Raw genomic sequence first — 57,671 nt, 5'->3', positions numbered from 1 at the left:
GTATGATGGGCGGAATTGGTTGTCTACCAATCCTCATTCAGATGCCTGTATTTACAGCTATGTTCCAAGCAATTCGTTTGTCTCCACAAATTGCAGAAAGTAACTTTTTAGGAATTAATTTAGGTGACCGTAACGCTTATCTAGCAATTGCTGCTGGTTTAGTTTATGTTATCCAAGCCTTTATTTCTATGATTGGTCTTTCACCAGAACAAAAGAAACAAATGCGGACTATGTTATTTATGAATCCAGTGATGATCTTAGTTTTCACTTGGTCTTCTCCTGCTGGATTAGGATTATATTGGTTAGTGGGTGGAGTTTTCGCTTGTTTCCAAACATTAATTACAAACTTATACCACAAACCTAAAATTAAAGCAGCTATTGCTGAAGAATTAAAAGACAGACCTGTTGTACAACCTGCAGCACCGATTAAACAGGCCGAAGTCGTTAGTCCTTCTTCTAAAAAAAGTACCCCTAACAATAAGAAAAAACGAAATGACGGCAAGCAACAACGTCGTAATTAAGTTAAAAGAGCTCTGAAATCAGAGCTCTTTTTTTGTTCAAAAAAATAAACCACAGTTTCTGTGGTTTATTTTTCCTCTCGATAGATAGGTAAACGAATTCGAAAAATCGTTCCAAAATCAAGAACACTCTCAACTGTGATATTGCCTTGATAGCCATCCAATAATTCCTTAGCAATAGCTAATCCTAAGCCATTTCCACCTTTTTCACGACTTCTAGCCTTGTCAATACGATAGAAACGATTAAATATTTTTTGAAGATCCTCTGGCGCAATACCTTCACCAAAATCTTGGATTGCAATTTGAATATCATAAAGGTCTTCTGCAACTGAGATATGAATTTCTTTACGATTTGTTGAATACTTAACGGCATTATCTAATAGTATAATCAAAATTTGTTCAAAATGATTCCGGTAAATTTGAACCATCACATTACCAGCTAAATCATCATCTAAATTAAAAACAAAATCAGGATGAATCATTGAGAAATTATTAAAGACTTGATTAATAATATTTTTAACATCCGTCAATTCATGCTTATAATGAATATCAACTTGCTCAGCTCTTGATAAATCAAGCATTTCTTGAACTAAGCTTTTCATTCGTTCTATTTCTTGCAAAGAAGCTGTCAAAGATTCTTCTAAAATTTCAGGGTCTTCTTTACCCCATCGATCTAAAAGTTTTAAATGACCTTCCATAATCGCAACGGGAGTTCGTAACTCATGGGAAACATCTTCAACGAATTGCTTTTGCTGTTCAATATATTTCTGCATCTTATCTAACATATCGTTAAATAACTCAGTTAGATGACTGAGTTCATCATTACTATCTGGTACAATCATTCTAGAATCTGACTGCGTATCTTTGCGAACATCATTCATCGTTTGCGTCATTTGTTTAATTGGACGCAAAAAATTAATAGCTAACAGATAACCTAAAACACCACTAACAACTAGAGCTAGAAAACCCATTAATAACATAGCTAACAAAACTGTATTACTCATCTCATGGTAACGTGTTAAATTATTCGTTACCTGTACATAGCCAATAATATTTTGATTTTGCGAGGACATTATTGGTGTAACACCACTTAAGCCCCTAGCGCCATTAATTTTAATCTCTTTAATCTCAGGTTTAGGTTTTTTTTCAAATGTAGCATGACTAGGTCTAGATTCATATAGTTTCGACCCACTTGGATCAAACACAGCAACAACTATCCCAATTTCATTAATTTTTGAAAAAAGTGCATCTGCTGTAGTATCTAATCCTTCTGTCATCAAAAAACGATTATCAACAGTTGAGTCGATTTCGTAGTAGTTAGGAGTCAATGAATTCTTAACTGTTTCTTTTGTCAAGTTACTGCTTCCAACTTTTAATTTTGCTGCTACACCTGACATAATGTCATTCACATTGCTATTTTCTTGACTAATCATCATCTGAGTAAAGCCTAAATAAATTGCGACAGAAAAAAGTGTATAGGTGAAAAAAATCGCCATACTTGCTCCAATTGTCCACTTCCATTTGAGAGAAACACGGCGCCTTACACCAATTTCTTTTTCTCTTTCTTTGGTCGTTTTAATCACGAACGCATCACATAACCTGTTCCTCGAACGGTTTGAATGTAACTTTCCTCTTCTGGAACATCAATTTTATTACGTAGATAACGAATATAAACATCAACAACATTCGTTTCAACTTCTGTTTCGTAACCCCAAACTTTATTTAATAAAACATCACGAGCTAAAACGACATTAATATTTTCCATTAAAGCTAATAATAATTCATATTCTCGTTTAGTTAATTCAATCACTTTATCTCCACGACGAACAACGCGATTTTCCTTTTCAATCGTCAAATCACGATACGTTACTGTTGTTTGTTTTGTCACATTTTGTTCACCTTCGATATCAATACGTCGTAAAAGTGCACGTAAACGAGCTAATAACTCTTCAATAGCAAATGGTTTAACAATGTAATCATCTGCTCCATGATCTAAACCAGAAACGCGATCAATAACTGAATCTCGTGCTGTCATCATGATTATCGGAGTGTTCTTCACTTGACGGATACGACGACAAACTTCTATACCATTCAATTCAGGTAACATTAAATCTAATAAAATCGCATCCCAATCAGAATCAAGGGCTGTTTCCAATCCTTTACGACCATTATTTTGCACTTCAGTTTCGTATCCTTCATGTTTTAATTCTAACTCAACAAAACGAGCTAAATTCTTTTCATCTTCAATAATTAAAATTCTATTCATACCTCATCACCTTTTCCTTTACATTCAGTGGTCTTACTCTAAAATGTACGCCTTTAGTACAATAACATGTTTGACGTATCACTACAATGTTTTTCTAATTGAATTATCAATCTTATTTTACCATAAACCAATAAAAAAGAAACGTTATTTCCTATTAAATCGCTAATTCTTTATTTTTGCAGAAAAAGTTCGTAAATAAATTAAAAAACATTGACATTTATTATATATTAAAATAAAACGCTTACAAAAAAAGTGATTCCATAAGTTTAATTTACTTTTTTACTTCTTTAAACAAATGGTCAATCCATTGTACATTTTTAGTATTTCGTTATTTGTATAATTAGTATTAAATAAAAAAACTAGTGAACGAAACAACACGAAAGGTTATTGCATCCACTAGTTTTTATTCAGTATTTTCTTTTAAAAATTATTTATTTTCTTGTCCGTACCAATCATAATGGAAGACGCCCTCTTTGTCTGTTCTTTCATACGTATGAGCGCCAAAGTAATCGCGTTGTGCTTGAATTAAATTAGCTGGCAATGTAGCTGAACGGTAAGAATCATAGTAAGCAATAGCAGATGAGAATGTTGGAATTGGAACACCAGCTTTAACTGCGATTCCAACAACATCACGAACAGCTTCTTGATAACTTTTAGTGATTCCAATAAAGTATTCATCTAATAACAGATTTTTCAATTCAGGTTCGCGAACATATGCATCTGTAATTTTTTGTAAGAAACGAGCACGAATAATACAACCAGCACGGAATATCTTCGCAATATCGCCGTATTGTAAATCCCAATCGTGTTCTTCACTAGCAATACGCATTTGAGCAAATCCTTGAGCATAACTCATTAATTTACTGAAATACAATGCTTGACGTACTTTTTCAATAAATTCTTTTTTATCTTCTTCTAAAATAAAGCCAGCTGGTTTTGGTAAAATTTTGCTAGCTGTTACACGTTCGTCTTTCATTGCTGAAATGTAGCGAGCAAAAACAGACTCTGTGATAAGTGGTAATGGAACACCTAAGTCTAACGCACTTTGTGAAGTCCATTTACCTGTTCCTTTGTTTCCAGCGCGATCTAAAATAACTTCAACGATTGGTTTACCAGTTTCAGGGTCTTTACGAGTTAAGATATCCGAAGTAATCTCCATCAAGTAACTGTCTAACTCGCCTTTATTCCATTCTGCAAAAACTTCAGCTGTTTCTTCAACTGACAAGCCTGCAACATCACGTAATAATGCGTAAGATTCAGCAATTAATTGCATATCTCCATACTCAATCCCGTTATGCACCATCTTCACATAGTGACCAGCTCCATTAGGGCCAATGTAAGTGACACAAGGTTCTCCGTCTTCTTTAGCAACTGCTGCAATTTTTTCTAAAATTGGAGCAACTAAATCATAGGCTTCTTTTTGGCCTCCAGGCATAATTGCTGGACCTTTTAATGCGCCTTCTTCTCCACCAGAAACACCAGTACCAATAAAGTTAATTCCTGATTGGTCTAGTTCTTGATTACGACGAATTGTATCTTCAAAGAATGTGTTTCCTCCGTCAATTAAAATGTCGCCTTTATCTAGGTGAGGCAATAATGCTTGAATTGTGCTATCTGTTGGTGCTCCAGCTTTAACCATGATCAGAATACGACGTGGTTTTTCTAAAGAAGCAACAAAATCCTCAATTGTATAGGTTGGAACTAATTTTTTGTCTGGGTGTTCAGCGATTACTTCTTCTGTTTTTGAACCAGTACGGTTAAAAATCGAAACAGTATAACCACGACTTTCAATATTTAAGGCCAAATTTTTTCCCATTACGGCCATTCCGATAACGCCAATTTCTTGTTTACTCATTACTAACTCTCTCCCTTCAAATCTTGCACCTTGTTGATGTGCTTTTAATGCTCTTCTAATCCTACCAAATAATTGACCAAATGAAAAGAATAGAATTCTTTTTTACCAAAATTAGTTTAAAGTAATCTCTTCAACAATTTGATAAGCCATTGCCGCAGCCTTTGTAAACTCAGCAATCGGTAAATATTCATGAACTGTATGAATCTTTTCATAACCAATTGCCAAATTAGTCGTTTCTTTCCCTTTACCATTAAATACATTTGCATCGCTTCCACCACCACTTACTTGGTAGTTAGGTTTAATACCTATATTAGTTAAAGCTTTTGCAGCTATTTTAACTACATTGGTTTCTGGCGTAAAGCGATAACCGTTATATTTTTTTTCAGTAATTACAGCCGCTTTTCCACCCATTTCTGTTGCTACCCGTTCAAAGGTTTCAATCATATGTGCCACCTGAGCTTCGCAGGAGTCCGCATTTACAGAACGGGCTTCAGCGATAATTTCTAAACGATCCATCACAATGTTTGTTGCCACCCCACCATTAATAAAACCAATATTGGCAGTTGTTTCAGCATCAATCCTGCCTAATTTCATTTGATGAATCGCACTAGCTGCTATTTGAGCAGCAGAAACACCTTTTTCTGGCGCAACACCTGCATGAGCTGTAACACCAGTTAAAATGGCTTCTATGCGATACTGGGTTGGGCTTCCAACTGTAATGCTTCCAACTGGACCACCAGTATCTAAAACAAACCCAAAACTACTAGATAATTGTTGTACATCAAATGCATTTGCCCCAACCAATCCACTTTCCTCACCAACTGAAATGATAAACTCAATTGTTCCATGAGCAAGTTTTCTTTCCTTCAATAAGTGAATAATTTCAAACATAATTGCAATTCCAGCCTTATCATCTGCTCCTAAAATCGTCGTTCCATCTGAATAGATAGTCTTATCCTTTATAACGGGCTTAATTTCATTACCAGGAGCTACTGTATCCATATGACAAGAAAAGAAAAAAGGCTCAATTTCAGGATTTCCATTGAGGGTACAAATTAAATTATTTGCACCAAATCCCGTTTCTCCACTAGTTTGATCTTCTTCAACCGTCAGCCCTAATAAAGAAAACTCTTTTTTTAAATACTCTTGGATCAAAGCTTCATGACGTGTTTCTGAATTGATTTTAATTAATTCCAAAAACCGGCTCACTAAACGATCTTCATTTACTTCCAACATGTTCTCACACTTCTTTCTTTAAATTAAGTATCTCTATTCTATGCTATTCGTAAAGAATACGCAATTAAGCTTTCAATTAGAAATTTTATATAAGAATTTACTTTTAGAAAATTATACTTAACCTTTTCTCTCTATTCTGTTGTATAATGTTAGAATATACTATATGACCTATTTGTAGAATAAATAAGCTACTTTATATAGATTGGAGTTTTCATAATGAGGCAAGGATATCATACAAACGAATCAGGTGTTCTAGTTCCTAATTCTGAAGATTATGTCGGTGGTTGGATTCATGTGTCTGACCCTAGCGAAGAAGAAGTCAATCAATTAGTCAAAGAATTTAAATTTCCAAAAGACTATATTACCAGCGTTTTAGATGCTCATGAAGTCTCTAGGCAAGAAATGTTAAAGGAAGAGGATACGAATTCAGCAATTTTACTCGTCCTACAGTATCCGTTCCTAATTGAAAGCGAACTAGGCTATAAGGAATATATGACCTATCCAATCTCGATTATTTTAACGGATCATACAATTATAACGGCAAGTAAACATTTGCCGCAATTTATTTCTGAAATTACTCATAACAACCCTAATTTCGCAGTAGATACGACTCATCAAGAACAGTTTGTTTTGCGTTTATTTTGGTATATTTCGGCTTCTTATATGCGTTTTCTACAAGAAATTGATATTGAAACACGACGTTTAGAACTTCAATTAACTCAATCCACAAAAAACGAACAGCTGTATGCATTAATGTCTTTACAAAAAAGTTTGATTTATTTTTCGACTGCAATTAATAGCAATGGTCCGATTTTTGATATTATGAAAGAAACAGATCGCTTTAGCAAAGATGAACGAACTCGCAGTTTTTTACATGATGTTATTGTTGAAAACAACCAAGCTCAAATTATGACTTCCCAGTATCAAAAAATACTTGATCAAGTTAGCACTGTTTTTTCTGCAGTTGTTTCGAACAATTTAAATAATATTATGAAAATTTTAACATCTATCACAATCGTCCTTACTATCCCAACTATTCTAGGCGGGATTTATGGCATGAATGTAGAGATTCCCTTTATTGATACGCCAGGTGCATTTTGGCTAATCATGGTAATTATGATTATTTCAAGTGTTTTAACTGTTTGGCTTTTGAAAAAGAAAGATTTTTTTTAAAGAACTCTTGAATTCTTATCAGGTTTAAGTGTAAAATAGGTCTAATGACTTAGATGAAAGTGAGGAATTTTCATGAAAAATAAAGACTTGAATAAAGTTACTTATAAAAAAGCACCAACAAAAATGGAAAAAATAACTAAAATTGTTGTTTGGATTATGTTATTTGCTATGGTTGGTTCTGGCTTACTAACTGTACTATATACCTTATTTATAAACTAAACACTAAAAAGCCTTTACTTGCGTAAAGGCTTTTTGCTTGTTTATTTATCGATAAATTGCCTTGATTGGATCCATTCTGGCTGCATTGATAGCTGGAATAATCCCAAAAACAACCCCTGTTAAAATAGATACTAACGAAGAAATCAAGAAAATTTGTGGGGTCATTACTGGTTTAATTTGAACAAATCCACCAACAATCGTTGAAAGACCATAGCCTAAACCAATCCCAATCAATCCACCTAATAAAGTAATAAATGCAGCTTCTAACAAAAACTGAATTAAAATTGTGCGAGGTTTTGCACCAATTGCGCGACGAATCCCAATTTCTCGTTTTCGCTCAGTCACCGAAACATACATAATATTCATCACACCAATCCCACCAACTAATAAAGAAATAGCAGTAATTGCCATTAAAAATCCAGTCATTCCGCCAATTGCAGCTTCATTTTGTTTTTGCATTTGTTGATTAGAATCATCTTCTTTAAAAATACCTTTAACATCTGGATGTAGTTCTTGTAATGTAGAAATGACACTTCCAATTACTTGAGTCCTGTCAACATCATCCTTCAGCTTTAGCTTAATACCACTAATTGCTTTTGATTTTGCCAATTCATTATACGAAGCTTTTGATATATAGCTTTTATAAGCGGACATATAATCAAAACCGCCCATCATATCCGTCATTGACATGCTATCGAAATCAACTGGCTCTGTAATTCCAATCACTTTATACATATAGCCACCAATTGAAACAGCTTGATTAATCATGTCTGCTGGATTCTCCATACTAATAGAATCATCAAAAACAGTATGACTTAAAATAATGCGGTCTCGATTGGCATCACTAGGTTGAAAATCACGACCATATTTCACCTTGATACCACCCGTATTTGGCGCCACCATTAAATAGGCTTTTGTTCCAAAGTAGTCTAATTCTTGGTCAATCGAATCGCCCATAAATTGTTGTCCATAATCCGGAAAAATAGATTCCAATCCTTCGGTATCCTTAATTTTTTTTAAATCAACCATTGAAAAGCTAAAATCACTATTGGAATAATCAACATACCCCATACCAGTGTTATCTTCTTGTTCCATACTATACATGATTTTAACATTATTCGCACTTGTTGAGCTTGTAGCAGATAAAACTTGTTGTTTCATCCCTTCACCTAATGTTGAAATAGTTACTACTGATGTAATCCCAATAATAATTCCAACCATCGTTAGGAAAACTCTGAGTTTATGTGCTTTTAAGCTCAGAAAAGTACTGATTAAAATATTGATAATCATTGGTGCACCTCTTCCTCAACAAAGAGTCCATCTTTCATATGCACAACACGAGTCGCATATTTTGTCATATCCGCATCATGGGTAACCATCACAATGGTTTTGCCTTCTTCGTTTAATTTTTTTAGTGTTTCCATAATCTCACGACCTGTTTCACTATCTAATGCTCCCGTTGGTTCATCTGCCATAATTAGCAATGGATCGTTGACTAACGCTCGGGCAATTGCTACCCTTTGTTGTTGACCACCAGATAGTTCAGAAGCTTTTGATTTTGTTTTTGTTCCTAATCCAACAAGTTCCAAATATTTCTTTGCTTTTTCATGTTTTTCACTACTTTTTTTCACGCCTTGATAGACCATTGGCAATTCGACATTTTGCATAACATTTAATGAATCAATTAAGAAAAATTGTTGAAAAACGAACCCAAAAAATTCATTGCGGTACTCAGATTTTTTATTCTCTGATAATGTTGAAACATCTTTGCCTTTAAATAAATATGTTCCTTCTGATATCCGGTCTAGAAATCCAATAATATTCATTAATGTTGTTTTCCCACTACCAGATTTCCCCATAATCATGATAAATTCGCCTTCTTCAATTGTTAAATCCAACGATTTTAGCACACGGAGTTTTTCTTTTCCAACTGGAAAATATTTATTAATATCTTTCAAAACAATCAAAGGCGCTTTTTCATTTGTTTCAGTCATTTAAATGCGCCTCCTTCTAGTTAGCTGTAACAACTGGACCACCACTGTTGCTACTATCTACTGATTCTTCTCCACCTTCTAAAATATCGCCTTCTTTAATTTCTTTTTTAGAAGAAACGATAACTTTATCAGCAGATTCTAAGCCTGATTGAATCGTAGTTTCTTTCCCATCTTCTTCTCCCAAAACTAATTCACGACGAATTACCGATCCGAAATCATTAACTAATACATAATTTACTGCACCATCTTTACGAATCGCAGCTGTTGGTATTTTAATCAATTCATCCCCTAAGTTAATTGTAGCTTGAACATGATAGCCATTTTTAATGCCTTCTAAAGAGTCCAATGATAACTTAACTAAATAAGAAGACATACCTGCTGCCGCTCCTCCTGAAGCATCAGCGGAAGCATCATTGTTTGACGCTACATCTGGTGGATTATCATCAATAAATGAAATTTTTCCCGTAACTGTATTTCCATTTGAGACAACTTTGATATCTGCTTTTTGATCTAATTTAATTTTACTTAAATCTTTTTCATTTACTTTTCCAGCTACATAAAAGCCTTCCGAAGTTAAACGTAAAATTGGCGCACTTGCATCTTTGACTTCTGGAATTGACACTCGACCTCTAAATTTTGCAGTTGTAGTAATATACTGCTTCTCAGCAGCAGCGACAACTTGTTCATTTAAAGCTTGAATTTCCTGGTCAATGCTATCAATAGTATCTTGTGCTTGACTTGAAATATTATTTTTTTCTTTTGTTGTATCGCTAGTTGTTGTTTCTCCTGTTTCCGGATCAGTCATTGTTTCAGCCTTAACATTAGCTAAATCACGATCACGCTTCGCAATGGCATTGGCTCTCTGAGTATAGCCTTTATTAATCCCTCGGTTGCCTTCTTCCATTTCTTTTGTGACTAACTTATCTTCATACGTAAACAATACTGTCCCAGCATCGACAACATCACCATTATTTACTTTGATATCTGGCTCTGAATCATTTGCCTCTTTTTTAGTAAAAGATTCTGTTTGATCTGGTGTAACAGCACCATTAATATAAACTTGATCAACATCTGGAACGACAAAGTAATCAATCCCATCATCTTTACTTTGGCTCTTTACAGGTTGCTTAGGTTTTGACATATTTATTGCTACAACGATTGCAATGACAGCAACAACGACAATTACAATCCCAACTATCCACTTCTTTTTCACTTTTTATCCTCCTCTAGGTACTCTGTATTGATTTAGTCCTTTTATTTTCTCCAAGCTTAAAAGCTTACTATCAGTATACCGATTTAATAAAATAACTTGTACAAAAAAAACCGTACTTTTTAATAATTCATAAATTCATATAATTTCTGTCACATTTTTGACATGATTATGTAATTAATTTAAATTTTTCTCAAATTAGTTATGTAGCAACATTGTTTCCGGTCTCAAAAAAACAAGGTTATCTAATTTCTTCATTAGATAACCTTATTTTTAGATAGAATTGTATTTTTCTTTTTCAGTTTTTGCTAATTTTAGTAATTCTTTAGCGTGTTCAATCGTTAACTTTGTAATTTCAGTTCCAGCTAACATTCTAGCCACTTCTTGAACTTTTTCCTTTTGTTGCAATGCCGTCACATGAGTTTCAGTTCGCTCATCAACTTGTGTTTTTGAAATAAACAAATGATGATCTGCCATTGCCGCAACCTGTGGCAAATGTGTAATACATAAAACCTGTGAATGGATTGCCACCAAGTAAATTTTATTGGCAATTGCTTGTGCGACTCTACCGCTAACCCCTGTATCTACTTCATCAAATATAATACTTGTAATTCCTTGTGACTTAGAAAAAATAGTTTTCATCGCTAACATCATTCGTGAAAGTTCTCCACCAGAGGCAACTTTTGCTAAAGGTTTTAGCGGCTCTCCTGGGTTTGTTGCAATATAAAATTCCACGATATCTTGGCCTTTTTCATTAAATGTTTTCATTTCACCAGCTTTTTCAGTTGCTAAAAATCGAACTTCAAAGATTACTTTTTCCATATATAACTCTTTTAGTTGCTCATGAATTTCTTTTTCTAAAAGTCGAGCAATTTCCTGTCTTTTAAGCGAAACAGTTTCTGCTTTTTCCGATAAACTTTTAGACAGCATTCCTAATTGGCTAATCAGTTCATTCATATGTGTCTCACGATTTTGAATTTGATCCAATTCAACAATAATTTTTTCGTAATAATCAAGAACTTCTTGAACACTTTCTCCGTACTTACGCTTCATTTGTTGAATAAAGTCTAAGCGTTTTTCAATTTCATTTAAACGCTCTTCATCATAAGCTAATTGATCCATTTCCCTTAAAATTTCACTAGCTGCTTCTTGCAATTGGAAGTAACTGTTTGCAATATTTTCTGAAATTTGGCGATAGCTTTCATCTAGAGAATCTATTGTGCTCATTTCAGTCATAGCTGTTCCTATTAAATCAACACCACTGCCTTCTTCACCTTGAAGTGCATCGTAACTAACAGATAAAGCACCAACAATCCGCTGATAATTAACCAATAAATTTTTTTCTTCTATTAGTGCTTCTTCTTCTCCAGAGATGAGCTCAGCTAATTCAATATCGTTTGTTTGGTACACAAGCATATCCATTCGTTGAGCTAATTCTTGTTCACTACTTTGCCATTTGTCATAGGCTTTTTTTACTTTTTGGTACTCTACATAAGTAGAATCGTAGTCCGTCAATAGCTGAACTAACTCTTGATCACCGAATTGATCCAACATATCTAAATGTCGCTCAGGATTCATTAGTTCTTGATGTTCATTCTGACCATGAATATCAATCATTGTTTCTCCAATTAAGCGTAACGTCGCAATCGTAACCAGTCTACCATTAATTCGACAAACATTTTTACCATTTCGATGAATATAACGTTGAATTAAGACGGTTTCATCTTCAAAATCAATATCAAATTCTTTTAATAATTCAAAAGTAAGAGCATCCTTATTTAACGTAAATAATCCTTCTAAGACGCATTTATTTTCACCATGACGAATAAAATCACTTGAAGCACGGCCACCTGCTAGTAAACCAACGGCATCAATAATAATCGATTTACCAGCCCCAGTTTCACCAGTTAAAACGGTCATTCCTGTTTCAAAGCTTAAAGACAAATCATGAATGATTGCAAAATTTTTAATTGCTAACTCTTGTAGCACAACTTTCACCTCTTTAATGAATCATACAAATTTTTATACATTATACCAAACTTAATAGTTGGTCTTGGATTTGATTGGCTGCTGTAGCTGAACGACAAATAATTAAGATGGTGTCATCTCCTGCAATTGTGCCAAAAACTCCATCAAAATTAGAGGACTCAATCAATTTACCTAGAGCGTATGCGTTACCAGGTATCGTTTTCAGAACTAAAAAATAATCTTGATAATCAATAGAAACAAAGGCATCCTTGATTAAACGTTCTAATTTTTTAGCAGTATCAAATTGGATATCAGGTGGTAAGCTGTAGCGATAACCTCCAGTTTGAGCTGGAACTTTGACTAAATGTAGTTCTTTGATATCTCTCGAGATAGTCGCTTGTGTGACTTCAATGCCTTTTTCCTCTAACACTCGAACAAAATCTTCTTGTTTTTCAATTACATGCTCTTGAATTAACTCTTTTAACAATTGATGTCTTTCTTTCTTTTTCATGATTACACCTCAGTTTCTAAAACAGTATATTTATACATTTATTTAGTACCATCATACCGCATTTTGCTCTTATATAAAAGAACTAAGCCATAAAAATCAAAAAATTGCCAAAAATAACAAATTAATTGTATAAAAAAGAAAATAATAAACAAAATACATTGAAAAAACACCTTGCTAAAAAACAAGGTGCTTCGGCTGTTTATTTACTTTTAAGCGTATCATATGCACTAGCTAGCGTATGGTCTATATTTACTGTATAAGCAATCGTGCCTGTTGTTTTTTGATTCCATTTTAGATGCATCAAAAATTCAATATTTCCTTCACCACCAGTAATAGGAGAGTAATCCAAAGCCATAACATCATAGCCGATCCCAATTACGAAATGGACCATATCTTCTAAAACTTGCTTATGAACGGCTGGATCACGAACAATTCCTTTTTTTCCAACACCCTCACGCCCTGCTTCAAATTGTGGTTTGATTAAGGCCAACACATCGCCACCAGGTGCCAGAATATTTTTTAATACTGGTAAAATTAAACGTAAAGAAATAAAAGATACATCGATTGAAGCAATTGTTGGCTGACCTTTAGTGAAGTCTTCTGGAGTACTATGTCTAAAATTCACACGTTCCATCACTTCGACACGAGGATCTTGTCGTAATTTCCAGGCTAATTGATTGTATCCAACATCTAACGCATAGCTCATTTTTGCTCCATTTTGTAAAGCTGCATCTGTGAATCCACCTGTTGATGAACCAATATCTAACATGATTTTATCTTCAACAGTTACCTCAAAAACTTCTAATGCTTTTTCTAACTTGAGTCCACCGCGGCTCACATAACGTAAGGTCTCACCTTTTATCTTCAAGCTTGTTTCTGTTGGAATTTTTTCTCCTGGTTTATCCAAGCGTTCTTCATTTTGATTATAGATTTGTCCAGCCATTATTGCTCTTTTAGCTTTCTCACGCGTCTCAAAAAGACCTTGTTCAACTAAAAGGACATCTACTCGTTCTTTCTTCATAACTTCGCCTATCTTTCTCTTTAAATCTCTAATAGTGTAATAAAATCTTCTAACAATTGAGTATCGGCAACTGATTTATTGTCCACATTCGCTAAGCTAGTTTGAGCTTTCGCTAATTCTTCGGCTAACTCTTTTTTTGCTCCTGCTAAAGTCAACAAACCTGGATAGGTACTTTTTTGATGCACAGCATCCATTCCTGTTTCTTTGCCAAGTTCAGCAGTTGTCCCTATAACATCCAAAATATCATCCCGAATTTGGAAAGCTAAGCCTAAATGACTAGCAAATTTAACAAGTTGTGTTTCTGTCTCTTGATCTGCATCTACAATCACGGCTCCTGCATAAGCTGCAAATTTAAGTAACTCACCGGTTTTCTTTTTGTGAATGTTCTGTAAATCAGTTAAAGTTAGTTTTTGGCTCTCGCCTTCCATATCAGAGACTTGTCCAACAACCATTCCATTTGCTCCTGCAGCCTTAGATAAGGCTAAGATTAACCTGACTTTTTGCTTTTCTGTCAAAGGACTCTTGGCTAACAATTCAAAACCTAAAGTCAACAAACCATCGCCTGCTAAAATAGCTAATGCTTCTCCATAAATAATATGATTCGTGGGTTGACCACGTCGTAAAGCATCATCATCCATTGCTGGTAAATCATCGTGAATTAAAGAGTACGTATGGATATACTCTAGGGCTGATGCGGCTAAAAGTCCAGACTTTATATTTCCGCCTAATGATTGGATTGTAGCTAAAAGTAATAATGGTCGAATCCTTTTTCCACCAGCTTTAACGGAATAAGTCATTGCCTCAAACAAGCTACCTTTTGTTGGAACACCTATTTCAAGTTCTTCTAGCAAAGTATCTTCTAGTTGTGGTAATGCAATTGATTTAAATTCATTTAAATCCATTTGTACAAATCCCCTCTATTCATTTTCACTTGGATTTTCAAATGGAGCTTCATTGCCTTTTTCATCAACCATTTTAGTTAATGTTTCTTCTGCATTTTGTAAAGTTTCTTTACAAATTTTACTTAAGCCCACACCTTTTTGGAATTGTTCCAAAGCTTCCTCCAAAGGTACATCCCCACGTTCTAAATTCGTTACAATTTCTTCCAATTGTTGCATGGCTTCTTCAAATTTTAATTTTGCTTTTGCGCTCATGTTGTTTCCTCAACTTTCTCAATTACTTTCGCTTCGATTTGTCCAGTTCCTAGATGAATTTTCAAAACATCATCTAATTGAACTTGTTGACTTTCTTTAATGACTTCACCATTTTTAGTTACATAGCTATAACCTCTATCCATAATTTTTAACGGACTCAAATAATCCAATGACTGCATCAAATTATGAATATCTTTTGTTTTATCTGCCATATAACGTTCCATTTGTACGGTTAATTGTTGTTCTAAAAATTGGACTTCTTCTTTTCTTTGTTTAACTAATTGACTAGGATCAAAAGCTTTTAGCTTCGTGCTTAACATAGTTAAATCATGATTTTGTTGAGTGATTCGATACTCTAAACTTCGAATTAATCGCTCCGTCGCTAAATCTAAATTTTGAGCATAGCCTTCATACAAACGCTCAGGTTGTCTGAAAATATAAGAACCTAAACTTCTCATTAAGCGTTGTTTCAACACATCGATTTTTCCAGCATAACTTTTCATTAGACGCATGCGCATTTGTTCAATTTTCAGGATTTCATCTCTTAATAAAGGCACTGATAATTCCGCCGCTGCAGTTGGAGTTGGTGCTCGCACATCCGCAACTAAATCGGCAATTGTTGTATCCGTTTCATGTCCAACCGAAGAAATTGTCGGTGTTGTAGCTTCAAATATAGCACGCGCAACACTTTCTTCATTGAATGGCCATAGATCTTCAATTGATCCACCACCTCGTGCAATGATCATTGTATCAAAATCGCCTTTTTCTTCCACCATCTGAATGCTTTTTACAATATCTTGCGCCGCTCGTTCACCTTGAACGAGAGTTGGAAAAATGACCAGCTGAACAATTGGATAACGCCGTTTAATTGTTGTCATAATATCTCTCACAACTGCACCTGTTGGACTTGTGATTACAGCAATTCGTTTAGGAAAAGTGGAAATCAATTGTTTTGGAGCATCAAATAATCCTTCAAGCTGTAGCTTCTTTTTCATTTCTTCCAAAGCTTGGTACAATGCACCTACACCGTCTGGTTCCATATGTTCAACATAAATTTGATAATTTCCACTTGCTTCATAAAGGGAAATGCGTCCAATAATAAGGACCTTCATTCCTTCTTCTGGAGTGAATTTTAGTTGTTGAAAAGCCCCCTTAAACATTAACGCTGAAATTTTAGCTTGATTGTCCTTTAAACTAAAATATTGGTGAGCATTTGGTCGCATTCGAAAATTTGAAATTTCACCGGTTAAATAAACTCTTTCAAGATAAGGATCATGATCGAATTTTCGTTTTATATATTTTGTCAATGCCGTTACAGTTAAGTATTCAGGTGACAAAAAGAGCCCTCCTTTTAGAACGATTTTACTTGTTTTTCTGCATTTTTGATAGTTTGGTATAGTAACATGGTAATTGTCATTGGTCCAACTCCTTTGGGTACTGGAGTTAAGTATCCTGCAACTTCCGCAACTTCCGCAGAAGCAACATCACCAATTAACTTCCCATTTTGATCGCGGTTCATGCCTACATCAATTACAACCGCTCCTGGCTTAATAAATTCTTTGGTAACAAAATGTCCTCGACCAATTGCTACAACTAAAATATCAGCTGTTTTAGCTAGTTCAGCTAAATTAGCTGTTTTTGAGTGCGCTATTGTAACTGTCGCGTGCTCCATTAATAATAACTGAGCCATTGGTTTTCCAACAATATTACTTCGACCAATAATGACCGCATTTTTCCCAGCTATATCAATCTTGTAACGCGCTAATAATTTCATAATACCATAAGGAGTGCAAGGAATCATATCCGGTTGACCAATTAGAAGTTTCCCCATATTCACTGGATGGAAACCATCGACATCTTTACTCGGATCAATCGTATTTAAAATTGTTTCAGCATCAATATGGTTTGGTAAAGGTAACTGAACTAGTATACCATGAAAATCTGGATTTTGATTATAGAATTCAATTTCATTAACTAATTCTTTTTCTGAAATGCTTTCTGGTAGGCGTTTCACTAATGAATTAAAACCTAGTGCTACCGCACGTTTTTCTTTATTTTTTACATAAGTTTGGCTGGCTGGGTTTTCTCCTACCAATAAAACAACTAATCCCGGAGTAATTCCTTTCTCTTTTAAGCCCTCTACAGTTTTAAACATTTCTACTTGCATTTCATCTGCAAGTCCTTTTCCATCCATTATTATTGCACTCACTTAAAATCACTCCTCAATCATTTCATTTAGTTGATTACATAGACCATTTTAACATAATCAGAAGCTTCTACCTAGCTTATTTTAATTAAAAAAGCTTTTTAACCGATTGTTATACAATTTCAGATTGTTATCATTCGTTAAAAACGTAATTACAATTATAATTACCACGAATAAAATGAATTAGAATAATTAAAAACGAACATTAACAATTAAAAGCACATTAAAAAAAGAGGCTATAATAGCCTCTTTTTTCATCGTTAACTTAATAGTATGAATTAATTTTCTTGATCAACAATTTTTGCTAACACACCATTGACAAATTTACGTGATTTTTCATCACTATAAAGCTTGGTTATTTCTAGTGCTTCATTTAAAGCAACTCTGCCTGGTACGTCTGTAACATACAACATTTCAAAAATAGCGACACGCATAATAATTAAATCAGTTTTAGCCAAACGATTCATTGACCAGTTTTCAAGGTTTGCTTGAATTTTCTCATCAATAATAGCTTGATTTTGAAGAACTCCCGTCACAACTAAATCTAAATACTTAGGGACTTCGACAACTTCAACTTCATCTTGCAACTCATCTTCACTTGTTAATGCTTGTTGAATAGCTTGATCAATTGTCAAACCTTCATTAGCTGATAGTTGAAATAAAGCTTGTAAGGCTTTTTCTCTAATATCGCGTCTTGTTAAACTCACGCATCTTCACCATCTTCATCTAAATCTAAGTCTAAAAGTTCTTGTGGAACTGTTTTTTCAGGAACAATACCTACGACATGAATGTTTACTTCAGCTAATTCAATATCTGTCATAAATAAAAGTTGTTGGCGAATTTTTTCTTGCATTTCACTAGCAACCTTAGGAACAGATACCCCATAATTGATTAAACAATAAACATCAATTTTTAAACCTGATTCATCAACCGTTAAATGAACCCCTTTTTTATGACTAGTGCGACCAAATAATTCAACCACACCTGAGGTTAGATTGCCATGCATTGCATAGACACCCTCAATTTTACTTGCAGCAATTCCAGAAATCACTTCAATTACTTCTGGAGCAATTTCGATTTCACCAAGACTTGCTTTATTATCTTGTAAAGTTAATTTTGTTTCTTCAGCCATTAAGCAGCCCTCCATTTTTTCACTCATGTATCTTCTTAAAGATACAATTGTTTCATTATTAAGCTCTAGAGACGTATGAACCATCTTGTGTGTTCACAATCAAAACATCATCCACGTTAACAAAGAATGGTACGTTTACATAGACGCCTGTTTCCATTTTAGCTGGTTTTGAACCACCGGAAGATGTATCACCACGAATACCTGGGTCTGTTTCTTCAACACGTAATTCAACCGTATTTGGCAATTCAACACCTAATGTTTCAGCACCATACATAATGATTTGAACTTCCATATTTTCTTTTAAATATTTTAGTTCATCTTCAATTTGAGACTCTTGTAATTCTAATTGATCGTAAGTTTCGCTATCCATAAAGACATGAGCGCCACCACTCTCGTATAGATATTGCATACGACGGTTGTCGATTTGTGCTTTAGCTACTTTTTCACCTGCACGGAACGTTTTTTCTTGTGCTGCTCCAGTACGTAAATTTTTTAATTTAGAACGAACAAAGGCTGCCCCTTTACCTGGTTTTACATGTTGGAATTCAACAACACGCCAGATACCGCCATCAAATTCAATAGTTAAGCCTGTTTTAAAATCATTTACTGAAATCATTCATTTTCCTCCTAGAGTCATCTCTGTTCTTACACTATAGTGTATCATTTTTTTTGCATTCTTACTATAAAATTGTTATTCCATCCAATTTTTTCAGCATTCTCACATATAAATTTAATCTTTCCAATAACGATATGGTCTAAACCATTTATTATAGAATAATTAATTCTTTAGGTGAATGAACCAAAATCTCATTGCCACCAACAGTAATTAATAAATCATCTTCAATCCGTACTCCACCAATACCTGGTAAATAGATACCTGGTTCATCAGTAATAACATTTCCTGGAACGAAGGCTTTTTCTGCTAATTTTGATACATTTGGACCTTCATGAATCTCTAATCCAATCCCATGACCAGTTGAATGTCCAAAGGCTTCACCATAACCCTTAGAAGCAATATAATCACGAGCAACAGCATCTAATTCAATTCCTGATATTCCAGGCTTAGCTGCATCAATAACACGCAATTGAGCTTCAAGTGTTACTTGGTAAATTTCTTTAAGCTTAGCTATCGGCTCTCCGACTGCAAATGTCCGAGTCATATCTGAAACATAGCCGTTGTAGTAACAGCCAAAATCAAGTGTTACAAAATCGCCTTTTTCAATTAACTTTTGACTTGCAACTCCATGAGGCATTGCTGAACGTAAGCCACTAGCAACAATTGTATCAAATGAAACACCCGTTGCACCTAAACTACGCATATGGAAATCAAGCAAATTAGCTACTTCAATTTCTGACATACCTGGTTTAATTACACCTAATATATAGTCAAAAGCTGCATCCGATATTTGACAAGCTTTTTTGATTGTTTCAATTTCTTCTGGTTCTTTTACTTCTCTTAACCCTTCGATTAAACCTGATACTGGAACTAAATCAGTTGTTCCAGGAATAATTTCTTCTAACATATCAAAAATGCTAAAGGTCACAAAATCTTGTTCAAAGCCTAGAGCTTCAATTTTTTGTTCCGTTACAATTTTGACAACCTCATCATAAATAGGACCATGATTTTGAACAACTGTGAACCCTTTAGCTTGTTCAGCAACTTGCTCAGTATATCTAAAATCTGTTACAAAAAAAGCATTTGTTAGCGTAATAACACTTAGACCAGTTGTTCCAGTAAAGTTGGAAACATAGCGAAGATTATAAGGACTTGTTACCAATAAGGCATCTAACCCTCTTTGTTGCATACCTTTACGTAATTTTTCAATCCGGCTCATATTTTTAGTTCCTCCTAAAATAAGTATTTAGTCAAAATCATTTCTACTGCGAAAATTTGCACAATTCATTTTATTATATCGTGAAATACGTCTGATTACAATGAATATTGCCTTCTGTTTCATTTCTTTTGCTATGCTTAAATAGTTGATTGCCGTACACATTCAAATTTCTATATGTAGGAACACAGTTTTTGGATATACTGTGTTTCTTTCATTTTCCTAACTTTATTTCATGGAGAAATAATTTCGCTATTCATCTCAGATGTATCTACTTTTAGCGGAAGATCCGACAAAGTAAAAACGTCTTCCAATATATAGTCATTTTGTAGTTTAACAAAAAACTGAAATTCCCCTACTTGTCCTTGTTTAATTGTTACATCTCCAGTAGAATATTCCAATTTCATCGCCTTAACTTCCCTTTTTATTGCACCTCTTTTTATTTCTAGTTGCTTTTTAGCGATCAGCATCAGACTCTTCGCTTCATAATGCTGATTAAGTATCATTAATTGGCGCATCTGTCCCTGATAAATCGTAATTGTTCCCAGCGCAAGCAACAATAATAATGCAACAAACATAATTACAGTTGGTAAAATAGCACCTTTTTGATTCATTTAGCTATCCCCCATATAGTTAACTTTTACAAGTGCTTCGTAGCTTTCTTGATTGGTAAAAGTTACCTTGATTTCCAAAAAATCATTTAATTTTTTGAACTTTATTGTTTCAAGTTTCATTAATACAGGTTGATGACCGCCAGCCCCTTTATTCGTGCGTTTTCTCAGCATATTGCGATATTTTTCATAAAAAAACTGGTCTTTTTCAGGACTGTTATCTCTGTTGAAAACAACTTTTTCTACTTCTATTTTTACTAGACTAGTATTTTTCACTTCTTCTTCAAATTGATTTAAAAATAAATGCCATTCTAACTGGCGATCTTTAAATGTTACTTCTCTAATTCGTTGATAATTTTGAAGACTTAAAGAAAGAATTGAGACACAAATAAACAAAATAAAGGTAGCCACTAAAGCTTCTAACAAAGTAAAACCCGCTATAAAATTATTTTTAGTTGAAGAATGAACGATTTTCAAATTATTCTTCATCCCATTCAATTCCTTTCAATTGAATCTCGCTTACTTCGTCACTACCTAATTGAATTTGTTCATATCTTCTCCTGTTTTTTTCAACATTAACTTTTTCAATCTGAAGTCGTTGCAGGATAGTTGTCAGCAGTGGAAAATATAGAGAAATAGTAGATAAAATTAAAACAAATGCCACGAGCCCTTCTAACACTAAATAACCAGACTCTTTACTCGTTTTCTTCAAAAATATAGCGTCCACTTCCCATCTGGAATTTAAACGTATAGCTTTTATCTAAACTTTTAAATTTAATCGTTTTAAAGGATGAAGGACGTCCAGTTTTAGCAGCGTAACGAATCGAATTATTTTTATCAACTGTTAAGCTTTTCGGAATAGTCAATTCTTGATTGACTACACCTTTTGCTTCAGAAAGCACTTGATACCGAACCGTACCCGATTTAAATATAGTCAGACTCGTTTTTTTATTTGCTAACAATGCATAATTTTGCGTAGCAAGTAAATGGCTTTGAAAAGCCTCAAAAAACAACATTTTTTGTACTTTTTCGTATGTTTTATTGGCAATCACGGTTGGTAATCCAAATAAAACCATGATGATACTTAAGATTAAAATCGTTTCAATTAAAGTAAATCCTCGAGCATTGATCATCGCTGGACAACCTGGTTATTTTCAATCGCTAACCCTTTGTTAATCGCATTATCAATTTGTTTTTGTTTTAAATAATTATCCGCTTTTAATGCCGCAAAACTGACCTCTATTCCTGGCTCTTTTTCCAATAAAAAAAGTTCAATTTGAGTTTCTATCACAGTCATTAAAGCTTCGGTACCTTGGTTATCAATTTTCTTTTTTTGCTGAACAACATTTGGAATGACTAAGATTAACAATACAGAAATAACAAATAAAACTAAAATCATTTCTACTAATGTAAAGCCCTTATTGTTTAATTTCCATTTTTTATGACTTACTCTTTTATTTTTCATAAAATCCCCTCCATCATAGTAAACATTGGCAATAATAAAGCTAAATAGATACATAAAATAAAGAATGCGACTAGAATAAAAACGAGTGGTTGAATCCATCCCATAAATTTTTCGATTTTCTGAACAAATTCATTTTGACAAATTTGACCGTACAAATTTAGTTCGCTAGCTAACTGACTGGTGAGTTCACCATGGAATATAATTGCTCCTAATTCAGTTTTCAAAAAAGGCAATTGCTTCATAACGACATGTAATCCTATCCCGTTTTTCATTCCTTTTTCCATTTCATTAGCTACTTCTTGCATTATTTTTGTTGTTTCTTTGGCTTTCATTACTTCAATAATCCGCAACATAGAATAGCCACTTTTAACTAATTGAGCCCATTCATAGCTAAAATAATACGTATAATATAGTTTAATTAAATTTCCAAAGAAAGGTAGCGCCACAATAAAATTCAATTTAGCTATTGCTGTTTGTTTTTTGAAATAGTTAGTTAAACTAATTTTTATGATTAAAAGACTAAAAAGTAAGCCCATAAATACATAGGGAAAATAATAAATCAAACCAATTGCTATTCCACTAACAAGTGACGTAAATGAACCATTTTGTTGAACTAAGTCGTTAAAGTGTGGCAGTAGTAACAAACGAATACCAAATAAAATACCAAACATGAAGATAACAAGTAACATTGGATACTGCAAGAGTTGTTTTAATTTCTTTTTACGTTTCCCATTTGCTTCTAAAAAAGCACCACTATCAGCTAAAACTTGGCTAAATTGACCATGAATTTGCGCTAAATACACTTGACTTGAAATTCGTTCAGAAAATCCTAGCTGATTGAGTACTTGAAAAAATTCTTGACCTTCTTCTAATTGATTTAATGCTTGATTTAACCATACTGCTTGCTTTGGAAGCATAATTTTTAGAAAGAGTAAACTTTCCTTTAAAGAAAAACCTTCTGCAACTAATACGGCTAATTTTGTTAAAAAAAAAGATTGCTGTGTTTCTTTAATCTTTTTATTGGATTTTGTATTGTCGATAACTTTTTTTCGTAATAAACCCATAACTATACGCCTTCCTTAAATAATAATTAAAAGATTTTGTTTGTTTTTCTAAATTTATCTGAGCATCTCCACCTTCCATTAAACCTTCTAATTCTCGCCCTGTTAACGTTTCATAAATGACTGACCGTTTAGCATATACTGCTAAAAAACTACAGTAAAGATGGCATTCACCCTGACAAAACGGACAATATTGTGGAACTAGTTTTTGAGAAATAACACCTATTAAACTTTGTTTAATTTGTTGAGCTGATACACCTAATTCAAGTAGTCGTTTAACCACACCCTCTCCATTTTTAGCATGAATGCTACTAACAATTAAATGACCTGTTAGTGCAGCTCGAATGACCATTTTAGCTGTTTCTTGATCTCTAATTTCTCCGACAACAATGATGTCTGGATGATGTCGCAAACTAGCTTTTATAAGTAAATCGTAACCAATACCAGCTTTTGGATTAACTTGGGTTTGGAGAAATAATGTTTCTTGAATTTCTACAGGATCTTCAATTGTAAAAACCTGACAATTTTCTTTACCTACAAATTCTTTAATTAATTGGAACATCGTGGTTGTTTTTCCTGACCCAACCGGACCAGAAAATAAAATCAATCCACTTTTCACCTCAATTAACTGCTTTAACACTGTAACTTGATTAGGAAAATAACAGGTTTGAACTAGTTTGCGCTTTTGCGTTTGATTTAAAAAACGAATAACTAGAGATTCTTGATGAAGAAAGTCAGTAATTGTTGAGAAGCGTACAGATTTGTTGCTTCCATTTATCAGCATATTTTTTGCGCCACTTTGTGGGAACCGCTTTTCCCCAACATCCATATTTGAAAGGAATTTTAAATAAGCAATTAATTGAGCCCCTTTCTTAAGAGAAACAACTGAGTGTTCCACTAAATGACCACTAACTCTAAAATAAATCTGATACTTATTTTCTCTAGGTAGCAGATGAATATCATTCACACCCCGCTTTTCTGCTTCTCCCATTAACTGGATTACATTTTGCTCAATTTTCATTCTCGAACTCCTTTCCACGTCCCTCTCAGCTATACTATATGTAAAAACCATTTATTATTTTTTATTTTCTGATCCAAAAAGGCAATCATTTAAATAAGACCAAATAAAAAAGCTAAGAACAATTAAATGCTCGTTAGCTTCTCTTCATCAGTCTATTTTTAATTCTTTTAACCTTGTAATGAACTGATTACTTACTGCTCGTTGCCACTCAATTTCATCTTTCTTTCTAATTAAATAAAAGGAGCGTTGATAGTGGCTAGGCAGACTTTGATACGGTATATTTCCAACTGCTCGTTTAGAAATAATACTTTTACCAATGCCTTTTTCTAACAGTTTAACAATCATTTCGTTACTTTCAACTAGCATTTTTTTAGGTGTCAATATATTAAACTCCATTAAATAGTCATGCGTATAATGTTGGGTTCCAGATCCGGATTCTCTCAATAACCAAAAGTCCTCTTCCGTTTTTCCAGCTAAAACTAACTCGTCTTGTAAAACTTGAATTCGTTCTAACTCACCAGAGTTCAAGGTTGTTTCAATTAAACCAAAATCCCATTTCATATTTCTTACATTCTTTAAAACTTCATCAGAATTACTCATATAAATTTCAAAATCAATCATTGGGAAATCCTGTTTTAATTCTTTTAAAATCAATGGCAATACATAAACAGCAATTGTATTTGATGCTCCAATTTTACATGTATGTCTAATTTGACCGTGTACTTGTTGAATTTTTTCGTGGGTTTCTTGCCAAAGGGTTAACATTGCTTTCCCCTGAATGTAAAGTATATCTGCACTTTGAGTAGGGATTACTTTTTTTCGCCCATCTCGAATAAATAATGTCGTAGATAATTCTTCCTCTAATTTTTGAATATGCATTGAAACAGTTGGCTGTGCAATAAATAGTTTCTCTGCGGCAAGTGTAAAATTCATTTCTTCATAAACTACTTTAAATGTCTCAATTAATCTAAGCATGTTCCAACCTCTTTCTATTATATTTACTAATCGAATTCATCAGTTTTTCGTATTTTAATAATGATAACATAGAGTGTATACTAAATATATAAATTAATTTTAAAAAGGTAAAAAATAATAAAATTAGTAGATTTCAAGAAAGAAGGAAAGCATCATATGAACAAAATAAAGCAATTTTTACCCGGTGTCATTATTTGTGTTGGAGTAGCAGTTTTAAGTAAAATTTTAGCTATTTTTCTCCCCACTTTAGGGGCAGCAACACTTTCAATTTTTTTAGGTATTTTTCTTGGAAATACATTTCTTAAACATGAAAGATATAGTCGTGGAACCAAGTTTTCAGAAAGTACATTATTGGAGTATTCTGTTGTCTTGTTAGGTGGAACGATTACTTTTCAAACAATTTCTGTTTTAGGCATTAGCGGATTTTTATTTATTATTTTACAAATGACTGGAACCATTTTATGTGCTATCTTTATTGGTCGAAAGTTAAAATTTTCTGAAAACATTACGCTGCTTATGGCAAGTGGAAATGCTGTTTGTGGATCATCAGCAGTCGCGGCTACAGCTCCTGTTTTAGATGCCGATGAAGAAGAGGTTGGACTAGTTATTACAATTGTTAATTTAACGGGAACTCTTTTGATGTTACTGCTACCTGTATTGAGTTATTTCTTTTACAATTATGAGCATCTGAAAACCTCTGCTCTGATTGGTGGGATATTACAATCTGTTGGTCAAGTTGTTGCAAGTGGGAGCATGGTAAATAGTCAGGTATTAACAACAGCTATGATTTTCAAAATTATGCGAATTCTCATGTTAGTTGTTATTGTCTATTTATTTGGTCGTTACAAAACAAATGAAACAGCTAACAAACAAGCAACAGGAAAAAAATCGGTTAAAATTCCATGGTATGTGATTGGTTTCTTCATCATTTGTTTGATTGGAAGTTTAGGTTTTATCCCAGAATTTTTGCAAAACGTTATGCATGACACTAGTGGTTGGTTTGAAATTATTGCATTAGCAGGTATTGGTTTACGTTTGAATTTAGCTGATCTAATTAAACAAGGTAGCCGCTTTGCTCTTTATGGATTGGGAATTGGAGTAAGCCAAATTTTAATTGCGGTAACCTTAATTTCTATTTTCTTTCATTAAAGAGCTTCGCATATAAATTCAGTTGCCTATCGACTCCTTTTATGATATATTTTTCTAGGTAGAAAAGAAATTTAGTTTGTCATAAGAGATTGTTTATCAATCGGATTACATTTTGTTTTCGTTCTTTTTTCATAAAAGACTCTGAATGCCCAGTAATGGAGCAAGCAGTGTCTTATTTTTTGCAATTTATTCCGTTGAAATTAATTGATTTGTAAACGAACAAAACTAAACCAAATTGAAAATAATCTATCTATAACCAAAAGGAGTGGTGCTAAGATGGACAAAAAGACGATTTTTAATTATTTGAAAATTGTTGTGGGAGCTTTTATTTTTTCACTTGCAGTCAATATGTTTGCAATCCCAAATGAGCTCGGAGAAGGCGGCGTTACCGGAATAACGATGATGCTGTATTATTTATTTACTTGGTCACCTGCTTTAACAAATCTAATGTTTAACAGTGTTTTATTGATTATAGGCTACAAATACCTTGATAAAGCTACGATATTTTTAACTATTTTCGCCGTTGCCTTAACTTCTATATTTTTACGTTTAACAACCGGCTGGGGATTTTCTGCTGATGAAACGATTGTTGCAGCTTTAGCAGCTGGAGCGATGATGGGTTGTGGAATGGGATTAATTATGCTTGGTGGTGGAACAACTGCTGGTAGTGCCATTTTAGCAAAATTGGCAAATAAATATTTAGGCTGGAATACAAGTTATGCTTTATTATTCTTCGACCTAATTGTTGTTATTCCTTCTGTTTTTATTATCGGATTAGAAAACATGCTCTTTACAGTCCTATCTTTATACGTTTCTACAAAAGTTCTTGATTTTCTTTTGGAAGGCTTTAATCCTAAGAAATCCGTTACTATTATTTCTGACCAATATGAGCTGATTGCCCGTGATATTGATAAAGAATTGGAACGTGGTATTACTATTTTTCATGGTCAAGGCTATTACTTAAAACAAGATCGTAAAATTTTGTACACAGTAGTCAATCGGCAACAGTTACTTCATTTGACTAAGATTGTAAATAAATATGATCCAAAAGCTTTCTTTATTATTAATGATGTTCAACGTGTAGTTGGAGAAGGTTTTACTAAACAAGTAACAAGTGAATAAAAAAAGCAAGTTGAGACCGATCTCAACTTGCTTTTTTATTTGATTACACTTCTACTTGCATATGATTGTATCTATGTCCACCAATCACTAATGATCCTACTGTTTTGAAATTGAAAGAAGCATAAAACTGAAGAAGCTGAGGGTTATTTTGAGCACAATTTAACCCAATCGTTCCTTTTTTTGAATTTAAAATAGCTTGTAATAATTCTTTCCCATAGCCTTTTCCACGCTGATTGGCTTTAATAATCATAATATCTAGATACCATTCTTCTTGAAATGTTTCTCGGTCTGGGAAAAAAACAAACTCTTCACTAAAACCATGACTCACTAGAATTGGAGTGAAGGGTTGATCTATAATAGGTCCCAATTCTCCAGGATAACCAAAAGCAACACCCACGGTCTCATCAAGATTATTCGTTAGAACAATTGCATTCTTATAACTGTATCGATAATCTTCAAGTTGGAAGCCAAGTTGTAATAGTTGAGTTAATTCCTCAGAACTCATTGTGGCTAAAATACTCAGCTCAGCTTCGACAATCATTTCTACTATTAAAGGTACAACCTCGTAAACGTCAGCTTTCCTTCCTACTCTAATCATGATTTGATATCCCCCTGTATCCCAATTCTCTTCTTTTATTTTTCCATAAAAGCAAGAACTGGTGCAAGATTATAGCTATGGAAATCCAACGAATTTAATTGAATATATTTTTCTACAGGAAAATTGCCGTGACTAAATTTTCTTTCAAGTCCTGGTAATAACACAATTAAATCGGTCTGTTCTTTTAATAATTCTTCCAAATCAGATTCTGTTTCATCTAACTTAAACGACCAATCAATTTTTTTTCTTGAATGACTGCCTTCATTTTTTCAACATATTTTTGTGGATTTCCTACATCAAACAATCCAACTGCTGAAGAACGAATAACACTTCTTCCCATCATTGGAGTTCCTGAATAAACTAATACACCTTTTTTCAATTTTAACCCCTCCAACTTTCCTGCAAGTCCCTTTCTTGTCTCCAAATAAGAAAAAGTCTAAATCAGTTTATTTTCTTTTTACATTTCAGCATTATGAAATACTTCTGATACGTCATCATCCTCTTCCAATTTATCAAGCATCGTTTGAAATAAGGCTCTTTTATCAGCTGGCAATTCATTTGTAGTTTGAGGCACCATTGTAATTTCAGCTTGAGCTAACTTATATCCACTGGCTTCTAAAGCATCTCGCACAGAAATAAAATCACTTGGTTCTGTATAAATTTCAAAGACTTCATCACTAGTCTCCATATCTTCGCCACCAGCTTCTAAAACATTCATTAACATTGTATCTTCATCAACTGCCAAATCACGACGCTCGATTGCCAGATAGCCTTTTCGATCAAACATATAACTAACTGAACCTGTTTCTCCCAGTGATCCCCCGTTTTTATTAAACGCTACTCGGACATTGGTTCCAGTCCGATTACGATTGTCTGTCAATGTGTGCACTAAAACTGCAATTCCATTAGGACCATAGCCTTCATAAGTGATTTCTTCATAATTTTCACCTTCACCACTTTGACTACCCTTCGCAATTGCCCGTTTCACATTATCATTTGGCATATTTGCAGACTTAGCTTTATCCATCATCATACGCAGCTGAGGATTGGTGCTCGGGTCAGGTCCACCACTCTTAACAGCCATATAGATTTCTCTTGATATTTTTTGAAAAATTTGACCTCTTTTGGTATCTTGTGCATTTTTTCGTCCTTGAATATTACTCCATTTCGAATGTCCTGACATCCAAATCCCCTCATTTCAGTGTGTATTTTTTAACGGTAACGCATTCATTTTACCAAACATTTACTACGAAAGGCAAATCCTCTTTAGTTTAGCCTCACGTTACAAGGATTTATAATTAATTTGAACAAGCTCTTTATACTGTCTAACTTGGTCTAATTTGTAGCGTTTTTCTAAATAATCACCAGCAAAAAGTGGAATGCCTTTACCTATTAAAACAGGAGCAATTGATAAAATAATTTCATCAATTAAATCTAGCGCTAAAAATTCAGTAATGATTTGGCTGCCTCCAATTAAAAAGATATCTTTTCCAGCTGTTTTTTTAATTGTGGAAATAAACGCTTTAATGTCTCCCTTAATAAAATGAACCCCATTTTCATCATTTACTGGTGGATGGTTTGTAAAGACATAATTTTCGTAACCTACATATGGAAAAGGCACATCAAAACCTAGCACTTCATCATATGTTGTTCTTCCCATTATCGTTGTATCAATTTGTCCCATAAACGCAAACAAACCATTATCCCCATCGTTTTCACTATTAATAAGCCAATCTAAATCACCATCAGGCTTAGCAATATACCCATCTAATGAGCTTGCAATATAAAGTATAATTTTTCGATTCATTTTAATTTCTCCTTTCAGCTACCTATATTTAGAAAGAAAACTAGACAATTTAGCGTTTAGTTTTTTTTCTTTTCTTCTTAGTAAATAATTGAATAAATAATAAAGCTACTAATATCCCTGTCAATGCGCCAACGCTATCTAAAATGACATCTTGAAAAAGCGGTGTTCGATCAGCTGTAAAACTTTGGTGAAATTCATCAAAAGCAGCATATCCAGCAGCTAAAAGCCAGGCAATTAAAGCGGCTAAACTACTACTACTTAATTTATTTTTCAATCCTAAAAACCAAAACAAACCTAGTAAGAAATAGGTACCAAAGTGGGCTCCTTTACGAATAAAAAATTCAATAAAAGACGAATAACCTTGGGCGGCAATGCTAACTTCACTTCCAGCATAATGAAAATTCACACCACTTAGTAACTCCTTAAAAGGTTGATTAACCAAAATTTGATCTAATAAAGGTGTAACTGATTGTTTCCCATAGGGTTGTGAAGAACTATAAAACAGCACTCCCATCATAAAAATAGCTAAAACAATAAATAAATTATCTTTGGTACTGGCTTTCATTTTCATTTTTTAAATCCTTTCTTGTATCAAAAGAGTCAGTCTATTAAAAAGCGCATTGAGTTCACTCAAGTTCATAAGTAATCAGAGCTAGCCCTACTATCGTACTATTTTTTCAAAAAAAATACAGCCTTTTAACTTAAATTTTATCATTTTATTAAAAAATAGCTACAGAAGGACAAAATAAAAAGACCCTATGAAGGTCTTTTTTACCTACCAAGCACTATTTAATTTCTTTTTTGGATATGGTAGCTTAATTCATCTAAGCCAAAGATAATCCACCAGATTAAAACAACAATTAGCATAGCTGCAAATACGCCAGATGTAAATAACCCAACTAATAGGCTACCAATACATAGGTAAAGTGCTTTTTTTCCTAAATCGTGATTATTATTTTTATTTGCAACGGCCATGATAATGAAACTCCCAATCAGTAATGTAACCAAAATTGGATTTCGAACCAAATCTTGAATAAATGATAATGCCAGAATACCTTCAATTGCTAAAAAAACTTTAAAATTACGACTCATTTTCTACTCCTCTTTTCTATAAAAGCTATTTGATAACTTTATTATAGCGAAATAAAAGTCGCTAACCTACCGCCAAAAGAACCAATCTCACTTCAGACTTTAGGCTGACGATTTGGCTAGCTAGTTGCTATTTAACGCAATTGCGTTATAATTAATTTAGTTTAAATTGGAAAGGGAGTTAGCTATGAAGTACACAATGAATTGGGATTTAGAGTCTATTTTCCCAGGCGGAAGCGCCTCACCTGCTCTAAAAGAAAAAATCAACCTAATGACTGAACAAATAATTGATTATACTGCTGAGGTCACATCATGGAATCCGCAGCTAGATCAACCAACGTACACACATCTTAAAACTATTTTAGAAAAGGAAGAAAAAATCAAATACGGGTTAACCCAATCTTTTAGTTTTATTAATGCTGTGCAATCTGCTAACGTTAAAGATACTCAATCTGGCGCAATCTTTGGACAGTTATTTGAATTGAATAGTCAATTTGCTACTTCAGAAACTATTTTCATAAAAAAAATGGTTGAAATTCCTGACGAAGAATGGCAAAAATTAATTGCATTACCTGATTTTAGTCCAATTAAATTTAATCTAAGTGAAAATAGACAACACGGGAAAGAGTTACTCAGTGAAGCAGAAGAAGCCTTAATTAATGCTTTAAGTATTGATGGATTTGAGGCTTGGAGTAAACATTATGATACGCTAGTTGGAACTATTGAGATTCCTTTTGAGGAAAAAGATGGGACGACTACTTTATTGTCAGCAGGTCAAGCATTTAATAAAATGACTGGGGATCCTGACCCACTTGTTCGCGATCAATTATTTAGCCAATGGGAAGCAACATGGAGCAAATTAGCGCCTGTTTTTGCAGACACATTAAATCATTTAGCTGGTTTTCGTTTAGCAACCTATAAAGCTCATGGTGTTACAGACTTTTTGAAACGTCCTCTTGAGTATAACCGAATGAAACCTGAAACTTTAGATGCAATGTGGCAAGCTGTCTCTTCACATAAAACAGCTTTTGTGGACTATTTAAATCGTAAAGCTAAATTATTTGGCAAAGAGAAATTAGATTGGCAAGATTTAGATGCTCCTATTATTATTCCAGGATCTAAAGCACAGGTTTATCCATATGATGAAGGTGCTGAATTTATCATTGATAATTTTAAAAAATTTAGTCCAAAAATGGCTGATTTTGCGCAAATGGCTTTTGACAATCGCTGGATTGAAGCTGAAGATCGTCCTGGAAAACGTCCTGGTGGCTATTGTACCTCTTTACCAGAATCAGGTGAGTCGCGTATCTTCATGACGTACTCAGAATCTCCTAGTGAGGTTTCAACATTGGCTCATGAATTGGGTCATGCCTTTCATAGTTACGTTATGAAAGATTTACCTGGCGTTTCACAAGAATATGCTATGAACGTCGCTGAAACGGCGAGCACTTTTGCGGAAATGATTGTAGCCGATGCAACGGTTAAAGAAGCTAAAGATGATGCTGAAAAAATTGCTCTTTTAGATACAAAAATGTCTAGCGCTTTAGCAATGTTTTTAAATATTCATGCCCGTTTCTTATTTGAAACAAACTTCTATACTGAACGTCAAGAAGGGATTGTTTCCTTTGAACGTCTTTCTGAATTAATGGAATCTGCTCAAAAAGAAGCTTATCAAGATTCATTAGGATCTTACCATCCACATTTCTGGGCTAGCAAATTACATTTCTTTATTTCAGATGTTCCTTTTTATAATTTCCCATACACATTTGGTTATTTATTCAGTTTAGGTATCTATGCTCGCTCAATTGAGGAAGGTGCTGGATTTGAAGATAAGTATATCGCCCTATTACGAGATACGGCTTCAATGACGACTGAAGAATTAGCAATGAAACATTTAGGGGTTGATTTAACTAAACCAGATTTCTGGGTTGCAGGTATTAAGATTATGGAACAAGATGTTCAAACCTTTATGGATTTAACGGATTCTTATAGTAAATAAAAATAAACTCTTAACCTCTAATAGCAATCTTGAGGTTAAGAGTTTATTCTTTAGCGAAATGGTTCAAAATGATTTTTAATATGCCTTTATCACCATAAAAAAAACTTGAGAAATTTTCTCAAGTTTTTTTTTTAATTTAATTATTTATAAAATTTGATTTAGTAGCGACCATATCCTACAATATATGCTCCCCAATATCCGCTATATGAAGCATATGCAACTCCTGGGGTACTTTGTGATCCGATAAAGGTACTAGAATTTACATAGATTCCAACATGATCAATCACACCACCTGAACCAGGTTGTGAGAAGAATACTAGATCTCCGGCACGTGGGTTACTCACTTTTTGTGAAGCTGAGTATTGTGCAGATGCCACTCGTGGAATGCTTACTCCTGCTTTACCAAATACGTATTGTGTAAATCCAGAACAGTCAAAACCACTAGTCGTTGTTCCACCCCATTGATAAGGGATTCCAATTAGAGATTCAGCAATTGGCTGCAAGTTGCTCCAAGAAGTCCCACCGCCTGATGGAGGATCTGGGGTTGGAATTGGAGTTGGATCTGGAGGAGTTGTATTTCCACCACCACCGTTTCCACCATTATTACCATTGCCTGGATTAGGAGCCGGCGTTGGTTTTACTGGTGCAGGTGTTGAGCTATCTACTGATGAGCTTGAGTCAGCTGCCGAATCTTGATTAGAAGCTGTGTTCGTTGCTATAGTTGCTGTTTCTTTAGTTGCAGCTGCAACTTGAACAGCCTTAGCAGATTCTTCTTTAGCTGTTGCTAATAAAGCTGCTTGTTTTTCAGCTTCTGCTTTTTGAGCTAGGAATCCAGCTTTTTCGCCTTCAGCAGTAGCTGTTTCTGAAGCTAATTGTGCAACAACGGCTTCTTTTTCAAATTTTTGGCTTGCTAATTTAGCTTGAGTAGCTTCTAATTGACCAGCCAATGTATTTTGTTGATTCACTTTTTTCTCAGTTTCAGTTTTTTTCGTTTTCACAGATTCTTGATCACGAACTTGTTCTTTAACTAAATCACGGTTAGCTGTTACTAATTTACTAACAACATCAATTCTTCCAATAATATCCGTAACAGATTCCGCATTAATAACAAACTCAACATAGTTTGCACTGTCTCCGTTTACTTGTACAGAACGCGCTTGATTTTGTAATTGCTCATTACGTTGTTCTATTTTAGTTTGTAATACACCAATTTCTTGATCTAACTGTTGCATTTCATTATTAGCCGCTTTAATTTCAGCTAATAACTCTTTAGCACTCGTTTCATTTGTCGCAATAGAAGTTTCAATAGCTTCCAAGTCAGCTTGCGTAGATGATGAGTTCGCTTTTAAAGTATTAATTTTATTGTCTTGTTGTTCAATTTTTGAATCCACTGTATCAGCAGTTGCAATAGCTGGTAATAATACTGAACTAAATGTCATACTGCCTATAATGGCTATGGTTGCTAGTCTTTTATTCATTTTATTCATTCCTCCAAAGTAGTGTAGGCATTTTTTTAGTTTTTAAATTTTTCTTAACGTTCGTTCATTATAACATACCTCACATTTAAATAGCATATCGTTTAGGTTACAATCAAATTTCATTTATATCGTTATATTTCATTGCTTGAACAATTTTTTACAAATAAAAAAAAGACTCTCTAGATATGGTCGGAACTAGAGAGTCTCGAATATAAGCTAAGATTCTGTCTTTGACTTATATTTATACTTTATATTATAAAACTTTTTGTCCAAAAAGGAAAAAAATCTGCTTATTAATTAGTTTCTAAAATCACAGTCCATTAGATGATCATTTGTTAAACCCGCAGCTTGCATGAAGGCATAACAAGTAACCGGACCCACAAATGAAAAACCACGTTTTTTTAAATCTTTGGCTAGCTTCTCAGATAATTCCGTTTTTGCTGGAACTTGGCTAATTTCTTTAAATTTATTCAAAATTGGTTTACCATCTACAAAAGACCATAAATAATCATCAAAACTTCCCCATTCTTTTTGAACGTTTAAAAATGCTTTAGCATTATTTATAATCGATTTTATTTTCAATTTATTTCGAATCAGTCCTTTATTTTCTAAAAGCTCTGTATATTTATTTTCATCGTAAGTTGCAATCAAATGATAATCAAAACCGTCTAACGCTTGACGAAAATTTTCTCTTTTTACTAGGACAGTTGACCAACTTAAACCTGCTTGCATCGTTTCTAAAATCAACAACTCAAAAATAGCATCGTCACCATGCAACGGTTTCCCCCATTCTTCGTCGTGATACGCCTTATCTAATTCTGATTTTGCCCAATCACATCGTCTCATTTCTTCACTCCTTCTTGTTTCTCTAAGTATAACAATCTTTAGTGTGAAAATACATGTAAACTATTTTATTTTCCAAAAGAATTCGCAAAGATGAATCAAAAAATACAAACCGTTATAATTTGTTCAATGCTTGTTATTAAAAGCTTTTTGTGATTATTAACACAATCAAAATGTATTGTACTTCTTCTTTTAAACATGTTAAAATCTATTATTAGTGATTCTAGCTATTTTTTTCACTGCAAGGAACATTTAACTAGGAGGAATTGAGAATATGTCAAAAGATATTCGTGTTTTACTGTATTACCAATACGTACCCATTGAAGATGCGGAACAATTTGCGAAAGATCATTTAGCTTTTTGCCAAGAAATCGGTTTAAAAGGTCGGATTTTAATCGCTGATGAAGGGATAAACGGCACTGTTTCTGGTGATTTCGAAACGACTCAACGCTATATGGATGAAATGCATGCTGATCCTTATTTCGCTGAGACTGTATTTAAAATTGATGATGAAAATCAAGATGCCTTTAAAAAAATGCATGTTCGTTACCGTCCAGAATTGGTTTCACTAAATCTTGAAGATGATGTAAACCCATTAGAATTAACAGGTGCGTACTTAAGTCCAAAAGAATTCCGTGAAGCTATTTTAGATGATGATGTCGTTGTTATTGATGCCCGTAATGATTATGAATACGATTTAGGTCATTTCAGAGGTTCAGTTAGACCCGATATCCGTAGTTTTAGAGAGCTACCTCAATGGATTCGTGATAATAAGGAACAATTTATGGAAAAACGTGTTGTTACTTATTGTACTGGTGGCATTCGTTGCGAGAAGTTTTCAGGTTGGCTTGTCCGCGAGGGTTTTAAAGATGTTGGTCAACTACATGGTGGAATTGCAACTTACGGAAAAGACCCGGAAGTTCAAGGCGATTTATGGGACGGCCAAATGTATGTATTTGATAGTCGTATTAGTGTTCCGATCAATCATAAGGAACATGTCATTGTTGGTCGTGATTGGTTTGATGGAACTCCATGTGAACGTTATATGAACTGTGCTGATCCAAAATGTAATCGTCAAATTTTAGTTTCTGAAGAAAATGAAGCTAAATATTTACGTGGCTGTAGCCACGAGTGTCGTGTCTCTCCAGAAAACCGCTATGTGAAGGAACAAAATCTTAGTTTAGATGAAGTTGCTGAACGTTTAGCCGTAATCAATGAGAAATTACCTACTTTAAACTAAATCTATTAATAAAAGCCATTACAGCAAGTTTTATCTTGTTGTAATGGCTTTTTCAGTCTTAATTTAGGCTAAAATTAAAGCATCATCTGTTAACGTTTGTCCACTATTTTTTTGGAATAGAGCTAATAAATCAGCAACCGTCAAATTATTCTTTTCTGGCCCTTTAATATCGACAACAATCTTGCCATTATATAACATAATTAGACGATTTCCATAACGAATGGCATCTTCCATATTATGAGTAATCATTAAAGTTGTTAGATTTTTTTCATTGACTATTTTTTCTGTTAAGTTTAAAACAGATTGGCTTGTCTTAGGATCTAAAGCCGCGGTATGCTCATCTAATAATAATAATTTTGGTGTCACTAAAGTTGCCATTAATAAGGTTAAAGCTTGTCTTTGACCACCAGATAGTAAGCCAACTTCCATTTTTAATCGATTTTCTAAACCTAAATCTAGTTCTTTTAGCTGTTCTTTAAACTCAGCTCGTTGTTTGTCCTTGACACCTCTTGATAGGCCACGTTTTTTCCCACGATTATAAGCAATCGCTAAATTTGCTTCGATTGATAAACGAGTTGCCGTACCCATCCTTGGATCTTGGAACACACGTCCAATATATTTTGCTCGTTTTGCTGTTTTTTGTTGGGTTACATTTATGTTGTCTAAGAGTATTTCACCTTGATCCACACCAAAACTACCAGCAACACTATTTAAGAGTGTTGATTTTCCAGCTCCGTTTCCACCGATAATTGTGACGAAATCGCCCTCTTCTAATGTTAAATCGATTCCTTTTAGCACATGATTCTCATTGACAGTCCCGACTTCGAAACTTTTATGGATTCCTTTTAATTCTAAGATTTTAACCATCTTATTGAACCCCTTTCTTAACTGATGCAGTTTTTGATTTTAATTTTAGCAATCCGCGTAATTTGCTTCTTAGTAATGGAGAAGCTAAACAAATAGTTAAAATAATAGCTGAGAATAATTTCAGATCTGTTGGCGCTACGCCTAATTCTAAAACACCCGCAATAATTAAACGGTAAATAATAGATCCGATGATAATCACAAACAAACGTTTAACAAAGCTAACATTATTGAAAATAACTTCACTGATAATAATTGAAGCCAGACCGATAACGATTGTTCCAACCCCCATACTAATATCTGCATAACCATTATTTTGGGCCATCAAAGCTCCAGACAAAGCGATTAAACCATTAGAGATCATATAACCCATAATTTTCATTGTATCGGTATTAATTCCGTTTGCTTCACTCATTTCATTGTTATCACCAGTTGCATGAATCGCTAACCCAATTTCAGTGCTGAAGAATAGGTATAAAAATATAATTACAATAGCTACAAATATTCCTCCAACAGCTAAAACTGCCATTTGACTATCCATTCCCATTGTCGTTAACATACGCATCACTGTTTCTTTACCTAATAGGGAAACATTTGCTTGCCCCATGATTCTCAAATTAATCGAATATAAAGCTGTCATGGTTAGTATACCTGTTAAAAGTGCTGGTATTTTTAATTTCGTGTGGAGTAAGCCTGAAACCAAACCAGCTACCATTCCTCCAACTAAGCCTAATAATGTTGCTAATACAGGTGACATCCCTGCTACAATCTGACTCGCACAAATAGCAGCACCTAAAGGAAAACTTGCCTCTGCTGTTAAATCAGCAATATCTAAAATCCGATAGGTTAAGTACACTCCAATTGCCATAATCGACCATAATAATCCTTGTGACACGCTTGATAATAGAATATCCATAAATCAATCTTCCCTTCATTCTTCCACCTGAATTTATATCTAAGGTAGGGAATCCCTACCTTAGTCTTTGAAAATAGTTTATTTTTCGACTTTAATACTAGCTGGATCAATGTCTAACGCTTTTGCCATATCTTCATTAACAACTAATTTTAAATTCTTTGATGTTTCAATAGCTAAATCCCCTGGCTTAGCCTCACCTTTTAGAATTTTAACGGCTAGTTTACCTGTTTGACGTCCTAGTTCATTGTAATCAATTCCGTATGTTGCTAATCCTCCAACTTCAACTTGCTCTGTTGAACCAGCTACTACAGGAATTTTATTACTTTTAGCAATTTCTCCAACTGTTTCCATTGTATTAGCTAATGTATTATCTGTTGGAATATAAATTCCATCGACATCTTTAACTAAAGAAGTCATTACTTGTTGGACATCATTAGTTGAAGTCACAGTTGCAACTTTAACATCAACACCAGCTTTTTCTAATGCTTTTTTAGCCAAATCAGCTTGAATTACTGAATTTTCTTCACTTGAATTATAAATCATGCCAATCTTTTTAGCTTTTGGCACAATTGATAAAAGTAAATTTGTTTGATCATCAATAGGAACCATATCGCTTGTTCCCGTGATGTTTCCGCCTGGTTTTTCATTACTCTTAACGATATCTGCGGCTACAGCATCTGTTACTGCTGTAAACAAGACAGGAATTTTGTCTGTTTCATTTGCAACTGAAATAGTCGCTGGCGTTGCAATGGTTAAAATCAAATCATTTTTCTCTTTAACTAAACGTTCACTCATACTTTTTAGATTTGCTTGATCTCCTTGCGAGTTTAACGAATCAACTTTCAAATTTTTGCCTTCCTCATAACCAGCATCTTTTAACTCTGCTAAAAATCCTTCACGGGCAGCATCTAAAGAATTATGCTCCATATATTGTAAAATCCCAACACTTACAGCATCTTTATCTGTTGCTGTTCCTGAATCCTTTTCTTTATTGCCACATCCAACTAATAATCCTAATGCCAACGCACCCGTCAATCCAGCTACCAAATATTTTTTCGTCGTTAATTTTTTCATGTTCATTTCCTCCGTTTTATCTTTTTTATTTTAGTTGATTAAGCTTTTTCTTTTCGTCTTTCCTCCCCAATTCTATTTTGCTCTACTTGTGTCTTTTTAGAAAACAAATAAAGACATCCACTAAGAATTTGATAAAATCCAAGTGAATGTCTTCAGACTGACAAAAATTCTGTCAGTTAAATTTAGTAAGCCACTTAGATTTTATCAATCAATCTATGTGGCGAATTTTGCACGTTAAAATCCTTCAGCCCCATAGACACAAACATTTCGGTTTGCATCCATGATTTTTCATGTACACAAACACTATCTAAAGTAGCTAAAGAAAAAAGTATTCAGTTGTGTTGGTTTTCGTAAGTTGCTGTTTAACATAGCAATCCCTCACAATCTAAATTTGTTGTGGTTTTAGTATAGTAAAAATTGGGTAAGAAGTCAACATTTTTTTATCATAGCATTTTAACCTTCTTTTAATAGAAAAATTTGCTATAATTATACTCTAGATTTAGTTCAAAAATTTTACTAGGCTAGTTCTTTTGTGCCAACTCTTCGAGAAAAAGATGGAATTTCGAGGTGACAAAAAATGCCACATCAAATTCCCCTATTTTCTTGTCTGAGCTGAACGGCTCAACAAACTTTTTATTCTAAGCTAGTTCTTTTGTGCCAACTCTTCGAAAAGAAGACAAAATCCCCTCAAAGTAAAAAGATACTTTGTGTGTATTTTCCTATCTTTTTGCCAGAGCTGAACGGCTCAACAAACTTTTTATTCTAAGGAGCATAAACTATGGAGCAATTATTAATCAAACAAATTTTATCTTTATCAAAAAAATATGGCAATCAAAAAATTTATCTAGCCCCCAATTACTACCGTATTAAACGCGAGGAAGATATCTACCGCATTAGTCAATTAATGGCAGATTCGTGTGGGAGTTATCTTCATAATCCAAGAATAACAGTAAGGATTGATACAGAAAAGGAAAAACTAACCTTATTAAACTATTACAATGATTATAAAACGCCCGTCCAACTAATCTATTACACTCCTTTAGAAAATGATTTTTTTATAGACGAGCTAAGAAAAATTTTAAAAGAAATGACCTCAATTGACTACTAATGAAACAAATAGTTAAATTTCACAGAAAAATGTCACACTTTTTCGTAAGATTTTTGATTAATGATGTTATTTCCTAGCGCTTTTTGTTATAATAATGCAGAATATAGATTTTTACTAAACTCTGATATTGAGGTGAACATGATTTGAATGATCCACAAAACAACAGTCCTTCCTTTATTGAACGCTGTAAAAAAGGATTCAATCACATTTTAAGGACTGTGAAAGAAAAATGGATTTCTTTCAAAGATAAACGTGCTTCTACTAAATCGAATTTGAATGAGACAACCCTCTCACCTAACTTGACGGAAGAAGAAGAACAAACCCCAGTCGATACTAATAAAGAAACAATAGATACTATTGGATCATCTCAGCAAACTGAACCACTTGCTGATACGACTGATTTACAAGAAGAAAATTCCAATGAAAAAAAACAGTTTGATGAAAATTTATCAACTGAATCTGTTGCATCCAAGGAGGTAGAGCCTTCCTTAGAAGAAAAGAGTTCTGATAGTGTCACAGATAAACCAAAAAATAAAGTTATTGCGATTTTATTTGCAACGCAAGTCATTATTTTAGCAAATTGGAATAGTTTAAAAAGACACTGGAGCAAACTCTTACCAACGCCAACAGATGAAACAGCTACTCCAAGTTCTAAAGTTGAAGATTCTCCCTCTGTAGAATCTGAATCTGCAATGTCCTTAACTGATATTGCTCCAAAAGAACCTACAGAAAAAGAAGCCGGAACTGAAATGAAGTACGAACTAGCTATTATTCCAACGCAACCTGAAGAAGTCATTTCTGAAAATGAGGACAAAAAAGAAAAACTAATTTTTACATTCAACGTTGCAATGGGGGTTATTAAAAATTTAGCCTTGAGTTTGTTGGTTCTTTTATTAGTTGGTGGTGCTTTAGCTGGCGGAATCGGGCTAGGTTACTTTGCTTATCTTGTTTCTACTGAGAAGCCACCTACCTATGAAGAAATGCGAGCAGATATTTCTAATTTAGAGCAAGTCTCAAATATGTATTTTGCTGATAATCAACCGATTGGTGCCGTTCAATCTGATTTAGTCCGCAAAGTGGTTCCTTTAAGTGAAATGTCAAAATATCTCCAGTCTGCTATTGTTGCTACTGAAGATGAATATTTTTACGAACATAATGGAGTTGTTCCAAAAGCTGTCGCCCGAGCATTGGTTCAAGAGTTTACAGGGTCAAAAAACCAAACTGGTGGGTCAACTCTAACTCAACAATTAGTTAAGCAACAAATTTTAAGTAGTGAAGTCTCATTTAAACGCAAAGCCAACGAAATTTTACTTGCTATTCGTTTAGAAAATTACTTTACTAAAGATGAAATTCTTGAAGCTTATCTAAATACTTCCACTTTTGGACGCAATAGTAGTGGTCAAAATATTGCTGGAGTTGAAGAAGCTGCTTTAGGAATTTTTGGGATTCATGCAAGTGAATTAAATTTACCGCAAGCTGCCTTTATTGCTGGTTTGCCACAAAGTCCGTCTCAATATACTCCTTACAACCAATTAGGTGAACTGAGAACGAATTTAGAACCTGGTATGGAACGTAAAAATACTGTCTTATTTAGAATGTACCGTGAAAAATTCATCACAAAAAAAGACTATGATGAAGCAATGAAGTATGATTTAGCTAAAGATTTCATCCAACCTACTGAAAGTGTGGATAATCACGATTATTCTTTTGTTTATAATAGTGTCTTAAAAGAAGCTACTTTACTCTTAATGAAACAAAATTATAAAAAAGACAAATTAACGGATGCAGATATTGCAGACAGTGATACTTTATATAATAAATATTACTTTGAAGCTCAAGATCAATTACAAAATAATGGCTATGAAATTCATTCTACAATCGATAAAGGTGTTTATGATGCCATGCAAAATGTCGTTGCTAATTATGGTGACCGTTTTGGCACTACGTATTATCGCAATAAAATAGATGAATTTACAGGTGCTGTTGTTTTAGATGAAACAACTGGTGAACCTGTACAAGAGGCCGAACCTGTACAAAATGGAAGTGTCTTGATGGACAATGCTTCTGGGAAAATTATTGGATTTGTTGGTGGACGTGACTTTTCTATTAGTCAAGTCGATCATGCATTCGGTACTCATCGCCAACCGGGTTCAACCATAAAACCATTATTAGTTTATGCACCTGCTCTTGAACAAGGATTGATTCAACCGACAACTATGATTCCAGATACAGTCATTAACTACCTTCAACCTGATGGAAACCTCTGGAATCCATCTAACTATGGTGGCGGTATAAGTGGGAAGTTTGTCAGTGCTCGTGAAGCTTTAAAACGTTCTTACAATAACCCAACATCAAAAATTTATTTAGAGATGTTGAAAAACTCACCTGCTGGAATGAGCCCTAAGGATTATATGAAAAAATTAGGCTTCACTTCAATTGCAGATGAAGAGTATGAACGCCCTGCCCTTTCACTGGGAGGAACAGAAACAGGCCCAACAGTCTTAGAACAAACAAATGCTTTTGCTGCTGTTGCCAACAATGGAAATTATGTTGAAGGCTACATGATTGAAAATATTACAGATAAAAAGGGCAACATTATTTATGAACATGAAACAAAATCAGAACCTGTTTTCACTCCGCAAACAGCCTATCTAACTATTGATATGATGCGTTCCGTTGTGGAAAGTGGAACAGCTGCTGGAATTTTAAATGAGCTAAACTTTTCACCTGATCTTGCTGGTAAAACAGGAACAACAAATGATTTTATTGATGTATGGTTCATTGCTAGTACTCCTCAAGTAACTTTAAGTTCTTGGATTGGATACGATAATGACGGAGATGAACGTCGTCAATTACAATACTATGATAATGGTGCCGATTTTGATGCTAGTGGAGCAAATGAAAGTTATTGGGCTGAATTAGCCAACGCAATCTACAGTGTCAATCCAACTATTATGGGGGCTGACAAAAGTTTTGTTCGACCAAATGGTATTGTTTCATCCACTGTTTTAACACAGACTGGTATGAAACCAGGTAAAATGACGTTACCTGATGGCAAAACACTTGATGTCACTGGACCTATGACAACTGATTTATTCAATAGTAACTTTTTACCTGGAACAACAGTCTTTAACTTTGCTGTTGGTGCTACTCCGTCCGAGCTAAACACTTTTTGGTTTGATACCTATCTGAAAGCTCGTGAAGAAGAAGAGAAGAAAAAAATTGAAGACGCCAAAGATAAAGAACAAAAGAAAAAAGAAGAAGAAAACAAGAAAAAATCAGAGGAAGACAAAGCTTCTGAGGAGAAAAAGAAAAAAGAAGAGGAAGAGAAGAAGAAAAAAGAGGAGGAAGAAAAGAAAAAGGCTGAAGAAGAAGCCAATAAACCTCCTGCTGAAGGAACCGCCCCTGGAACGGGTACTGGAACCATTCCTCCTCCCGCAAACTAATCTTCACCACCTAAAAGAGAGCATCTTTTAGGTGGTTTTTTAATTGTATAAAATAAAAAAGCTGTCTCCTTATTTTGTGAAAAATAAGGAGACAGCTTTTAGTCATTATTTTTTAGTTGTATCGCGATCTGCAATGTTATACGGTAAAACAATTGTTTTTTCGTCAACTTCTTCTTTGTTCATTAGTTTAGTTAACAAACGCATTGAAACGGCACCAATATCATATAAGGGTTGTGTGATAGTACTTAGACGTGGACGAACCATTTCAGTTAATTTTGAGTTATTACTTGTGATAACTTCAAAGTTAGCTGGAATTTTCACGCCATGATCTATAGCTCCATTTAAAACACCAATTGCTAATTCATCGTCCCCAACAAATGCAGCAGTTGCTTTTGCTCCTGCTAATTTATCCCATAAAGCTTCACCGGCTTTATATGAATACTCAGATTCAAAAATCAAACTTTCGTCAAATTTTATACCTGCTTTTTTCAAGGCATTTTTATAGCCATTCAAACGATAAACACCATTGATTGGCTCTAGTAATGATCCTGTAATGAAAGCAACTCGTTTATTTCCTTTAGCAATTAATTGAGTAATCACTTTTTCTGTTGCTGCTTGATAATCAATATTTACACTTCCAACTTGTTCATCTGGATCAACTGTTCCAGCTAGTACAACTGGTGTCTTAGAGCGAGAAAATTCAGCACGCATTTCATCTGTAATTTTATGCCCCATGTAAATAATTCCATCCACTTGTTTAGCAAGTAATGTGTTTAAAACTTGAACTTCTTTGACATCATTTTGGTCAGAGTTTGCTAAAATAATATTGTATTTGTACATAGTTGCAATATCATCAATCCCTCTGGCTAAAGAAGCAAAATAAAGATTTGTTACGTCTGGTATAATAACTCCAACCGTTGTTGTTTTTTTGCTAGCTAGGCCACGAGCTACAGCATTTGGACGGTAATCCAAACGATCAATAACCTCTAAAACTTTTTTTCTAGTTGTTGGTTTCACATTAGGGTTGCCGTTGACTACCCGTGAAACAGTTGCCATCGAGACATTCGCTTCTCTTGCAACATCATAAATTGTAATTGTTTGTTTTTCCATGATTGTATCTCCCTCATTTTTTAAATCTAATTCTTGACAATCCTATCCTTCTACAATTTAACAAAAAATAAACGAAATTGCAAACGTTTTAATTATGTTTTCATGAAATTTTCATAAAACTTTTCAAAAAGCGCTCTCTTTTAGCTCTACTAAAGCTTTTATGCTTTTATTGACTAACATTTTTCTAAACTTATTGTTGATTTAATGGTACACTATTAAATGAAGATCTAGAGTGAATTAGCTTTTAAAGAAAGAAGGAATTTTATGAAGAAACAACTTATTGATTTAAAAAATTGGTTAAAAGAAAACCAAGGAGATGTGGCTTTTATTAATGACCCTGCCAATGTAGCCTATCTAACCGGTTACGAAAGTGATCCACATGAACGTGTGCTCGCTTTACTTGTCTTTCCTGATGCTGATCCATTTTTATTTACACCAGCCTTAGAAATGGATGATGCTCGAAATGGTGCATGGGAATACGATGTTTTTGGTTACTTGGACAATGAAAATCCATGGGAAATTATTGCTGAAAAAGTAAAAGCAGCTGTGCCTACAGTATCTAATTGGGCGGTTGAAAAAGAATTTTTAACCTTAGCTCGTTTTGAAGCTTTACAAAATGAGTTTCCAACAGCCACTTTTAAACAAGATTTAACCTCTTTTATGCAGCGCTTAAAATTAATTAAGACACCTACTGAAATTAAAACTATGATTGAAGCTGGAAAATGGGCTGACTTTGCTTTTGATATTGGTTTTAATGCAATTAAAGAAGGCGTTATGGAGCAAGAAATTGTTGCTGAAATTGAATACCAATTAAAGAAAAAAGGCATTATGCAAATGAGTTTCTCGACTATCGTCTTAGCTGGGGACAATGCTGCTAGCCCGCACGGAAACCCAGGGCAACGGAAAATTCAAAAAGATGAGCTTGTTTTATTTGATTTAGGTGTCGTATACGATGGATACACAAGTGACGCGACTAGAACTGTCGCTTACGGTGAGCCTAGTCAAAAGGCGCAGGAAATCTATGCAATTGTTCTAAAAGCCCATCAAGCGGCCTTAGATGCAGTTAAACCAGGTATTACAGCTGGTGAATTAGATACAATTGCCCGTGATATTATTACTGATGCTGGTTATGGCCCTTACTTCAATCATCGACTTGGCCATGGACTAGGTAGTTCTGTTCATGAATTTCCATCTATCATGGCTGGAAACCCACTTGTAATCGAAGAAGGTATGTGTTTTTCAATTGAACCTGGTATTTATGTACCTGGAGTTGCAGGAGTTCGAATTGAAGACTGCTTATATGTAACAAAAGATGGTTGCGAAGTCTTTACTCACACCCCTAAAGAATATACCGTTATCGGTTAATTTTATAAAAAAACTCAAAATCCAAATGGATTCTGAGTTTTTTTTATTATTTTTTCACTTCAGATTTAACTTCTTCAACTTGTTTTTTTGCTTCATCTTTTACATCTGTTGCTTTTTCTTTTGCATCTTTAGCAACTGACTTCGCTTCTTTAGTCGCATCTTTAGCTGTTTCAGTCACGGTATCTTTAATTTCTTCACCTTTATCTGTTGCAACATCCACAACATCTGCTGCACTATCAGCTACATCAGCTGAAGCGTCTTTTAATTCAGCACGGATATCATCTAAATCACTACCCACTTCTTTAGAAGTTTGTTTTAATTGGCTAGCAAATTGATTAGCCGTTTCTTTTAAGTTAATTTTAATATCTGATGTTGCATCAACTGCAGCATTTTTAATTTCTGTACCTTTATCGACTGCTAAATCTGTATAATCTTTAGCTGCACCTTTGAATTCTTCTGTTTTATTTGCTAAATCTTCACGTAATTCTTGACCTGATTTTGGAGCAAATAATAAAGCCGTAATTGCTGCTGCTGTTCCTCCAATAAATGCACCTAATAAAAATCCACCATTTTTACTCATATGTTCATTCTCCATTCTATTATTTATTTGTTTTTAAAATTCCTGTTTTGCCGTTTTCTTTGCTTTACGATTACGATTCATAGCCATCGCTGTGCGGCCAATTTTTGATGCCACAGATACTTGAGCTGTTTTTTTAGTTGCACCTGTAACATGTCCAACTAAATTACGGCTAGAATGATTTAAATCAGAAACCGTCACACCAAGATCACCAATCGCTTGGAATAGAGGATCTGTCTTTCCAAGTTTTCCATTTACATCATCAACTAATGCGTTGGCTTTGTTTAGTAACCCTTCCACTTCAATAGACAAGCTATCCACATCTTTTGTGATTACGCTAATACTATTGTTTGCTTCTTTGACTGTTTGCTGTATTTCGCCAGCAATTTTTGATAGTTTCATTAAATTAACAACTATAAAAATTACCAACACTGCAAACGCAACTGCTGCAATAATTGCTGCAATCTCTCCACCTGACATTTTATCGCCTCACTTTCCGTTCAGTTAGCAGTTTAGATTCCCTTTTGAGACCATTTATTTTCAACCAAATGCCCATAAATAGAAAAATAAACTTACTGCTACTCTACCATATTAGAATAACATTAAATGAAATTTTCTTCAAATTATTTGAAACGACTTTCATAATTTTTTTTGCATTTTCCTTAATATTTGTTAGAATAAGAAGAAGATTCTATTTAAAGGAGTTTTGATATGGATAGTAGTAGCACCGTCGATAGTTCTGTCACAAGTGAAGTCGCTCAAAAAGTAGAGAAAAGTACGAATTTTTTGCTTAATTATTGGGATAATATTAAATGGGGCGATATTATTGCCATTTTTATTACTAAAGGAATTCAGTTGCTTATTTTAGCAATTTTGTTTTTAATTTTAAATAAAATTGGCCGAGTTTTCATTGAAAAAAGTTTTAATAATTATAAACTAAAAAAACAAGTATCTGAAAGTAGAATGGATACTCTCTCTAGTTTATCTTTAAATGTTTTTTATTATATAATGTTTTTCTTCTTTCTCTATGGTTTATTATCCATTTTAGGAGTTCCAGTGGCAACGCTATTGGCCGGAGCTGGGGTTGTCGGAATCGCAGTTGGTTTAGGAGCCCAAGGTTTTATCAGTGATATAGTAACAGGTTTCTTTATTATTTTAGAAAAGCAGTTAGATGTTGGGGATTATGTACGATTAGACCCGATTGAAGGTACTGTTATTGCTGTTGGTTTACGCACAACACAAATAAAAAGTGTCAATGGTACGCTTAATTTTATTCCAAATCGTAATATTACCATTGTTAGTAATCTTTCAAGAGGAAATATGCGCGCATTAATTGATATTAGAATGGTTCCTAATGCAGATATTAATTTAGTGACTGAAGTCATTGAAAAAGTAAATAATGAGCTAGTTCCAGAACATTCAGAAATTGTTCAAGGACCTACTTTGTTAGGTTTAACTGATTTAGGAAATGGGCAATTAGCTTTTCGGGTGGTCATTTTCACCTTAAATGGAGATCAATACCATGTTCAAAATGAATTTCTGAAACATTATGTACAAGCTTTAACTGAAGCTGGTGTTGAAATTCCAGCTTCTCCTCTTAATATTTTAAAATAGTCATCATAAAAAACGGATTTCTAAATGAAATCCGTTTTTTATCTACTCTTTTTTAGTTACATATCCTGTTTCATCATATGGTTGCTCTTTTTCTAACCATGTTTCTAACTTTTGTTCCAATATTTTTTTCATCGGTTTTTTTTCTAATTCTTTTTCAGTTACAACTTCTAAAACTTTAAATTCAAAAACTTCTTCGCCAAAGGCTGTCCATTCTTCTTGTAACTGCTTATTGATATAACTTTTATTTTTAAGTGAAAATTTCAAACCGTTTAAGCTTTTTAAATTGGGAGTGGAAGCAATTAGACGTTTGCCGTTCTTAGTATTTTTTATTTGATAAATACCACCTTCATTTTTGACCTCTTTGGCTTGCATTTTTAATTCTTTTTTATAATCCATCTGATGCTTTTCTCCTTCTATCTTTTCATACCAAGTTCCTGCCAAATCACGTTGTAAAAAATTCATATCAATTAAACGTCTTCTAAGCAATGCGTGATCTTCTGGATAAATTTTTGATAAAACTTGATTGATTTCTTTTTCTGAATATTTTTTTCCAACTTGAAAATGTAGACTTATTTTTTCTAAAATAACGAATTCTACTTTTTTCCCCTTTGGATAACGAATAAGCTGACCATTATGCGTGAAATAATCTTGTTCCTTTGTAAATTTTGTCGGATTTTTTTGTTGTTCATCATCTTTTAAAAATGCCATAATCCGAAGAAAATTTTGAGCTTGTCTTTCTTTTTTTCGCAGATTGAAGCGATGATTACGTAAAGTTGAAAGGCTGGCAATTCCAAGCTCCTTTTGGATATCGCTATCTTTCTTACCTTGATAAAACAACGAAATGAGCTCAACTTGTTGTTGAGACAAACCATGCTCTTCTTTGCCTTTTGCTAAAAGTGCCATTAAAACAGAATGATGTTCTGTTTTAATATGGTGCTCCATAAAACGCCATGCTTCAAAAAATTTATTTTCATCTTCAATCGGATAAACTTGACCTTTTTCCGTTGTAAATCGACAAAATTCACACTGATAAATCCCATTCTCTTCGTTATAACCTAAATCTTTCATTCCAATCTCCTCTCCTATTTTTCATTTTTACTATACGTCAGAAAAATCAAATAGTCAAACTTTTAATAGACATTTCTAAACTAATCTATGTATACATAGACAAAATATAAAAAAGAACATTTCCCGATTATTAATCAGAAAATGTTCTTTTTAAGATTAGACTTGATTTAATTTTGCCGCTAAAAAGGCTCCGACTTGTTCAATTGCAAATGGAATTGCCGCTTCATTAGGATTCATTTTTGCATGATGCAATTCGAAAGGACTATTAACACCTAACCAAAACATTGTACCAGGTATCTTATCCAGTAAATAACCAAAATCTTCACCAATCATTGCAGTTGGAGAAAGTATAAAATCAACTGCTGGATTATTTTTCATAAAGGCTATAAATTCATTAGTTTCTTTTTCTGCGTTGACAACTGGTAAATAGCCACCTTGTTGTAAAATCAATTCAATTTCACATTGATAAGACTGTTCAATGCCAACTTTAATTTGCCTCACGCGTTCCATCATCAATTGACTCATCTCAGTCGTTAACGTTCGGATAGTACCGCTCAAGTTCGCTTCACCACTAATAATATTTTCAGCCGTTCCGGCATTAAACGTACCAATCGTAATCACGCCACCTTCTACAGGGTTAACACTCCGACTTACAATCGTTTGTAATTGAGTAACAAACTGACTAGCAGCTACAATCATATCATTTGATTTATGAGGATATGCGGCATGACCACTTTTCCCTTTAAATTTCGCTCTGATTGTACAAGTACCAGCAAATAAAGTTCCAGAACGCGAACCAATTGTACCGACTGGTAAATCTGGCTGAACATGTAACGCATAGATTTCATCTGGCATCCATTCATCTAATAATCCATGATCATACACTAATTTTCCACCTGATTCATTTTCTTCAGCCGGTTGAAAAAGCACAACAAAATTATCTTTACCTGGCTGATGACTAAACTTAGTTAATAGACCTAGTGCAATGGCCATATGCATATCATGTCCACAAGCGTGCATTTTACCTTCATGAATTGATTGAAAAGATAGGCCTGTTTCCTCAGTCACCGGCAAACCGTCAATATCGGTACGCCAACCAATCGTTTTAGCGCCTTCCGTTCCTTTAACTCGAACAACAATTGCGGTATTCCATGTTTTTATTTCAAGATGCTCTTGTGGCAAATCCATAATTTTTTTCATTAAATACTCATGGGTTTTATATTCCTCTAAACCAATCTCAGGAATTAAGTGCAACTCCCGACGAATTTTCACAAAAGGATTTTCATTTAACATTTACTTCACTCCTAAATAAAAAGTTTGTTGAGCTGCTTAACTCCGACAAAAAGATAGGAAAATACACACAAAGTATCTTTTTACTTTGAGGGGATTTTGTCTTCTTTTCGAGGAGTTGGCTCATAAGAACTGGCCGAATAAAAAGTTTGTTGAGCTGCTTAACTCCGACAAAAAGATAGGAAAATACACACAAAGTATCTTTTTTACTTTGAGGGGATTTTGTCTTCTTTTCGAGGAGTTGGCTCATAAGAACTAGTCCGTATTTTTCAAAAAGAGGCTGGGACAAAAGTCCATAGCCTCTTTCTTTTTATTTTCTATTGTTTCATTCTTAAAGTTTGCGTAATTCTTCAATTAAGCCTGTTTTACTTTTAGTTTTTTCATCGATATCTTTAATCTTTTTAGCGGGAACTCCAGCTACAACAGTATACGGCGCAACATCATTAACAACAATTGATCCTGCTGCAACAACGGCACCCTTACCAACACGAATTCCTTCTAATATAACAGCATTTGCACCAATTAAAACATCATCTTCAATGACAACAGGTTGTGCACTTGCTGGTTCAACAACACCTGCCAAGACAGCCCCTGCTCCAACATGACAATTTTTCCCTACAGTTGCACGACCGCCTAAAACAGCACCCATATCAATCATCGTATTATCACCAACAATCGCACCGATATTAATAAGAGCACCCATCATAATAACAGCTTGGTTGCCAATTTCTACTCGATCACGAATAATAGCACCAGGCTCAATACGAGCATTTAACGGTTTAGTATCAACCAATGGTACAGCTGAATTACGACGATCATTTTCAACAACATAATCTATAATTTGAGCAGCATTTTCTTTTAAAAACGGTTCAACATCTTTCCAATCACCGAATAAAACACCTGATTTACAATTTGTAAAATTTTGAATAGTTTCAGGAAAAGTAACTTCCTTTAAACTTCCTTTAATATAAACCTTTACAGGTGTCTTTTTTTCACTTTCAGCAATAAATTTAATAATTTCATTTGCATCCATCTATTAACCACTCCTTCTAATCTAATTTTCATTATTCCTCTAACAGTATATCAAACTTTATGGAAGGTTTCATCCCATTTTAACGAATTGCAGATTTATTTGAAGCCTTTTTTTCAGCTTTCCTTACAACTTCGAATTCATTTTCAAATTCATGAGCAATACGATTAGTAGCTTTTAAAATTTCACGACGTGTCACAATTCCTGTAAAACTGCCATCTTCACTCGCAACACATAAAAAAGCATTATCCACAAGCAAATGTAAAACATCCTCTAAATCATAGGGATTACGAACAATTGGAAATTCGGTTTGCATAACTTCATGAACACAAATATCACTTAGTTTATCAAAATCTATTTCTTCAAGCCCCATGATTGCATCAATAACCATCGGCATTGAAATTAAGCCTTTAATTTTGTATTCATTATCAAGCACTGGTATGACGGAATATCTAATTTTGGTTAAAACTAATAGCGCATGATCTAAATGATTATTCACTTGTACATGAGCAACCATTTCTGCGGGAATTAAAAATCCCTCTTTATTCTCAAGTAGCATCTCGCCAATTTCTTTACCTATCATGTCTGACTGTTCCTCCTTATATAAAAAGCTCGTTGAGTTTGTCTACCCTCGGCAGAAAAATAGGGGAATTTGATGTGGCGCTTTTTGCCACCTCGAAATTACATCTTTTTTCCGAGAGGCTGACTCATAAGAGCTAGCCTGATAAAAAGCTCGTTGAGCCGGTTAGGCCTGGCAAGAAAATAGGAAAAATTGATATGGCGCTTTTTGCCATCTCGAATTTTTATCTTTTTCTCGAAGGACTGGCTCATAAGAGCTAGCCTGATAAAAAGCTCGTTGAGCCGGTTAGGCCTGGCAAGAAAATAGGAAAAATTGATATGGCGCTTTTTGCCATCTCGAATTTTTATCTTTTTCTCGAAGGACTGGCTCATAAGAGCTAGCCTGATAAAAAGCTCGTTGAGCCGGTTAGGCCTGGCAAGAAAATAAGAAAAATTGATATGGCGCTTTTTGCCATCTCGAATTTTTATCTTTTTCTCGAAGGACTGGCTCATGAAAGCTAGCCTGATAAAAAGCTCGTTAAGCCGGTTAACTCCGGCAAGAAAATAGGAAAAATTGATATGGCGTTTTCTACCATTTCGAATTTTTATCTTTTTCTCGATGAGCAGGCCCATTAAAAAGCTTGTTAATCTCGCTCGCATTGAATGAAAAATAGAGAAATTTAATGTGGCGTTCTTTTCCACCTCGAAATAACCTCTTTACTCCAAGGAGCTCATTGGTTCAGTAATTCTACCACTTCTCTATTTTACGTTATCTTTTAGAAAAAAAGTAGTTAAATATACTAAAAATTTCATTTTAATAAAAGTTTAATGATTTTTATTGGCTTTAACTATGTAACGATCATTTATAATAAATATAAAGCAGTGCAATCAAGTTCTATTGTCTTAATTACACTGCTTTCATTAAAAAAATTAAACGACTCTTTTCCAAATTTTACTCGTTAATATGAAAAAGCTAACGAACAAACTAACAATTCCCACTGCTCCACGATTAATTTGATTCGCTTCACCTGTTTGAGGAAATTCAGACTTTCCTTGATTTCCCGTAGATACTACTTGTTCTTTTGGATTTGTTCCCTTTGGAATTAATGTTTCTTTTTCTGGTTTAGTAGCTGGAACTTCGGCTGGAACTTCTTCTTTTAACACCAATTCATTGATAGCATTGGTTAGATTGGTTTTTGCAGCCACCAAATTTTCGATTGTAGCAACTGGATCAGCTACCACTCCTTCGACTTGATTTACTACTTGTACTAATTTTTGACTAGATAATTCATTATATTTTCCACTGGAAATGGCCTCTTTAGCTTTTGTTAGTAGCTCAGTAATTTGAATTTTTAAAGCGTTTCTATCTACTGATTCTTGTGTCACTAATTGATCAATTGCTGTTGCTAGATTTAAATGTGCTCCTTCTATTTCAGCTAAAGTTGCTGGCTTACGTAAAAATAATAATCCAGTAGCCTCTTCCATCGCTTTCGTTAAAACACTATAGCTGTCCGTAGTATAGTCGCTAGCAACTATCGCTTTCGCTGTTTCCAACAACTTTGTTAGTTTTTCACGTGCTTCGGTTAGTGTTGCTTCTTCAAGTGAAATAAGTTGATTAACACTGTTTTCCAAATTTCCTAACGTTTCTTCTAATTCTTCTAAAGTAACCATTGGATTTTCTATTACTTGTTTAGCTAACTTAATTTGCTCAGTAACTTTCGCAAAAGAATCTGACGTGTAATTCAACTCATTTAAGGCTTCTAATGCCTGTACATAATCAATTAACTTTTGCAGTGCAACTTCTTTCGCTTCTTCTTTAACTGTTTTCAAGTTGTTCATTGCCTGAATTAATGTCACATTACTTAATTCAATATCTTGCAATTTACCATTTGGTTGCTCTAAAATAACCTCTGCTGATTCAAGGGCTTCCTTTACTTTTTGATAAGTTGCAACTGTATATTCTTTTTCATTTAATGCTTTAGCAATTTTTTGATTGGCTTGCAACTCCTCGATGGCTTTTTCAAGGATTGCTGATTCACTTGGAACTAACTCAGCTAATGATTGGGATATTTTTTCCTTATCTGCTTGAATCATCTCTACAGTTAACTCATTTTTTTGCAAATTCTCTTTGGCTATTTTTATGTTTTCAAACAAGATAGCCAAACTTTCTGGAGTATAATTATCGGTATTTAACAGCTCGATAGATTGTAAAAATTCTTCTAATTCTTGGCGGGTTTTCGCTAGTTTATCTGCTTCAAGAGTAACTAAACTATTCATTGTTTTGGTTAGCTGAAACTTAGCTATTTCCAGCATTGATAATGAAGCTACTTCATTATTAGCTAACTCTTCTGCTGTTTGGATACTTTTAGTTAACTCTTGATAACTTTCAGCCGTGTAGTCTTCTGGTTGAATTTTCTTAGCTTCGACAATCAAATTTAACAATTCATTTCGAGTTTGTTCAAGCTGATCTGTCTTTAAAACTAAGTTGATTTTTGCTTCTTGTAGTTGCTTAATTTGTACAACTAATGCGTCGATTGTAGTATCAGATTGTATAAGCAATAGCTCTGCTTTTTCAATTTCACTCGTAAATCGTTCAAAGCTAGCTTCAGTATAAAGAGTTCCCTCTATTTTTTTCGCTGCATTGATTTCATTTTCTAAAGTTAAGCGAGCGGAGTCTTTGACTGTTACTAAGGAATCAAAAGCTCCTTTTAGTTGTTGTTTAGTTGTTTCAATCTCATCTAAGTTAGGAGCTTCCTTATCTAACACATCTTTAACTGCTAGACGCGCCGCTACTAAATTAGCAAAGCTATCTGCCGTATAGTCTGCCTCATTAACATTGGTTTGATAGTAAAGCGAGCGTAATTCGCTCAAAGCTGCTTGATTTTTGCCAACTTCGATACCTGTTTTATCATATCCTAAAATTTCAAAATCATAGATTCGAGCCACTTTACCAGTTTGCTCCGCTTTATTTAATTTCAATTTCACATAACGCGCTTCTGTTAAGGGAATTGAATCTTCGGTTATGCCTTTAGTATTTTTGTCTTGATGAACGACTTGAGTCCAATTTTTATTATCATGGCTTACCAATATTTCGTAATCTCTTGTATTCCATTCTGCATTTTCACCGCCGGCTTCTGCATGAAAAAGTTTAAAACTGGTTAGCGAAACTTCTCGTCCTAAATCGACGCTCATCCATGGCTGATCATTCGCATTATCACACCACTTCGTTAATAAGTCACCATCTAAGGCTTGCATAGGCGTTTCATTTTGATTTGTATAACCAGATGAGTCGGTATCTACAGCACTTAGAGATAAGTTTACCAATGGTTCAGTAAATGTCTCATCGTAAACCGTAATATAATTTTCTTTGATTGCTTCATTGGCTCCTGCTTGGTTACTTGCAGTTAGACGAACCGTATAAGTTCCTGCCTTCGAAAAACTAGTTTTCACTGTTTCTCCCTCAGCATTTTCAGGTGTCCCACCTTCAATTAACCATTCTAATTTCTCCGCTGATAGAGCTGAGTGACTCGTTAACGTAATTTCTTCGCCTACTTTAATAAATGATTTACTGGCAGAAAAATTAGCTAACGGTGCCTGTAATTCAGGAAAATTAAATTCAATCTCACCCGCTTGTTCACTATATTCATTTTGTTGATTATCAACTGGAACAATTTGATAGCGTAAGATATTATCAGCTGGACGTTTTTGACCACTAACATAATACGATTGATTGCCACTCGTGCCTTCATAATGTCTTGCGCCAGCTTGATCCACCCTGTAGATTCTATAGTTAGTTGTATTTTCAGCTGCTGATTCCCAGTTTAAGCGTAAATTAGCAAAAAGATCCTCTTCAATGCTTTGCCCTGAAATCGTAACATTTTTAACTGGGCTAACCAATGAAGTTTTATTTTCAGCAATAGCGATTTGTCCAAGCGCTATTTTGGTAGATGGATTCGCTGTCGTTCCTTTTACTTTTACAGAAATCGTATCCACTGTTTTATTTTGATAAGCATCCAGCGCAACTTCAACTTTTTTCCAGTCTCCAACGGTTGTTGTTTCTCCAACTAATGACACCATTTCCTCTGGTTTATCTTTAAAACCTAAAACCAATTCTAATTCCGCTTCTCCTTGATAAAGAATCGTTCCACTTTCTTTCCCAGTCAATGCCAATTCGCTCTTATACAGTTTAACTGTTGAAGTGCCACCTACTGTTGTAGATCCTGTTAAAGCAATTGATGAGCCGCCATTATAAGCTGTACTATAATCAACTGAGGGCATTAATTGATTGCCTTCATTTGCAACAATCCAGCGATAAGTTGGCATAATATCTTGCAAACTCCGATTATTAAATGTTCCCTCTTTGACTAATTCACCATTTTGATAAACATTATCTCCATTTCCGACATTAAAATTCGTAACAAAAGGTAAACTTGTAACTGGGGATTTTTCAACAAAATAACGAGAAATACCTTGCCATTCATTAGCACCTAAAGTTGTATCTCGCGGATCTCCAGCTGCATTTACCCAAAATTTTTCTTCGTTTTGCCAATATTTTGTTACATCATAATTGGCACCATCACGCAGTGTCCAATCTGGGCAATATAATCCCAGTGATACGATAGGTTTGCCATTTTCAACAATCGCACTCGGCTTAGGTCTAGAATTAAAACCTTGTGCTTGAACATCGATTCCCGCAAACAAATCATAAGGCGAACGATTCAAATCCTTGGCAGCTTCAGCTGACTTAGAAATTTTGCTCAATGTGTTTTTCCAATTAAAATCTAAAAACATTGTATCTGAAACGCGTGTATCGCCTGTTTGAAAGTAAGCTGAATTTTTATCATTTAATGCTCCTTGCCATGAAATAGACCCGTTTTCTAACATCGAGTCGTACCACA

58 protein-coding genes (2 of these 58 running past the window's edge) are annotated in these 57,671 nt (G+C 34.2%); 11 read left to right on the top strand and 47 right to left on the bottom strand.

Annotation, left to right across the window (positions count from 1 at the left end; all coding sequences use genetic code 11):
• Positions 1-521, top strand: the 3' portion of a protein-coding gene (gene yidC / locus BR77_RS01095) for a membrane protein insertase YidC (RefSeq protein ID WP_035063736.1). The gene continues 394 nt to the left of window position 1, outside the view; only the last 521 of its 915 coding nucleotides appear in the window; its start codon lies off the left edge, out of view; its stop codon occupies positions 519-521.
• A gap of 65 nt (positions 522-586) precedes the next feature.
• Here the strand turns inward: yidC and BR77_RS01090 are convergent, their stop codons facing one another.
• The 4 genes from BR77_RS01090 to BR77_RS01075 all read right to left on the bottom strand — a co-directional run bounded on the left by BR77_RS01090 (position 587) and on the right by BR77_RS01075 (position 5,875).
• Complete coding sequence (locus BR77_RS01090; protein ID WP_119906478.1) at positions 587-2,101, bottom strand: HAMP domain-containing sensor histidine kinase; 1,515 nt, start codon at positions 2,099-2,101, stop codon at positions 587-589.
• On the bottom strand, positions 2,098-2,784 hold the full coding sequence (locus BR77_RS01085; protein ID WP_010054209.1) for a response regulator transcription factor: 687 nt from the start codon (positions 2,782-2,784) through the stop codon (positions 2,098-2,100). The genes BR77_RS01090 and BR77_RS01085 overlap by 4 nt, the downstream gene beginning before the upstream one ends.
• A 427-nt stretch (positions 2,785-3,211) precedes the next feature.
• Entirely contained in the window at positions 3,212-4,639 is a 1,428-nt protein-coding gene (gndA, locus tag BR77_RS01080; protein ID WP_010054207.1) for an NADP-dependent phosphogluconate dehydrogenase, read from the bottom strand.
• Between the two features lie 111 nt (positions 4,640-4,750).
• Positions 4,751-5,875, bottom strand: a complete 1,125-nt coding sequence (locus tag BR77_RS01075; protein WP_015076772.1) for a M20/M25/M40 family metallo-hydrolase — start codon at positions 5,873-5,875, stop codon at positions 4,751-4,753.
• A gap of 216 nt (positions 5,876-6,091) precedes the next feature.
• Between BR77_RS01075 and BR77_RS01070 the strand changes: the two genes are divergently transcribed.
• Both BR77_RS01070 and BR77_RS18535 read left to right on the top strand, forming a co-directional pair.
• Positions 6,092-7,048, top strand: a complete 957-nt coding sequence (locus BR77_RS01070; RefSeq protein WP_010054205.1) for a magnesium transporter CorA family protein — start codon at positions 6,092-6,094, stop codon at positions 7,046-7,048.
• Positions 7,049-7,120: 72 nt separating this feature from the next.
• Positions 7,121-7,267, top strand: coding sequence for a DUF4044 domain-containing protein (locus BR77_RS18535; RefSeq protein WP_010054204.1), 147 nt, complete (start codon positions 7,121-7,123; stop codon positions 7,265-7,267).
• 45 nt (positions 7,268-7,312) lie between these two features.
• Here the strand turns inward: BR77_RS18535 and BR77_RS01065 are convergent, their stop codons facing one another.
• The 22 genes from BR77_RS01065 to BR77_RS00960 form a co-directional block, all read right to left on the bottom strand.
• On the bottom strand, positions 7,313-8,557 hold the full coding sequence (locus BR77_RS01065) for an ABC transporter permease (RefSeq protein WP_035063735.1): 1,245 nt from the start codon (positions 8,555-8,557) through the stop codon (positions 7,313-7,315).
• On the bottom strand, positions 8,554-9,261 hold the full coding sequence (locus BR77_RS01060; protein ID WP_010054202.1) for an ABC transporter ATP-binding protein: 708 nt from the start codon (positions 9,259-9,261) through the stop codon (positions 8,554-8,556). Before BR77_RS01060 ends, BR77_RS01065 begins: the two co-directional genes overlap by 4 nt.
• Before the next feature lie 16 nt (positions 9,262-9,277).
• On the bottom strand, positions 9,278-10,474 hold the full coding sequence (locus BR77_RS01055; protein ID WP_010054200.1) for an efflux RND transporter periplasmic adaptor subunit: 1,197 nt from the start codon (positions 10,472-10,474) through the stop codon (positions 9,278-9,280).
• A gap of 270 nt (positions 10,475-10,744) precedes the next feature.
• A complete protein-coding gene (recN, locus tag BR77_RS01050; RefSeq protein WP_016356502.1) occupies positions 10,745-12,460 on the bottom strand; it encodes a DNA repair protein RecN in 1,716 nt (571 codons plus the stop codon).
• Between the two features lie 40 nt (positions 12,461-12,500).
• A complete protein-coding gene (gene ahrC, locus BR77_RS01045) occupies positions 12,501-12,950 on the bottom strand; it encodes a transcriptional regulator AhrC/ArgR (RefSeq protein ID WP_010054195.1) in 450 nt (149 codons plus the stop codon).
• A 199-nt stretch (positions 12,951-13,149) separates the two neighbouring features.
• Entirely contained in the window at positions 13,150-13,971 is an 822-nt protein-coding gene (locus BR77_RS01040) for a TlyA family RNA methyltransferase (RefSeq protein WP_010054194.1), read from the bottom strand.
• A gap of 20 nt (positions 13,972-13,991) precedes the next feature.
• Positions 13,992-14,873, bottom strand: a complete 882-nt coding sequence (locus tag BR77_RS01035) for a polyprenyl synthetase family protein (RefSeq protein ID WP_015076781.1) — start codon at positions 14,871-14,873, stop codon at positions 13,992-13,994.
• A 15-nt stretch (positions 14,874-14,888) separates the two neighbouring features.
• On the bottom strand, positions 14,889-15,125 hold the full coding sequence (locus tag BR77_RS01030; RefSeq protein ID WP_015076782.1) for an exodeoxyribonuclease VII small subunit: 237 nt from the start codon (positions 15,123-15,125) through the stop codon (positions 14,889-14,891).
• Positions 15,122-16,462 carry an exodeoxyribonuclease VII large subunit gene (gene xseA / locus BR77_RS01025; RefSeq protein WP_010054191.1) on the bottom strand — a complete coding sequence of 447 codons (1,341 nt, stop codon included), beginning with the start codon at positions 16,460-16,462 and terminating at the stop codon, positions 15,122-15,124. Before xseA ends, BR77_RS01030 begins: the two co-directional genes overlap by 4 nt.
• 14 nt (positions 16,463-16,476) lie before the next feature.
• Positions 16,477-17,319: a bifunctional methylenetetrahydrofolate dehydrogenase/methenyltetrahydrofolate cyclohydrolase gene (locus tag BR77_RS01020; RefSeq protein ID WP_035065915.1), complete on the bottom strand. Its 843-nt coding sequence runs from the start codon at positions 17,317-17,319 to the stop codon at positions 16,477-16,479.
• Between the two features lie 290 nt (positions 17,320-17,609).
• Positions 17,610-18,038 (bottom strand): transcription antitermination factor NusB, encoded by a 429-nt coding sequence (gene nusB, locus BR77_RS01015; RefSeq protein WP_010054189.1) that lies wholly within the window; start codon positions 18,036-18,038, stop codon positions 17,610-17,612.
• Positions 18,035-18,463, bottom strand: a complete 429-nt coding sequence (locus BR77_RS01010; protein WP_010054188.1) for an Asp23/Gls24 family envelope stress response protein — start codon at positions 18,461-18,463, stop codon at positions 18,035-18,037. Before BR77_RS01010 ends, nusB begins: the two co-directional genes overlap by 4 nt.
• A 58-nt stretch (positions 18,464-18,521) precedes the next feature.
• Positions 18,522-19,079 carry an elongation factor P gene (gene efp, locus BR77_RS01005; protein ID WP_010054187.1) on the bottom strand — a complete coding sequence of 186 codons (558 nt, stop codon included), beginning with the start codon at positions 19,077-19,079 and terminating at the stop codon, positions 18,522-18,524.
• A 151-nt stretch (positions 19,080-19,230) separates the two neighbouring features.
• Positions 19,231-20,298, bottom strand: coding sequence for a M24 family metallopeptidase (locus BR77_RS01000; protein WP_015076784.1), 1,068 nt, complete (start codon positions 20,296-20,298; stop codon positions 19,231-19,233).
• A gap of 230 nt (positions 20,299-20,528) precedes the next feature.
• Entirely contained in the window at positions 20,529-20,909 is a 381-nt protein-coding gene (locus BR77_RS00995; RefSeq protein WP_015076785.1) for a hypothetical protein, read from the bottom strand.
• The gene (gene comGF, locus BR77_RS00990; protein ID WP_010054182.1) at positions 20,910-21,395 is read right to left on the bottom strand and encodes a competence type IV pilus minor pilin ComGF; all 486 of its coding nucleotides are present in this window, start codon (positions 21,393-21,395) and stop codon (positions 20,910-20,912) included.
• Positions 21,385-21,618 carry a hypothetical protein gene (locus BR77_RS00985; protein WP_051120433.1) on the bottom strand — a complete coding sequence of 78 codons (234 nt, stop codon included), beginning with the start codon at positions 21,616-21,618 and terminating at the stop codon, positions 21,385-21,387. The genes comGF and BR77_RS00985 overlap by 11 nt, the downstream gene beginning before the upstream one ends.
• Entirely contained in the window at positions 21,602-22,039 is a 438-nt protein-coding gene (comGD, locus tag BR77_RS00980; RefSeq protein WP_035063734.1) for a competence type IV pilus minor pilin ComGD, read from the bottom strand. Before comGD ends, BR77_RS00985 begins: the two co-directional genes overlap by 17 nt.
• A complete protein-coding gene (comGC, locus tag BR77_RS00975; RefSeq protein WP_010054179.1) occupies positions 22,036-22,371 on the bottom strand; it encodes a competence type IV pilus major pilin ComGC in 336 nt (111 codons plus the stop codon). The genes comGD and comGC overlap by 4 nt, the downstream gene beginning before the upstream one ends.
• On the bottom strand, positions 22,368-23,435 hold the full coding sequence (gene comGB, locus BR77_RS00970; protein WP_016356503.1) for a competence type IV pilus assembly protein ComGB: 1,068 nt from the start codon (positions 23,433-23,435) through the stop codon (positions 22,368-22,370). Before comGB ends, comGC begins: the two co-directional genes overlap by 4 nt.
• Positions 23,389-24,453, bottom strand: coding sequence for a competence type IV pilus ATPase ComGA (gene comGA, locus BR77_RS00965; protein ID WP_015076790.1), 1,065 nt, complete (start codon positions 24,451-24,453; stop codon positions 23,389-23,391). The genes comGB and comGA overlap by 47 nt, the downstream gene beginning before the upstream one ends.
• 147 nt (positions 24,454-24,600) lie before the next feature.
• Entirely contained in the window at positions 24,601-25,428 is an 828-nt protein-coding gene (locus BR77_RS00960; RefSeq protein WP_015076791.1) for a LysR family transcriptional regulator, read from the bottom strand.
• A 156-nt stretch (positions 25,429-25,584) separates the two neighbouring features.
• Here BR77_RS00960 and BR77_RS00955 point away from each other — a divergent pair, with 156 nt between their 5' ends.
• Positions 25,585-26,577: a YeiH family protein gene (locus tag BR77_RS00955; RefSeq protein WP_015076792.1), complete on the top strand. Its 993-nt coding sequence runs from the start codon at positions 25,585-25,587 to the stop codon at positions 26,575-26,577.
• Positions 26,578-26,853: 276 nt separating this feature from the next.
• Positions 26,854-27,699 carry a YitT family protein gene (locus tag BR77_RS00950; RefSeq protein ID WP_010054171.1) on the top strand — a complete coding sequence of 282 codons (846 nt, stop codon included), beginning with the start codon at positions 26,854-26,856 and terminating at the stop codon, positions 27,697-27,699.
• Between the two features lie 43 nt (positions 27,700-27,742).
• On the opposite strand, the gene BR77_RS00945 is transcribed toward BR77_RS00950, so the two are convergent.
• From BR77_RS00945 to BR77_RS00925, 7 genes are all read right to left on the bottom strand, one after another.
• On the bottom strand, positions 27,743-28,297 hold the full coding sequence (locus BR77_RS00945; RefSeq protein ID WP_010054170.1) for a GNAT family N-acetyltransferase: 555 nt from the start codon (positions 28,295-28,297) through the stop codon (positions 27,743-27,745).
• Between the two features lie 35 nt (positions 28,298-28,332).
• On the bottom strand, positions 28,333-28,497 hold the full coding sequence (locus BR77_RS18945) for a hypothetical protein (RefSeq protein WP_015076793.1): 165 nt from the start codon (positions 28,495-28,497) through the stop codon (positions 28,333-28,335).
• Between the two features lie 17 nt (positions 28,498-28,514).
• Entirely contained in the window at positions 28,515-28,676 is a 162-nt protein-coding gene (locus BR77_RS18940) for a hypothetical protein (protein WP_015076794.1), read from the bottom strand.
• 78 nt (positions 28,677-28,754) lie between these two features.
• On the bottom strand, positions 28,755-29,480 hold the full coding sequence (locus BR77_RS00940) for a YebC/PmpR family DNA-binding transcriptional regulator (protein ID WP_015076795.1): 726 nt from the start codon (positions 29,478-29,480) through the stop codon (positions 28,755-28,757).
• A gap of 99 nt (positions 29,481-29,579) precedes the next feature.
• Positions 29,580-30,104, bottom strand: coding sequence for a dihydrofolate reductase family protein (locus BR77_RS00935; protein ID WP_015076796.1), 525 nt, complete (start codon positions 30,102-30,104; stop codon positions 29,580-29,582).
• Between the two features lie 49 nt (positions 30,105-30,153).
• Entirely contained in the window at positions 30,154-30,675 is a 522-nt protein-coding gene (locus tag BR77_RS00930) for a VanZ family protein (protein ID WP_016356504.1), read from the bottom strand.
• A gap of 218 nt (positions 30,676-30,893) precedes the next feature.
• Positions 30,894-31,196, bottom strand: a complete 303-nt coding sequence (locus BR77_RS00925) for a DUF7649 domain-containing protein (protein ID WP_010054162.1) — start codon at positions 31,194-31,196, stop codon at positions 30,894-30,896.
• A 184-nt stretch (positions 31,197-31,380) separates the two neighbouring features.
• Here BR77_RS00925 and BR77_RS00920 point away from each other — a divergent pair, with 184 nt between their 5' ends.
• Positions 31,381-33,192, top strand: a complete 1,812-nt coding sequence (locus tag BR77_RS00920) for a M3 family oligoendopeptidase (RefSeq protein ID WP_010054160.1) — start codon at positions 31,381-31,383, stop codon at positions 33,190-33,192.
• A 158-nt stretch (positions 33,193-33,350) separates the two neighbouring features.
• Here the strand turns inward: BR77_RS00920 and BR77_RS00915 are convergent, their stop codons facing one another.
• Both BR77_RS00915 and BR77_RS00910 read right to left on the bottom strand, forming a co-directional pair.
• Positions 33,351-34,670 (bottom strand): C40 family peptidase, encoded by a 1,320-nt coding sequence (locus BR77_RS00915; RefSeq protein WP_010054526.1) that lies wholly within the window; start codon positions 34,668-34,670, stop codon positions 33,351-33,353.
• Positions 34,671-34,967: 297 nt separating this feature from the next.
• Complete coding sequence (locus tag BR77_RS00910) at positions 34,968-35,516, bottom strand: DNA-3-methyladenine glycosylase I (RefSeq protein WP_015076798.1); 549 nt, start codon at positions 35,514-35,516, stop codon at positions 34,968-34,970.
• Positions 35,517-35,787: 271 nt separating this feature from the next.
• Here BR77_RS00910 and trhO point away from each other — a divergent pair, with 271 nt between their 5' ends.
• The gene (gene trhO / locus BR77_RS00905) at positions 35,788-36,753 is read left to right on the top strand and encodes an oxygen-dependent tRNA uridine(34) hydroxylase TrhO (RefSeq protein WP_010054524.1); all 966 of its coding nucleotides are present in this window, start codon (positions 35,788-35,790) and stop codon (positions 36,751-36,753) included.
• 63 nt (positions 36,754-36,816) lie between these two features.
• Here trhO and BR77_RS00900 read toward each other — a convergent pair whose 3' ends face one another.
• The 3 genes from BR77_RS00900 to BR77_RS00890 all read right to left on the bottom strand — a co-directional run bounded on the left by BR77_RS00900 (position 36,817) and on the right by BR77_RS00890 (position 39,607).
• Positions 36,817-37,620: an ABC transporter ATP-binding protein gene (locus tag BR77_RS00900; RefSeq protein ID WP_010054523.1), complete on the bottom strand. Its 804-nt coding sequence runs from the start codon at positions 37,618-37,620 to the stop codon at positions 36,817-36,819.
• A gap of 1 nt (position 37,621) precedes the next feature.
• Positions 37,622-38,533, bottom strand: a complete 912-nt coding sequence (locus BR77_RS00895; RefSeq protein WP_010054520.1) for an ABC transporter permease — start codon at positions 38,531-38,533, stop codon at positions 37,622-37,624.
• 78 nt (positions 38,534-38,611) lie between these two features.
• Positions 38,612-39,607 carry an ABC transporter substrate-binding protein gene (locus BR77_RS00890; protein WP_010054517.1) on the bottom strand — a complete coding sequence of 332 codons (996 nt, stop codon included), beginning with the start codon at positions 39,605-39,607 and terminating at the stop codon, positions 38,612-38,614.
• Between the two features lie 778 nt (positions 39,608-40,385).
• Between BR77_RS00890 and BR77_RS00885 the strand changes: the two genes are divergently transcribed.
• Both BR77_RS00885 and BR77_RS00880 read left to right on the top strand, forming a co-directional pair.
• A complete protein-coding gene (locus BR77_RS00885) occupies positions 40,386-40,715 on the top strand; it encodes a hypothetical protein (protein WP_015076799.1) in 330 nt (109 codons plus the stop codon).
• 218 nt (positions 40,716-40,933) lie between these two features.
• Complete coding sequence (locus BR77_RS00880) at positions 40,934-44,161, top strand: transglycosylase domain-containing protein (protein ID WP_185751404.1); 3,228 nt, start codon at positions 40,934-40,936, stop codon at positions 44,159-44,161.
• A 105-nt stretch (positions 44,162-44,266) separates the two neighbouring features.
• Here the strand turns inward: BR77_RS00880 and ccpA are convergent, their stop codons facing one another.
• Positions 44,267-45,271, bottom strand: a complete 1,005-nt coding sequence (ccpA, locus tag BR77_RS00875; RefSeq protein WP_010054129.1) for a catabolite control protein A — start codon at positions 45,269-45,271, stop codon at positions 44,267-44,269.
• Between the two features lie 264 nt (positions 45,272-45,535).
• Between ccpA and BR77_RS00870 the strand changes: the two genes are divergently transcribed.
• A complete protein-coding gene (locus BR77_RS00870; RefSeq protein ID WP_015076801.1) occupies positions 45,536-46,636 on the top strand; it encodes a M24 family metallopeptidase in 1,101 nt (366 codons plus the stop codon).
• Between the two features lie 46 nt (positions 46,637-46,682).
• Here BR77_RS00870 and BR77_RS00865 read toward each other — a convergent pair whose 3' ends face one another.
• Positions 46,683-47,231 (bottom strand): YtxH domain-containing protein, encoded by a 549-nt coding sequence (locus tag BR77_RS00865; RefSeq protein ID WP_035063733.1) that lies wholly within the window; start codon positions 47,229-47,231, stop codon positions 46,683-46,685.
• A gap of 18 nt (positions 47,232-47,249) precedes the next feature.
• Complete coding sequence (locus tag BR77_RS00860; RefSeq protein ID WP_010049695.1) at positions 47,250-47,693, bottom strand: DUF948 domain-containing protein; 444 nt, start codon at positions 47,691-47,693, stop codon at positions 47,250-47,252.
• Between the two features lie 231 nt (positions 47,694-47,924).
• Here BR77_RS00860 and BR77_RS00855 point away from each other — a divergent pair, with 231 nt between their 5' ends.
• Positions 47,925-48,827, top strand: a complete 903-nt coding sequence (locus BR77_RS00855; protein ID WP_015076803.1) for a mechanosensitive ion channel family protein — start codon at positions 47,925-47,927, stop codon at positions 48,825-48,827.
• 42 nt (positions 48,828-48,869) lie between these two features.
• Here the strand turns inward: BR77_RS00855 and BR77_RS00850 are convergent, their stop codons facing one another.
• The 6 genes from BR77_RS00850 to BR77_RS00820 all read right to left on the bottom strand — a co-directional run.
• Positions 48,870-49,895 (bottom strand): DUF2087 domain-containing protein, encoded by a 1,026-nt coding sequence (locus BR77_RS00850; protein WP_051926651.1) that lies wholly within the window; start codon positions 49,893-49,895, stop codon positions 48,870-48,872.
• A gap of 156 nt (positions 49,896-50,051) precedes the next feature.
• Entirely contained in the window at positions 50,052-51,188 is a 1,137-nt protein-coding gene (locus tag BR77_RS00845) for an N-acetyldiaminopimelate deacetylase (RefSeq protein WP_015076805.1), read from the bottom strand.
• 328 nt (positions 51,189-51,516) lie between these two features.
• Positions 51,517-52,218 carry a 2,3,4,5-tetrahydropyridine-2,6-dicarboxylate N-acetyltransferase gene (gene dapD / locus BR77_RS00835; protein ID WP_010049690.1) on the bottom strand — a complete coding sequence of 234 codons (702 nt, stop codon included), beginning with the start codon at positions 52,216-52,218 and terminating at the stop codon, positions 51,517-51,519.
• A 79-nt stretch (positions 52,219-52,297) separates the two neighbouring features.
• Positions 52,298-52,798, bottom strand: coding sequence for a cyclic-di-AMP-binding protein CbpB (gene cbpB, locus BR77_RS00830; protein WP_010049689.1), 501 nt, complete (start codon positions 52,796-52,798; stop codon positions 52,298-52,300).
• Positions 52,799-52,896: 98 nt separating this feature from the next.
• Positions 52,897-53,475: a hypothetical protein gene (locus BR77_RS19360; protein ID WP_015076806.1), complete on the bottom strand. Its 579-nt coding sequence runs from the start codon at positions 53,473-53,475 to the stop codon at positions 52,897-52,899.
• Between the two features lie 228 nt (positions 53,476-53,703).
• On the bottom strand, positions 53,704-57,671 hold the 3' portion of the coding sequence (locus BR77_RS00820) for an endo-beta-N-acetylglucosaminidase (protein WP_035063730.1). Its footprint extends 751 nt past the window's final position; only the last 3,968 of its 4,719 coding nucleotides appear in the window; the start codon falls outside the window, past its right edge — the gene reads right to left on this strand; the stop codon is at positions 53,704-53,706.

Origin of the sequence: Carnobacterium maltaromaticum DSM 20342, from assembly GCF_000744945.1 — a bacterium.
GTDB lineage: Bacteria > Bacillota > Bacilli > Lactobacillales > Carnobacteriaceae > Carnobacterium > Carnobacterium maltaromaticum.
This window is presented reverse-complemented; position numbering and strand designations above follow the sequence as displayed.

Coding starts and splice junctions, on each gene's coding strand:
- BR77_RS01085 (WP_010054209.1), bottom strand. CDS start 2,784: ATGAATAGAATTTTAATTATTGAAGATGAAAAGAATTTAGCTCGTTTT.
- gndA (WP_010054207.1), bottom strand. CDS start 4,639: ATGAGTAAACAAGAAATTGGCGTTATCGGAATGGCCGTAATGGGAAAA.
- BR77_RS01075 (WP_015076772.1), bottom strand. CDS start 5,875: ATGTTGGAAGTAAATGAAGATCGTTTAGTGAGCCGGTTTTTGGAATTA.
- BR77_RS01070 (WP_010054205.1), top strand. CDS start 6,092: ATGAGGCAAGGATATCATACAAACGAATCAGGTGTTCTAGTTCCTAAT.
- BR77_RS18535 (WP_010054204.1), top strand. CDS start 7,121: ATGAAAAATAAAGACTTGAATAAAGTTACTTATAAAAAAGCACCAACA.
- BR77_RS01065 (WP_035063735.1), bottom strand. CDS start 8,557: ATGATTATCAATATTTTAATCAGTACTTTTCTGAGCTTAAAAGCACAT.
- BR77_RS01060 (WP_010054202.1), bottom strand. CDS start 9,261: ATGACTGAAACAAATGAAAAAGCGCCTTTGATTGTTTTGAAAGATATT.
- ahrC (WP_010054195.1), bottom strand. CDS start 12,950: ATGAAAAAGAAAGAAAGACATCAATTGTTAAAAGAGTTAATTCAAGAG.
- BR77_RS01040 (WP_010054194.1), bottom strand. CDS start 13,971: ATGAAGAAAGAACGAGTAGATGTCCTTTTAGTTGAACAAGGTCTTTTT.
- BR77_RS01035 (WP_015076781.1), bottom strand. CDS start 14,873: ATGGATTTAAATGAATTTAAATCAATTGCATTACCACAACTAGAAGAT.
- BR77_RS01030 (WP_015076782.1), bottom strand. CDS start 15,125: ATGAGCGCAAAAGCAAAATTAAAATTTGAAGAAGCCATGCAACAATTG.
- BR77_RS01020 (WP_035065915.1), bottom strand. CDS start 17,319: ATGGATGGAAAAGGACTTGCAGATGAAATGCAAGTAGAAATGTTTAAA.
- BR77_RS01010 (WP_010054188.1), bottom strand. CDS start 18,463: ATGGCTGAAGAAACAAAATTAACTTTACAAGATAATAAAGCAAGTCTT.
- efp (WP_010054187.1), bottom strand. CDS start 19,079: ATGATTTCAGTAAATGATTTTAAAACAGGCTTAACTATTGAATTTGAT.
- BR77_RS01000 (WP_015076784.1), bottom strand. CDS start 20,298: ATGAGCCGGATTGAAAAATTACGTAAAGGTATGCAACAAAGAGGGTTA.
- BR77_RS00995 (WP_015076785.1), bottom strand. CDS start 20,909: ATGAATCAAAAAGGTGCTATTTTACCAACTGTAATTATGTTTGTTGCA.
- comGF (WP_010054182.1), bottom strand. CDS start 21,395: ATGAAGAATAATTTGAAAATCGTTCATTCTTCAACTAAAAATAATTTT.
- comGD (WP_035063734.1), bottom strand. CDS start 22,039: ATGATCAATGCTCGAGGATTTACTTTAATTGAAACGATTTTAATCTTA.
- comGC (WP_010054179.1), bottom strand. CDS start 22,371: ATGAAAAATAAAAGAGTAAGTCATAAAAAATGGAAATTAAACAATAAG.
- comGB (WP_016356503.1), bottom strand. CDS start 23,435: ATGGGTTTATTACGAAAAAAAGTTATCGACAATACAAAATCCAATAAA.
- comGA (WP_015076790.1), bottom strand. CDS start 24,453: ATGAAAATTGAGCAAAATGTAATCCAGTTAATGGGAGAAGCAGAAAAG.
- BR77_RS00960 (WP_015076791.1), bottom strand. CDS start 25,428: ATGCTTAGATTAATTGAGACATTTAAAGTAGTTTATGAAGAAATGAAT.
- BR77_RS00955 (WP_015076792.1), top strand. CDS start 25,585: ATGAACAAAATAAAGCAATTTTTACCCGGTGTCATTATTTGTGTTGGA.
- BR77_RS00950 (WP_010054171.1), top strand. CDS start 26,854: ATGGACAAAAAGACGATTTTTAATTATTTGAAAATTGTTGTGGGAGCT.
- BR77_RS00945 (WP_010054170.1), bottom strand. CDS start 28,297: ATGATTAGAGTAGGAAGGAAAGCTGACGTTTACGAGGTTGTACCTTTA.
- BR77_RS00940 (WP_015076795.1), bottom strand. CDS start 29,480: ATGTCAGGACATTCGAAATGGAGTAATATTCAAGGACGAAAAAATGCA.
- BR77_RS00935 (WP_015076796.1), bottom strand. CDS start 30,104: ATGAATCGAAAAATTATACTTTATATTGCAAGCTCATTAGATGGGTAT.
- BR77_RS00930 (WP_016356504.1), bottom strand. CDS start 30,675: ATGAAAATGAAAGCCAGTACCAAAGATAATTTATTTATTGTTTTAGCT.
- BR77_RS00925 (WP_010054162.1), bottom strand. CDS start 31,196: ATGAGTCGTAATTTTAAAGTTTTTTTAGCAATTGAAGGTATTCTGGCA.
- BR77_RS00920 (WP_010054160.1), top strand. CDS start 31,381: ATGAAGTACACAATGAATTGGGATTTAGAGTCTATTTTCCCAGGCGGA.
- BR77_RS00915 (WP_010054526.1), bottom strand. CDS start 34,670: ATGAATAAAAGACTAGCAACCATAGCCATTATAGGCAGTATGACATTT.
- BR77_RS00910 (WP_015076798.1), bottom strand. CDS start 35,516: ATGAGACGATGTGATTGGGCAAAATCAGAATTAGATAAGGCGTATCAC.
- trhO (WP_010054524.1), top strand. CDS start 35,788: ATGTCAAAAGATATTCGTGTTTTACTGTATTACCAATACGTACCCATT.
- BR77_RS00900 (WP_010054523.1), bottom strand. CDS start 37,620: ATGGTTAAAATCTTAGAATTAAAAGGAATCCATAAAAGTTTCGAAGTC.
- BR77_RS00895 (WP_010054520.1), bottom strand. CDS start 38,533: ATGGATATTCTATTATCAAGCGTGTCACAAGGATTATTATGGTCGATT.
- BR77_RS00890 (WP_010054517.1), bottom strand. CDS start 39,607: ATGAAAAAATTAACGACGAAAAAATATTTGGTAGCTGGATTGACGGGT.
- BR77_RS00885 (WP_015076799.1), top strand. CDS start 40,386: ATGGAGCAATTATTAATCAAACAAATTTTATCTTTATCAAAAAAATAT.
- ccpA (WP_010054129.1), bottom strand. CDS start 45,271: ATGGAAAAACAAACAATTACAATTTATGATGTTGCAAGAGAAGCGAAT.
- BR77_RS00870 (WP_015076801.1), top strand. CDS start 45,536: ATGAAGAAACAACTTATTGATTTAAAAAATTGGTTAAAAGAAAACCAA.
- BR77_RS00865 (WP_035063733.1), bottom strand. CDS start 47,231: ATGGAGAATGAACATATGAGTAAAAATGGTGGATTTTTATTAGGTGCA.
- BR77_RS00860 (WP_010049695.1), bottom strand. CDS start 47,693: ATGTCAGGTGGAGAGATTGCAGCAATTATTGCAGCAGTTGCGTTTGCA.
- BR77_RS00855 (WP_015076803.1), top strand. CDS start 47,925: ATGGATAGTAGTAGCACCGTCGATAGTTCTGTCACAAGTGAAGTCGCT.
- BR77_RS00850 (WP_051926651.1), bottom strand. CDS start 49,895: ATGAAAGATTTAGGTTATAACGAAGAGAATGGGATTTATCAGTGTGAA.
- BR77_RS00845 (WP_015076805.1), bottom strand. CDS start 51,188: ATGTTAAATGAAAATCCTTTTGTGAAAATTCGTCGGGAGTTGCACTTA.
- dapD (WP_010049690.1), bottom strand. CDS start 52,218: ATGGATGCAAATGAAATTATTAAATTTATTGCTGAAAGTGAAAAAAAG.
- cbpB (WP_010049689.1), bottom strand. CDS start 52,798: ATGATAGGTAAAGAAATTGGCGAGATGCTACTTGAGAATAAAGAGGGA.